Source organism: Ferrovibrio sp. (assembly GCF_041906005.1).
In the GTDB taxonomy this organism is placed as follows: domain Bacteria; phylum Pseudomonadota; class Alphaproteobacteria; order Ferrovibrionales; family Ferrovibrionaceae; genus Ferrovibrio.
Window position 1 is genome coordinate 2,287,407 of sequence record NZ_JAYRJY010000001.1, and the last position, 55,435, is coordinate 2,342,841.

Annotated in this window: 52 protein-coding genes and 1 tRNA gene (1 of these 53 running past the window's edge); 32 read left to right on the forward strand and 21 right to left on the reverse strand. The window is 62.8% G+C overall.

Annotation, left to right across the window (positions count from 1 at the left end; translation table 11 throughout):
* On the forward strand, nt 1-582 hold the 3' portion of the coding sequence (locus ACE3OO_RS11180; protein WP_374302823.1) for a LysE family translocator. It extends 72 nt beyond the left edge of the window; the window shows 582 of its 654 coding nt (coding positions 73-654); the start codon falls outside the window, past its left edge; the stop codon is at nt 580-582.
* Here ACE3OO_RS11180 and ACE3OO_RS11185 read toward each other — a convergent pair.
* Nucleotides 579-1,274, reverse strand: a complete 696-nt coding sequence (locus ACE3OO_RS11185) for a DUF1045 domain-containing protein (protein ID WP_374302825.1) — start codon at nt 1,272-1,274, stop codon at nt 579-581. The two genes, ACE3OO_RS11180 and ACE3OO_RS11185, sit on opposite strands and share 4 nt — an antisense overlap.
* A 171-nt stretch (nt 1,275-1,445) precedes the next feature.
* Between ACE3OO_RS11185 and phnC the strand changes: the two genes are divergently transcribed.
* The 3 genes from phnC (at nt 1,446) to phnE (ending at nt 4,224) form a co-directional block, all read left to right on the forward strand.
* Entirely contained in the window at nt 1,446-2,333 is an 888-nt protein-coding gene (gene phnC, locus ACE3OO_RS11190; RefSeq protein WP_374302826.1) for a phosphonate ABC transporter ATP-binding protein, read from the forward strand.
* Nucleotides 2,334-2,375: 42 nt separating this feature from the next.
* A complete protein-coding gene (phnD, locus tag ACE3OO_RS11195) occupies nt 2,376-3,353 on the forward strand; it encodes a phosphonate ABC transporter substrate-binding protein (protein ID WP_374302828.1) in 978 nt (325 codons plus the stop codon).
* A 61-nt stretch (nt 3,354-3,414) separates the two neighbouring features.
* Entirely contained in the window at nt 3,415-4,224 is an 810-nt protein-coding gene (gene phnE / locus ACE3OO_RS11200) for a phosphonate ABC transporter, permease protein PhnE (protein ID WP_374302830.1), read from the forward strand.
* A 17-nt stretch (nt 4,225-4,241) separates the two neighbouring features.
* On the opposite strand, the gene ACE3OO_RS11205 is transcribed toward phnE, so the two are convergent.
* The 3 genes from ACE3OO_RS11205 to ACE3OO_RS11215 are packed head-to-tail and all read right to left on the reverse strand — an operon-like array spanning nt 4,242 to nt 5,441.
* Nucleotides 4,242-4,448: a hypothetical protein gene (locus tag ACE3OO_RS11205; RefSeq protein ID WP_374302832.1), complete on the reverse strand. Its 207-nt coding sequence runs from the start codon at nt 4,446-4,448 to the stop codon at nt 4,242-4,244.
* 60 nt (nt 4,449-4,508) lie between these two features.
* Nucleotides 4,509-5,153, reverse strand: a complete 645-nt coding sequence (locus tag ACE3OO_RS11210; protein WP_374302834.1) for a hypothetical protein — start codon at nt 5,151-5,153, stop codon at nt 4,509-4,511.
* A 30-nt stretch (nt 5,154-5,183) separates the two neighbouring features.
* Nucleotides 5,184-5,441, reverse strand: a complete 258-nt coding sequence (locus tag ACE3OO_RS11215) for a glycine zipper family protein (RefSeq protein WP_374302836.1) — start codon at nt 5,439-5,441, stop codon at nt 5,184-5,186.
* Nucleotides 5,442-5,798: 357 nt separating this feature from the next.
* Between ACE3OO_RS11215 and ACE3OO_RS11220 the strand changes: the two genes are divergently transcribed.
* The 3 genes from ACE3OO_RS11220 to ACE3OO_RS11230 are packed head-to-tail and all read left to right on the forward strand — an operon-like array spanning nt 5,799 to nt 8,461.
* Nucleotides 5,799-6,263, forward strand: a complete 465-nt coding sequence (locus ACE3OO_RS11220) for a hypothetical protein (protein ID WP_374302838.1) — start codon at nt 5,799-5,801, stop codon at nt 6,261-6,263.
* A complete protein-coding gene (locus ACE3OO_RS11225; protein ID WP_374302840.1) occupies nt 6,247-6,972 on the forward strand; it encodes a response regulator transcription factor in 726 nt (241 codons plus the stop codon). The genes ACE3OO_RS11220 and ACE3OO_RS11225 overlap by 17 nt, the downstream gene beginning before the upstream one ends.
* The gene (locus ACE3OO_RS11230; RefSeq protein ID WP_374302842.1) at nt 6,965-8,461 is read left to right on the forward strand and encodes an ATP-binding protein; all 1,497 of its coding nucleotides are present in this window, start codon (nt 6,965-6,967) and stop codon (nt 8,459-8,461) included. The genes ACE3OO_RS11225 and ACE3OO_RS11230 overlap by 8 nt, the downstream gene beginning before the upstream one ends.
* A gap of 12 nt (nt 8,462-8,473) precedes the next feature.
* On the opposite strand, the gene ACE3OO_RS11235 is transcribed toward ACE3OO_RS11230, so the two are convergent.
* Nucleotides 8,474-9,046: an HdeD family acid-resistance protein gene (locus ACE3OO_RS11235; protein WP_374302844.1), complete on the reverse strand. Its 573-nt coding sequence runs from the start codon at nt 9,044-9,046 to the stop codon at nt 8,474-8,476.
* Between the two features lie 101 nt (nt 9,047-9,147).
* On the opposite strand from ACE3OO_RS11235, the gene ACE3OO_RS11240 reads away from it, so the two are divergent.
* Complete coding sequence (locus ACE3OO_RS11240) at nt 9,148-10,158, forward strand: adenosine deaminase (protein ID WP_374302846.1); 1,011 nt, start codon at nt 9,148-9,150, stop codon at nt 10,156-10,158.
* On the opposite strand, the gene gcvA is transcribed toward ACE3OO_RS11240, so the two are convergent.
* A complete protein-coding gene (gene gcvA / locus ACE3OO_RS11245; protein ID WP_374302848.1) occupies nt 10,151-11,056 on the reverse strand; it encodes a transcriptional regulator GcvA in 906 nt (301 codons plus the stop codon). The genes ACE3OO_RS11240 and gcvA overlap by 8 nt on opposite strands.
* Before the next feature lie 137 nt (nt 11,057-11,193).
* Here gcvA and ACE3OO_RS11250 point away from each other — a divergent pair, with 137 nt between their 5' ends.
* Nucleotides 11,194-12,387 (forward strand): acyl-CoA dehydrogenase, encoded by a 1,194-nt coding sequence (locus ACE3OO_RS11250; protein WP_374302850.1) that lies wholly within the window; start codon nt 11,194-11,196, stop codon nt 12,385-12,387.
* A gap of 34 nt (nt 12,388-12,421) precedes the next feature.
* On the forward strand, nt 12,422-13,642 hold the full coding sequence (locus ACE3OO_RS11255; RefSeq protein WP_374302852.1) for a CaiB/BaiF CoA transferase family protein: 1,221 nt from the start codon (nt 12,422-12,424) through the stop codon (nt 13,640-13,642).
* Between the two features lies 1 nt (nt 13,643).
* Here the strand turns inward: ACE3OO_RS11255 and ACE3OO_RS11260 are convergent, their stop codons facing one another.
* Nucleotides 13,644-14,321, reverse strand: a complete 678-nt coding sequence (locus ACE3OO_RS11260; protein ID WP_374302854.1) for a response regulator transcription factor — start codon at nt 14,319-14,321, stop codon at nt 13,644-13,646.
* A gap of 263 nt (nt 14,322-14,584) precedes the next feature.
* Between ACE3OO_RS11260 and ACE3OO_RS11265 the strand changes: the two genes are divergently transcribed.
* The gene (locus ACE3OO_RS11265) at nt 14,585-15,064 is read left to right on the forward strand and encodes a hemerythrin domain-containing protein (RefSeq protein ID WP_374302856.1); all 480 of its coding nucleotides are present in this window, start codon (nt 14,585-14,587) and stop codon (nt 15,062-15,064) included.
* 42 nt (nt 15,065-15,106) lie between these two features.
* Here the strand turns inward: ACE3OO_RS11265 and ACE3OO_RS11270 are convergent, their stop codons facing one another.
* From ACE3OO_RS11270 to ACE3OO_RS11280, 3 genes are all read right to left on the reverse strand, one after another.
* Nucleotides 15,107-16,000, reverse strand: a complete 894-nt coding sequence (locus tag ACE3OO_RS11270; protein WP_374302858.1) for a DMT family transporter — start codon at nt 15,998-16,000, stop codon at nt 15,107-15,109.
* 62 nt (nt 16,001-16,062) lie between these two features.
* Nucleotides 16,063-17,163: a DNA polymerase IV gene (gene dinB / locus ACE3OO_RS11275; protein ID WP_374302860.1), complete on the reverse strand. Its 1,101-nt coding sequence runs from the start codon at nt 17,161-17,163 to the stop codon at nt 16,063-16,065.
* A 31-nt stretch (nt 17,164-17,194) separates the two neighbouring features.
* Nucleotides 17,195-18,109 (reverse strand): helix-turn-helix domain-containing protein, encoded by a 915-nt coding sequence (locus ACE3OO_RS11280; RefSeq protein WP_374302862.1) that lies wholly within the window; start codon nt 18,107-18,109, stop codon nt 17,195-17,197.
* Between the two features lie 119 nt (nt 18,110-18,228).
* On the opposite strand from ACE3OO_RS11280, the gene ACE3OO_RS11285 reads away from it, so the two are divergent.
* A complete protein-coding gene (locus ACE3OO_RS11285; protein ID WP_374302864.1) occupies nt 18,229-19,440 on the forward strand; it encodes a flavin-dependent oxidoreductase in 1,212 nt (403 codons plus the stop codon).
* A gap of 104 nt (nt 19,441-19,544) precedes the next feature.
* Here the strand turns inward: ACE3OO_RS11285 and ACE3OO_RS11290 are convergent, their stop codons facing one another.
* From ACE3OO_RS11290 to ACE3OO_RS11305, 4 genes are read right to left on the reverse strand one after another with little or no spacing between them, the layout of a single operon-like run.
* Entirely contained in the window at nt 19,545-20,354 is an 810-nt protein-coding gene (locus ACE3OO_RS11290; protein WP_374302866.1) for an aspartate dehydrogenase, read from the reverse strand.
* Nucleotides 20,355-20,364: 10 nt separating this feature from the next.
* Nucleotides 20,365-21,696, reverse strand: coding sequence for an HlyD family type I secretion periplasmic adaptor subunit (locus tag ACE3OO_RS11295; protein ID WP_374302868.1), 1,332 nt, complete (start codon nt 21,694-21,696; stop codon nt 20,365-20,367).
* On the reverse strand, nt 21,693-23,885 hold the full coding sequence (locus ACE3OO_RS11300) for a peptidase domain-containing ABC transporter (protein ID WP_374302870.1): 2,193 nt from the start codon (nt 23,883-23,885) through the stop codon (nt 21,693-21,695). Before ACE3OO_RS11300 ends, ACE3OO_RS11295 begins: the two co-directional genes overlap by 4 nt.
* Nucleotides 23,882-25,582: a peptidase domain-containing ABC transporter gene (locus tag ACE3OO_RS11305; RefSeq protein WP_374302872.1), complete on the reverse strand. Its 1,701-nt coding sequence runs from the start codon at nt 25,580-25,582 to the stop codon at nt 23,882-23,884. The genes ACE3OO_RS11300 and ACE3OO_RS11305 overlap by 4 nt, the downstream gene beginning before the upstream one ends.
* 181 nt (nt 25,583-25,763) lie before the next feature.
* Between ACE3OO_RS11305 and ACE3OO_RS11310 the strand changes: the two genes are divergently transcribed.
* From ACE3OO_RS11310 to ACE3OO_RS11330, 5 genes are all read left to right on the forward strand, one after another.
* Nucleotides 25,764-28,931: a beta strand repeat-containing protein gene (locus tag ACE3OO_RS11310; protein ID WP_374302874.1), complete on the forward strand. Its 3,168-nt coding sequence runs from the start codon at nt 25,764-25,766 to the stop codon at nt 28,929-28,931.
* A 337-nt stretch (nt 28,932-29,268) separates the two neighbouring features.
* On the forward strand, nt 29,269-35,265 hold the full coding sequence (locus ACE3OO_RS11315; protein WP_374302876.1) for a hypothetical protein: 5,997 nt from the start codon (nt 29,269-29,271) through the stop codon (nt 35,263-35,265).
* A gap of 366 nt (nt 35,266-35,631) precedes the next feature.
* The gene (locus ACE3OO_RS11320) at nt 35,632-36,867 is read left to right on the forward strand and encodes a tyrosine-type recombinase/integrase (RefSeq protein ID WP_374302879.1); all 1,236 of its coding nucleotides are present in this window, start codon (nt 35,632-35,634) and stop codon (nt 36,865-36,867) included.
* Between the two features lie 270 nt (nt 36,868-37,137).
* Nucleotides 37,138-37,362: a helix-turn-helix domain-containing protein gene (locus tag ACE3OO_RS11325; protein WP_374302880.1), complete on the forward strand. Its 225-nt coding sequence runs from the start codon at nt 37,138-37,140 to the stop codon at nt 37,360-37,362.
* Nucleotides 37,363-37,515: 153 nt separating this feature from the next.
* Complete coding sequence (locus ACE3OO_RS11330; RefSeq protein WP_374302882.1) at nt 37,516-38,232, forward strand: hypothetical protein; 717 nt, start codon at nt 37,516-37,518, stop codon at nt 38,230-38,232.
* 266 nt (nt 38,233-38,498) lie between these two features.
* On the opposite strand, the gene ACE3OO_RS11335 is transcribed toward ACE3OO_RS11330, so the two are convergent.
* Nucleotides 38,499-39,005: a hypothetical protein gene (locus ACE3OO_RS11335; protein WP_374302884.1), complete on the reverse strand. Its 507-nt coding sequence runs from the start codon at nt 39,003-39,005 to the stop codon at nt 38,499-38,501.
* Nucleotides 39,006-39,258: 253 nt separating this feature from the next.
* Here ACE3OO_RS11335 and ACE3OO_RS11340 point away from each other — a divergent pair, with 253 nt between their 5' ends.
* Nucleotides 39,259-39,606 carry a hypothetical protein gene (locus tag ACE3OO_RS11340; RefSeq protein ID WP_374302887.1) on the forward strand — a complete coding sequence of 116 codons (348 nt, stop codon included), beginning with the start codon at nt 39,259-39,261 and terminating at the stop codon, nt 39,604-39,606.
* A gap of 328 nt (nt 39,607-39,934) precedes the next feature.
* On the opposite strand, the gene ACE3OO_RS11345 is transcribed toward ACE3OO_RS11340, so the two are convergent.
* Complete coding sequence (locus tag ACE3OO_RS11345; RefSeq protein WP_374302889.1) at nt 39,935-40,597, reverse strand: recombinase family protein; 663 nt, start codon at nt 40,595-40,597, stop codon at nt 39,935-39,937.
* Nucleotides 40,598-40,938: 341 nt separating this feature from the next.
* Between ACE3OO_RS11345 and ACE3OO_RS11350 the strand changes: the two genes are divergently transcribed.
* The 7 genes from ACE3OO_RS11350 to ACE3OO_RS11380 all read left to right on the forward strand — a co-directional run bounded on the left by ACE3OO_RS11350 (nt 40,939) and on the right by ACE3OO_RS11380 (nt 45,631).
* Nucleotides 40,939-41,988, forward strand: coding sequence for a DUF4917 family protein (locus ACE3OO_RS11350; protein ID WP_374302891.1), 1,050 nt, complete (start codon nt 40,939-40,941; stop codon nt 41,986-41,988).
* A gap of 284 nt (nt 41,989-42,272) precedes the next feature.
* Nucleotides 42,273-42,533 (forward strand): Rap1a/Tai family immunity protein, encoded by a 261-nt coding sequence (locus ACE3OO_RS11355; RefSeq protein WP_374304685.1) that lies wholly within the window; start codon nt 42,273-42,275, stop codon nt 42,531-42,533.
* Nucleotides 42,534-42,582: 49 nt separating this feature from the next.
* On the forward strand, nt 42,583-42,960 hold the full coding sequence (locus ACE3OO_RS11360) for a Rap1a/Tai family immunity protein (protein ID WP_374302893.1): 378 nt from the start codon (nt 42,583-42,585) through the stop codon (nt 42,958-42,960).
* Between the two features lie 749 nt (nt 42,961-43,709).
* Nucleotides 43,710-44,750, forward strand: a complete 1,041-nt coding sequence (locus ACE3OO_RS11365; RefSeq protein ID WP_374302895.1) for a hypothetical protein — start codon at nt 43,710-43,712, stop codon at nt 44,748-44,750.
* On the forward strand, nt 44,747-44,962 hold the full coding sequence (locus ACE3OO_RS11370; RefSeq protein ID WP_374302896.1) for a hypothetical protein: 216 nt from the start codon (nt 44,747-44,749) through the stop codon (nt 44,960-44,962). Before ACE3OO_RS11365 ends, ACE3OO_RS11370 begins: the two co-directional genes overlap by 4 nt.
* A gap of 83 nt (nt 44,963-45,045) precedes the next feature.
* Nucleotides 45,046-45,390: a DUF3768 domain-containing protein gene (locus ACE3OO_RS11375; protein ID WP_374302898.1), complete on the forward strand. Its 345-nt coding sequence runs from the start codon at nt 45,046-45,048 to the stop codon at nt 45,388-45,390.
* Between the two features lie 7 nt (nt 45,391-45,397).
* Complete coding sequence (locus ACE3OO_RS11380; protein ID WP_374302900.1) at nt 45,398-45,631, forward strand: helix-turn-helix domain-containing protein; 234 nt, start codon at nt 45,398-45,400, stop codon at nt 45,629-45,631.
* Here ACE3OO_RS11380 and ACE3OO_RS11385 read toward each other — a convergent pair.
* Nucleotides 45,628-45,996 (reverse strand): helix-turn-helix domain-containing protein, encoded by a 369-nt coding sequence (locus ACE3OO_RS11385; RefSeq protein ID WP_374302902.1) that lies wholly within the window; start codon nt 45,994-45,996, stop codon nt 45,628-45,630. The two genes, ACE3OO_RS11380 and ACE3OO_RS11385, sit on opposite strands and share 4 nt — an antisense overlap.
* A gap of 173 nt (nt 45,997-46,169) precedes the next feature.
* On the opposite strand from ACE3OO_RS11385, the gene ACE3OO_RS11390 reads away from it, so the two are divergent.
* From ACE3OO_RS11390 to ACE3OO_RS11410, 5 genes are all read left to right on the forward strand, one after another.
* Nucleotides 46,170-46,631, forward strand: coding sequence for an SHOCT domain-containing protein (locus ACE3OO_RS11390; protein WP_374302904.1), 462 nt, complete (start codon nt 46,170-46,172; stop codon nt 46,629-46,631).
* Between the two features lie 21 nt (nt 46,632-46,652).
* Entirely contained in the window at nt 46,653-47,624 is a 972-nt protein-coding gene (locus ACE3OO_RS11395; RefSeq protein WP_374302906.1) for a dienelactone hydrolase family protein, read from the forward strand.
* A 243-nt stretch (nt 47,625-47,867) separates the two neighbouring features.
* On the forward strand, nt 47,868-48,830 hold the full coding sequence (locus ACE3OO_RS11400) for a DNA cytosine methyltransferase (protein WP_374302908.1): 963 nt from the start codon (nt 47,868-47,870) through the stop codon (nt 48,828-48,830).
* 46 nt (nt 48,831-48,876) lie between these two features.
* Complete coding sequence (locus ACE3OO_RS11405; RefSeq protein WP_374302910.1) at nt 48,877-49,734, forward strand: NaeI family type II restriction endonuclease; 858 nt, start codon at nt 48,877-48,879, stop codon at nt 49,732-49,734.
* Between the two features lie 19 nt (nt 49,735-49,753).
* The gene (locus tag ACE3OO_RS11410; protein ID WP_374304686.1) at nt 49,754-50,149 is read left to right on the forward strand and encodes a very short patch repair endonuclease; all 396 of its coding nucleotides are present in this window, start codon (nt 49,754-49,756) and stop codon (nt 50,147-50,149) included.
* Between the two features lie 11 nt (nt 50,150-50,160).
* Here the strand turns inward: ACE3OO_RS11410 and ACE3OO_RS11415 are convergent, their stop codons facing one another.
* From ACE3OO_RS11415 to ACE3OO_RS11430, 4 genes are all read right to left on the reverse strand, one after another.
* Complete coding sequence (locus tag ACE3OO_RS11415; protein WP_374302912.1) at nt 50,161-50,937, reverse strand: HNH endonuclease; 777 nt, start codon at nt 50,935-50,937, stop codon at nt 50,161-50,163.
* A gap of 180 nt (nt 50,938-51,117) precedes the next feature.
* Nucleotides 51,118-51,191, reverse strand: a tRNA-Gly gene (locus ACE3OO_RS11420).
* Between the two features lie 48 nt (nt 51,192-51,239).
* Entirely contained in the window at nt 51,240-51,983 is a 744-nt protein-coding gene (locus ACE3OO_RS11425; protein WP_374302914.1) for an ArsR/SmtB family transcription factor, read from the reverse strand.
* A gap of 85 nt (nt 51,984-52,068) precedes the next feature.
* A complete protein-coding gene (locus tag ACE3OO_RS11430) occupies nt 52,069-52,572 on the reverse strand; it encodes a PaaI family thioesterase (RefSeq protein WP_374302916.1) in 504 nt (167 codons plus the stop codon).
* Nucleotides 52,573-52,674: 102 nt separating this feature from the next.
* Between ACE3OO_RS11430 and ACE3OO_RS11435 the strand changes: the two genes are divergently transcribed.
* Both ACE3OO_RS11435 and acs read left to right on the forward strand, forming a co-directional pair.
* Complete coding sequence (locus ACE3OO_RS11435) at nt 52,675-53,205, forward strand: MarR family winged helix-turn-helix transcriptional regulator (RefSeq protein ID WP_374302918.1); 531 nt, start codon at nt 52,675-52,677, stop codon at nt 53,203-53,205.
* A 212-nt stretch (nt 53,206-53,417) separates the two neighbouring features.
* Nucleotides 53,418-55,361, forward strand: coding sequence for an acetate--CoA ligase (gene acs / locus ACE3OO_RS11440; RefSeq protein ID WP_374302921.1), 1,944 nt, complete (start codon nt 53,418-53,420; stop codon nt 55,359-55,361).
* Nucleotides 55,362-55,435 lie beyond the last annotated feature (74 nt).

Below are 55,435 nucleotides of genomic sequence, written 5' to 3' on the forward strand. Positions count from 1 at the left end.
GGTCCCAGTTTCGTGCTGGTGGCGCGCACGGCGATTGCCGCCGGCCGTCCGGCTGGTCTGGCCGCCGCCTTCGGCATGGGCATCGGCGGCGCGGTGTTCGCGGGCTTCGCCCTGCTCGGTTTGATCACCCTGCTGGCGCAGGTGGGCTGGCTCTATCTGGGACTCAAGCTCGCCGGCGGGCTGTATCTGTGCTGGCTGGCCTTCCGGCTGTGGCGCGGCGCGAAACAGCCACTGACGGTCTCAGGCGATGGCGACGCCACCAATGGCTCGGCGGAGCGCGGCCCGCTGCGCGCCTTTTCTGTTGGCCTGCTCACCCAGTTGTCCAATCCGAAGACCGCCGTGGTCTATGCCGGCATCTTCGCGGCCCTGATGCCGGCGCAGCCATCCGTCTGGCTCGCCGCCTTGCTGGTGCCGGCGGTGTTCGTGGTGGAATGCGGCTGGTATGCGCTGGTGGCGGTGGCATTTTCCGCCGGCCGGCCGCGCGCCCTGTACCTGAACGCCAAGCACTGGATTGATCGCGCCGCCGGCGGCGTGATGGCGCTGCTGGGAATCCGCCTGATCGTCGAGAGCGTGCGCGGCTAGCCCATAAGGCGATAACGCCCGGCGACGCGGAAGGGCGCGGTGCTGTCCATCTGCACGAACAGGCAGATTTCATTCACCGTGAAATCCCGGCGCAGCAGCGGCGCCGTCTGCGTCGTCAGATATGCCTGCACGGCGTCGCGTTCGGCCGCGTCGTGGATGCGACCGGTCAGCGTGAAATGCAGGCGAAAGTCCTCGAACACATAGGGATAGCCCCATTGCGCCAGATTGGCGTCCTGGCGCGGCGTCAGGCCTGCCTGGCGGCGGCGGACCAGTTCGGCCTCTGACGGCGGCGCGCGGAAAGCATCGAAGGCTTTCACGCAGGCACCTGCCAGCGCGTCGATCTCCGGGCAGGGTGTCGATGGCCGCAGAGCGATGAAACTGCCCAAAGCCGCCGCCTGCAAGGTGGGCAGACGCACGGGGGCATGGGCGGCGGCGAATGTTTCCAGCGCCATGATCAGCATCGCCTCGTCGTTGCCGTCCTTCAGGCGGAATGGCGGTTTCAGCGTGCCGTGGAAACCGTAGCGGCGCGGTTCGGCGGTGATCTCGGCGATGCGTGCCGCGCTCAAACCGGCGGCCGGCTGTGCGGCCGGCGATTCGCCGCTTTCGGGATCCCAGCCGAGCCAGCGCGCGGCGAAATCATGCAGCGGATGATCGGCCGGCGGAGCGGCATACAGAGCGAAACGGGGCGCCATGCGGAGTTAAATCCCTAGACAAATCAGCGAAGGGTCTTGTGGGTAAGTTAACGGCCCGTCAAACAGCCGGCGATTTCACCCCGCCGTCGCCGAACCGCAATCGAACTGTCATATGGCATTGCTATAGCGCCCCTTGATCGCGACGACACCGACCGCAAAGAGGGGAAGCGCATGCGCGCCGCCATCGAGATTGCCCATCTATCGAAAACCTTCCGGACCGGCAAGCGGGCACTCGACAATATTACCCTCACCATCCAGCCCGGCGAAATGGTGGCGCTGATCGGCGCCTCGGGTTCGGGCAAATCCACCCTGCTGCGCCATGTCGCCGGCCTGACCGTGGGCGACCGCGACCCGCATGCCCAGGTGGTGGTGGATGGGCGCATGGTGCAGGCGCAGGGGCGGCTTGGCCGGGGCATCAGCGAAACCCGCGCCGGCATCGGTTTCGTGTTCCAGCAGTTCAATCTGGTCGGCCGCCTGCAGGTGATCACCAACGTACTGGCCGGCAACCTGGGCCGCATGCCGCTGTGGCGCAGCCTGTTGCGCCGTTTCACCGACGATCAGCGCCGCGTCGCCGTAACCGCATTGGAGCGCGTCGGTATTGCGCAGTGCTCATTCCAGCGTGCCTCCACGCTGTCGGGCGGCCAGCAGCAGCGCGCCGCCATCGCCCGCGCCCTGGTGCAGCAGGCGAAAATCATCCTGGCCGACGAACCGATCGCCTCGCTGGACCCCGAATCCTCGCGCAAGGTGATGGAGGCGCTGGCCGGCATTAACGAAGCCGATGGCGTCACCGTCGTGGTCTCGCTGCATCAGGTGGATTTCGCATTGAAATACTGCCGCCGCGTGATCGCGCTGCGCGACGGCAAGGTGATGTTCGATGGCGAGGCTTCCGCCGTCACCACCGCGTTGCTGCGTGGCATCTACGGCAACAATACCGATCTCGATTTCGGCAGCCTGGAAGCCGATGCCCGGCCGGAAGCGGCCGACAACAACGTGGCACCGGAAGGCACGTCGGCTGCCGCCTCGCGCGCCGTGCCGCGCATGCTGCCGGCCCTGGCCTGACTTTTCATCGTTCCGCAGTTCCAACCAACCGGGAGATTTACCATGCTGCGCCGTACCATGCTGAAAGCCGCCGTCGCGGCCGTTGCGCTTGCCGCTGCCGGCGGCGCCCAGGCCGCCGACCTCAAGGAGCTGAATTTCGGTATCATCTCGACCGAGTCGAGCTCGAACCTGAAGACCATCTGGCAGCCCTTCCTGGCCGACATGGAAAAGCAGATCGGCATGAAGGTGAATGCCTTCTTCGCGCCTGATTACGCCGGCATCATCGAGGGCATGCGCTTCAACAAGGTGCAGATCGCCTGGTACGGCAATGCCTCGGCCATCCAGGCCGTCGACCGCGCCGATGGCGAGGTCTTCGTGCAGTCGGTTTCGGCCGATGGCTCGCCGGGCTACTGGTCGCTGCTGCTAGTGCACAAGGACAGCCCGCTGAACTCGATCCAGGACCTGGTCAAGGCGCCGGGCAAGTATTCCTTCGGCAACGGCGATCCGAACTCGACCTCGGGCTTCCTGGTGCCGAGCTATTACGCCTGGGCGCAGAACAATATCGACATCCGCAAGCATTTCACCCGCGTGGTGACGGCCAACCACGAGACCAACGCGCTGGCCGTGGCCAACAAGCAGGTGGATGTCGCCACCAACAACACCGAGAACATGGATCGCCTGCAGAAGACCCAGCCGGCCAAGGCCGCCGAGGTGAAGGCGATCTGGAAGTCGCCGCTGATCCCGTCGGATCCGATCGTGTGGCGCAAGGACCTGTCGGACGCCGACAAGAAGAAGATCAAGTCCTTCTTCCTCGGCTACGGCACCAAGAGCGAAGACGAAAAGAAGGTGCTCGCCGCCCTGCAATGGGCACCGTTCAGGGAATCGTCGAACAAGCAGCTGCTGCCGATCCGTCAGCTTGGCCTGTTCCGCGACAAGCTGAAACTGGAAGCCGATACCAACATGGCCGCTGACGAGAAGGCCAAGAAGATCGCCGAGATCGAGGCCAAGCTGGCCGATCTCACCAAGCAGATGGGTTCGTAACCATTGCTGCAAGCGGGGCGACCGACCGGCCGCCCCGCCCATCTTTGCCAAGGGGCCGGCCATGTCGAACGCTGCCATCATCCGCGAACTCCCGATCCATCCGCCGAAGCCGGGCATGAAAGCCTCGCTCGGCCGCATGCTGGTCTATGGCCTGATCGCGGCGATGGTGATCTGGTCATACCGGGGAGCGGAAATCGCCCCCCAGAAGCTGTTCAGCGATGCCGGCAACATGGTCACCTTCATCGGTGATTTCTTTCCGCCCGATTTCACCGAGTGGCGGTATTACCTCGACGAACTGATCGTCACGCTCCACATCGCCATCTGGGGCACGCTGCTGGCTGTGGTGTTTGCGGTGCCGTTCGGCCTGCTGGCCTCGGCCAATATCACGCCGCCCTGGATTCACCAGCCGGTGCGTCGCCTTATGGATGCCTGCCGCGCCATCAACGAGATGGTTTTCGCCATGCTGTTCGTGGTGGCGGTGGGGCTGGGGCCGTTTGCCGGCGCACTGGCGTTGTTCGTGCATACCACCGGCATCCTGGCCAAGCTGTTTTCCGAAGCCGTTGAGGCCATCGACCCGCAGCCGGTGGAAGGCATCCGCGCCACCGGCGCCAATGCGCTGGAGGAGATCGTCTACGGCGTGATCCCGCAGGTGATGCCGCTTTGGGTCTCGTATTCGCTATACCGTTTCGAGTCGAACCTGCGCTCGGCTTCGGTGGTCGGCATGGTGGGGGCCGGCGGCATCGGCGTGGTGCTGTGGGAAGTGATCCGCGGCTTCCAGTTCGCCCAGACCTGCGCGGTGATGCTCATGATCATCCTGCTGGTCAGCGCGGTCGACCTGATCTCGGCGCGGATCCGCAAGCTGCTGATCTGAATCTTCAGTTGCGCAGATCAGTTGCGCAGGGCCGCCTGCCGGTGCTGCTCGATCTTGTCGGCGCGCCAGTAGGTGGCGCGGCGGCGGCTGAACTGCACCGGCACGACATTGTCTGGGATGGCGTCCTCATCCCGGCTGGCGGTGCCGAAGTGGTCACGCGCCTTGGCGCGCACCTTGGTCAGGGCTTCCTGGGTCATGTAGAGCAGCAATGTGTTGGTCAGCATGGATCCCTCCATTGCGATGAGTCTGAATACGCTTCGCGCGGCATAATCCTGCGGCGGTTTTTATTCGCTGGCCTGCCACAGGCCATCGGCCCGGCGGCAGGCGGTTCCATAGCTCTGCTGGTCCTTGCCGTCGCGGCTGGCGATGGCGCGGTAGTCGCGGCAGAACTGCCCGTTGCGTTCGAAGGTGGCCAGCGGCGTGAGCGCATAGGCCGGGCCATCCTGGCCGATACCGTTCCGATCGATGCGGTCGGCGCCATACCAGCGGATGATCTGCCGGTCGGGCGCGTATTCCAGCACGCGGCCGACGCAACCCAGATCGATGGGATCCATGTCGCGGGTCAGCGCACCGCCTTTCATCGGTGCGGATAACGTGTCCGCCGTTGCCATTGCCACGAGATCCGTGATCTGGCGCTTTGCCATGTCGCGGGCGATCAGATGGCGGTCGCAGGTGCCGCGATCGATGCCGTAGCCGGCAGCATAGACGGCATAGGGAGCCGCGCTGGGGGCCCGCAACATGCCGCTTGGCTTGGTTTGTCCCGGCATGGCAGGGCCGGTCATCGAGGAATTGTGAATTAGCGGATCGGCCATCGCCGCCCCGGATAACACCGAGGCGACGATGGCAGCGGCCAGGCCGAGGGTGGGTCGACGACTTGGCCACGGCGCGACGATGGAGGGGGTGCTCCATCGCGGGGTTGAGGCAGGCATGACGCGCCGCTCCGCTAAACCGTGAAAACGCTACTTCTTCTTGTTCTTTTCCGACTCGTGATAGAGCAGGCCGCCGGCCGTGCCGGCCGCCGCGCCGATCAGCGCGCCGGTCACCGTACTGCCGGTTACGGCGCCGATCACGGCGCCACCTGCCGCGCCCAGGGCGCCGCCGGAAAGAGCCCGCTGCTGCTGGTCGTTCATGCCATTGCAGCCGGCGGCGACCAGGCCAACCAGGGCGAGGGCCGAAAGCCGGGTCGCGATCCGTGGGGCGGTCGAATGATTGATCATGGATACCTCCTTCGTTGCGAGAACGGTCCCGGCGGACGATGCGGCTGAGACGAAGCCGGCAGGGAAGTCTGGGAAGGCCGGGAGGGCCGTGCTCGAGACGGAGGATTGGCAATTCCGAAGTAATCAGCAATGAATATTTGAGGCAAACCCGAGTTTGTTCTGCCAGTCACAAGTATATCCCGGTTATGTCACAGGTTTATCTCAGGAATTACTATTGTGTTTACATCGGCTATGCTTGTAGTTGTTTGAGAGAATTCCCAAATCACGATCTTTGATGGCTTCCCCCCTTCCTTCGGCTTGCGTATCGTCGCGCCTATGTCGATTCGCACCCGTCCGATTTTTGCTGTGGTTCCGCTCATGACGCTGTCGCTCATGCTGGCGGGCTGCGACACCTTCCTGACCCGGCCGCAACCGGCCGCGCCGCCGCCGGTGCCGCCGGTGAGCGAACCGCAGCCAGATCCCGATGCGGGGCGTCCGACACGCCCACCACCACGGCCGACGCGCAAGCCGTCTGCCGTTGCGCAGCCGGCCCCGCAGTCCGAACCACCGCGACTGCCCAATGTCATCGGCCTCAACCGCGAAGGATTGCAGCATCATTTCGGCGGCCCGGTGCAGGAGCGCGAGGCGCCGCCGGCGCGGGTGCTGGAATTTGGCGGTGGCGATTGCCGGCTGGTGGTCTATCTGTATTTCGACACGGCGCGGAACGATTTCTACGCTTTGCAATACGAGGTGAACGGCGCCGTTCCCAATGGGGCCGCCCCCAACGGCGGCGCTGCCGACCAATGCCTGGCAAGGATCGCTCGCGATGCCGAACGGCGCTGAGACATTGCTGGTCGCGGTCGTCGACGACGACACGCTGTTCCGCGATACCGTATCGGCCAATTTAAGCGAGGCCGGTTATCGCGTCGTTGCCTTCGACGGCGGTGCCGCTGCGCTGGACTGGTTCGCGCAGGGCAACCGTGCCGCCGCCATGCTGCTGGACTGGCAGATGCCCGAACTCGACGGTCCGGCCACGCTGGAACAGTTGCGTGCCGCCGGCCATGCCATCCCGGTGATTTTCCTCACCGGCCTGAACCAGCCGATCTTCGAGGAAAAGGGCCTCAAGCTCGGTGCCGTCGATTTCGTCGACAAGGCAAAAAGTTTTGCCATCATCCTGCAGCGCCTGCGCATCGCGCTCAGCGCCAAGACGCCGTCGGCCGGCGATGCCGCGATGCCGGTGGGCAGCGGCGGCCTGCTGCTGGATGTGGCCAGCGCCCGCGTGACCTGGAACGGCGTGCAGGTCGATCTGACCCACGGTGAATTCAAGGTGGTGCAACTGCTGGCGCAGCGGATCGGTCGCGATGTCGGCTATCGCGAGATTTACGATGTGGTGCGCGGCGTCGGCTTCGAGGCCGGGCAGGGGCCGGATGGTTATCGTGCCAATGTGCGCGCCATGGTGAAGCGCATCCGGCAGAAATTCCGCGACATCGACGCGGAGTTCGACGCCATCGAAACTTATCCCGGCTTTGGGTATCGCTGGCGCCATGCCTGATACGGGACGCAAGCCACTTCGCATCTGGCGCTCGCTGACCTTCCGCGGCCTCATCGTTCTTGTACTTTTCATCGCCTTGCCGGCCATTCTTTACGTCACCTTCCGGCAGGCGGATCTGGATCGCCAGCGGCTGTTGCTGGAAAGCATCCGCGTGAAGGGCCTCACGGTCGGCCGCGTGCTGGAAGAACGCCTGCAGCGCGCCGACCAGATTCCGCTGTTCCGCCTGGGCGAGGAACTGGCCCGGTTCCAGACCGAAGGCGTCAGCCTGCGCCTGCTGTTCCGGCCGCATGACGGACCGGCGGATGCGGGCTTCCTGTATGTGGCCTCGGCGCCGGCCGTGATGCCGGCCGATCTGGACTACGAACGCCGCCATCTGGACGAAGCCGGCGTGCTGGCGCAACTGGAGGCGACCTGCAGCGGCGACCTGCCGCTGGCCCTGCGGGTGGATCGTGCCGACGGCCAGGCCGAGCTGATCACCTCGATCACGCCGGTGCGCACGGCGCGCGGCTGCTGGGCGCTGGTGATCTCCAGCGATCTGGCGGCGCCGGCGGAGCAGCGCCTGGGCAAGCCCTATTGGCAGGCGCCGGAGGTGCAGGTCGCGGCGGCGATCTATCTGATCTTCGCCGTCATCGTGCTGCTGATCGCCTTCGACTTGGCTCGCGGCCTGCGGCGTTTCGCCGCCACGGCGCGTGCGGTGGCCGAACGCCGCATCGAAGGCCGTTTCGTTCAGCGCAACCGCATTCCGGAACTGGAAGGCGTGGCGCGCGCTTTCGACCGCATGGAAGACGGCCTGCGCGCCACGGCCAGCGAATTGCGCCTGGCGGCGGAGGAAAGCGCGCATGCCTTCAAGACGCCGCTGGGCACGATCCGCCAGGCCTTGGTGCCGCTGCGTGGTCGCGTGGCGCCGGAAGATCAGCGCAGCCAGCAGGCATTGCAGGCGATCGACGGCGCCTTGGAGAGGCTGGATGGCCTGGTGCGGGCGGCGCGCAATCTGGACGATGCCGTGGCCGACCGGCTCGATCCGCCGCGCGAGCATGTCGAGCTGAACGCCCTGATCGAGGATGTGGTGGATGCCCATGCCGGCGATGCCGCTGCGCGGAACGTCACGCTGCGCGTGGCGGCCGGCAGCGAGGCTTCGGCGCCCATGGGTGGGCGCCTGATCGCCGCCGCGCTGGATCAGGTGATCGAGAATGCGCTCAGCTATGCGCCCGCGGGCAGTGTGGTGACGGTGACGCTGCATCGCGGCACGCGGCGCGTGCTGATCGTGGTGGCCGATACCGGGCCGGGCGTGGAACCGGCCCTGCTGCCACATATCTTCCAGCGCCATGCCTCGTTCCGCGACGATGGCCGGCACGATGACAGGCTACCCAATTTCGGCCTCGGCCTCTGGGTCGCCAAGCGCAACATGGAAGCGGTCGGCGGCGCCATCGAGGCGGCGAACCGCCCCGGCGGCGGCTTCATCGTCACGCTCAGCCTGCCGCTCGACTAGAGTGGCGCTTGGTTAGAGTGTCAGATTGTCCTGCTGCTGGCGGCGCCAGGCAAAGACCAGCAATCCCCCACCCAGCAGCAACGCAGCGATGCCGATCACCCAGGTTGCGGCCAGCGCAACGGCGCTGGGGAAGAACAGCAGCAGCAGACCGATGATGATCAGCAGGATGCCGCCTTTGCTGATCGGCCAGTCGGGACCGACCTGGCGGCGCATGCGCAGGCTGCCGGCGAGAGCCATGATGCCGAACAGGATGATCCAGGCCGCAACCAGATAGATCAGCAGCGTGACGGCCGCTTCCGGCCATAGCACGCAGAGCAGGCCGAGCAGCAGGCTGCTGATGCCGGTGAGGAGCTGGAAGCCACGCGCCGGATCGGCGCTGTCGCGGCGCAGGGCCAGCATCAGGGTGATGGTGCCGTCCACCAGGGCATAGGCGCCGAAGATGATTACCAGCACGGTCAGGCTGATGCCGGGCCAGAAGATCGCGATCAGGCCGAACAGCAGGGCGGCGATGCCGCGCAGCACGATCAGCCACCACAGGCGGCGTGGCATCGGGGCGAAACTGCCCGGCGGCATGCGTTCAACCATCGCAATCCTCGTCTGTCGATCCGGCAATACTATAACGCCTGCATACTATAATGGCCGCCGCCGCGATTGTCGCCTGCGGCGCGGCGCGCTAGGTTCAGACCATGACCGATCTGTTCGCCTTCATCAGCGGCCTGCCCAAGGCCGAACTGCATATCCATATCGAGGGCAGTTTCGAGCCCGAACTGATGTATGCGCTGGCCCAGCGCAACAGCCTGCCTTTCCGCTATGCCACGGTGGACGAGCTGCGCGCCGCCTATCGCTTCGGCAGCCTGCAGGATTTCCTCGACCTGTATTACCAGGGCATGGGCGTGCTGCAGACCGAGCAGGATTTCTACGACCTCGCCATGGCGTATCTGCGCCGGGCAGCGAAGCAGAATGTGCGGCATGCGGAAATCTTTTTCGATCCGCAGGGCCATACCGACCGGGGCGTGGCGTTCAAAACGGTGATCGATGGCCTGACGCGCGCCCTGAATGACGCACGGCGCGAACTGGGCCTGAGCGCCAGCCTGATCCTGTGTTTCCTGCGCCACCTCGACGAGGAGAGCGCCCTGAAAACACTGGAAGAGGCGCTGCCGTGGCGCGACCGCTTCATCGGCGTCGGCCTCGATTCATCGGAGAAGGGCCATCCGCCGGCGAAGTTCCAGCGCGTTTTTGCCAGGGCACGGGCGCTCGGCTTGCATGCCGTGGCCCATGCCGGCGAGGAAGGCCCGCCGGACTATGTGTGGGAAGCGCTCGATCTGCTGAAGGTCGAGCGGATCGATCATGGCAACCGCGCGCTTGAGGATGAAAGACTCACCGCGCGGCTGGCGGTCGAGAAGATGCCGCTTACCGTCTGTCCGCTGTCCAACCTCAAGCTCTGCGTCGTGCGCGACATGAAGCAGCATCCGCTGCGCCGCATGCTGCAGGCCGGCCTGGTGGCGACGCTGAATTCCGACGATCCGGCCTATTTCGGCGGCTATGTGACCGAGAATTATCTCGCCGTGCAGCAGGCGCTGGATCTAAGCCGTGACGAGATCGTCACGCTGGCCGGCAACGGCTTCCGCGCCGCCTTCCTGGACGATGCGACGAAGCAGCGCCATCTCGCCGCCCTGCAGGCCTATTGCGCTAGCTGACTTTCGCCTTCACCGCGCCGACCAGCCAGTCGCGGAAAGCGCGCAATGCCGGATCGTTGCGGCGGGCTTCTGGATAAAACAGGCAATAGGCCTGTTTGCTGTGCAGCAGTTCCGGAAATGGCGCCACCAAGCTGCCATCGGCCAGTTCGGGCTCGACCAGGAAACGCGGCACGATGGCCGCACCCAGGCCCACCACGGCCGCCTGCACCACCATGGCGAACTGGCCGTAACGCGGCCCCAGTGGCACCGGCGGGCAGGCCACGCCCACCAGCGCGAACCAGTCGGCCCAGGCCGAAGGGCGGGTCGATTGCTGGATCAGCGGAATCTTGAACAGGTCTTCCGGCTTTTTGATGCGCTGGCCCGCCAGCAGCTTTTTCGACAGCACCGGGATCAGGTCTTCCTCGATCAGCTTGTCGACCACGGCGCCGGGCCAGACCGGATCGCCGAACGAGATCGCGGCATCCAGCGGCTCGGCGGCGAAGTCGAAGCTTTCGATGCGGGTCGGCAGGTTGATGGTGATCTGCGGATGCTTGGCGGCGAAATCGGGCAGGCGCGGGATCAGCCAGCGTGTGCCGAAGGTGGGCAGGGTGGCAATGTTCAGCGTGGCATTGCCGCCGCGCGCGGCCATGGTGTTCACCGTGGCGGTGCCGATGCGGCCCAGAGCTTCCTGCAGTTCGCGGGCATAGGCGGCCCCGGCCGGGGTCAGCACCACGCGCTGGCGGATGCGTTCGAACAGCGTGAGGCCGAGAATGTCTTCCAAAAGCTGCACACGGCGGCTGATCGCCGCCTGGCTGACATTCAGTTCCTTGGCGGCGGCCGTGAAGCTTTCATGCCGGGCTGCGGCCTCGAAAGCCATCAGGGCGGACAGCGGGGGCAGGAAACGACGCGACAGGGCCAAGATAATAACCTCCGATCATCAAGTAATAGCGAGAATTCGTTTGCCTGCCAATCGCCGGTCTGACAGCTTGCCGGGCCAGACCAAGGGGCTATCTCCCCCTTCAACAGAACCAAAACCATCCGTCCGAGGATATCGCCATGAACGCGCAAGCCCCCGCCGCCAAGCCCGTTTTCAAGTGGGAAGACCCCTTCAACCTGGAAGCCGAGCTGACCGAGGACGAGCGCCTGATCCGCGATACCGCCCGCGAATACTGCCAGAACAAGCTGTTGCCGCGCGTGAAGGAAGCCTTCCGCGAGGAAAAGACCGATCCGGCGATCTTCCGCGAGATGGGCGAACTGGGCCTGCTGGGTTCGATGATCGAGGGTTATGGCTGCGCTGGCGCTTCCTATGTCGCCTATGGCCTGGTGGCCCGCGAGGTCGAGGCGGTCGATTCCGGCTACCGCTCGATGATGAGCGTGCAGTCCAGCCTGGTGATGTATCCGATCTATGCCTATGGCAACGAAGCCCAGCGCGAGAAGTATCTGCCCAAGCTGGCCTCGGGCGAATGGATCGGCTGCTTCGGCCTGACCGAACCCGACCACGGCTCCGATCCGGGCAGCATGAAGACCCGCGCCAAGAAGGTGGCCGGCGGTTATGAGCTGACCGGCGCCAAGATGTGGATTTCCAACTCGCCGATCGCCGACGTGTTCGTGGTCTGGGCCAAGACCGAGGACGGCGTGATCCGCGGCTTCGTGCTGGAAAAGGGCATGAAGGGCCTCTCGGCGCCCAAGATCCACGGCAAGCTCAGCCTGCGCGCTTCGATCACCGGCGAAATCGTCATGGACAGCGTGTTCGTGCCCGATGAAAACCTGCTGCCGAACGTGCAGGGCCTGAAGGGCCCGTTCGGCTGCCTGAACAGCGCGCGCTATGGCATCGCCTGGGGCGCCATGGGTGCGGCCGAAGCCTGCTGGCACCAGGCGCGCCAGTATGTGCTGGACCGCAAACAGTTCAACCGCCCGCTGGCGGCCAACCAGATCATCCAGCTCAAGCTGGCCAACATGCAGACCGAGATCGCACTGGGCCTGAATGCCGCCCTGCGCGTCGGCCGCCTGCGCGACCAGGGCCAGGCGGCGCCGGAGATGATCTCGCTGATCAAGCGCAATAACTGCGGCAAGGCACTGGAAATCGCCCGCATGGCGCGCGACATGCATGGCGGCAACGGCATCCATGAGGATTATCATGTGATGCGCCACCTGGTGAATCTGGAGACGGTGAACACCTACGAGGGCACGCATGACGTTCATGCGCTGATCCTCGGCCGGGCCCAGACCGGCATCCAGGCCTTCTACTGAGCCTGATCTCAGCCCGTTGAACGGAGGCGCCGGGATGCGCGCGCTGGACGATATCGTTGTGCTCGATCTCAGCCGTGTGCTGGCCGGGCCGTGGTGTACCCAGAACCTGGCCGATCTCGGCGCCACCGTGATCAAGGTCGAGAAACCCGGTGCGGGTGACGATACCCGTACCTGGGGTCCGATCTTCCTGAAAGACCCGAAAACCGGCGCGCGGGCCGATGCGGCCTATTACCTGGCGGCCAATCGCGGCAAGCGCTCCATCACCGTCGACATGGCCACCAAGGAAGGTCAGCAGATCCTGCGCGACCTCGCGGCCAAGGCGGATGTTGTGGTGGAGAATTACAAGCTGGGCGGGTTGAAGAAATACGGCCTGGATTACGACAGCCTGTCGAAGATCAATCCCCGCCTGGTCTACTGCTCGATCACCGGTTTCGGCCAGACCGGGCCCTATGCGCCACGCGCGGGCTACGATTTCCTGATCCAGGGCATGGGCGGGCTGATGAGCGTGACCGGCGAGAAGGACGACCTGCCCGGCGGCGGCCCGCAGAAGGCCGGCGTGGCGCTGGTCGACGTGATGACCGGCCTGTATGCCACCATCGCCATCCTCGGCGCGCTGAACCAGCGCCACCGCTCCGGCCGGGGGCAGTATATCGACATGGCCCTGCTGGATGTGTCGGTCGCCACGCTGGCGAACCAGGCGCTGTATTACCTCGTTTCCGGCCAGGCGCCGGTGCGCATGGGCAACGGCCATGCCGCCATCGTGCCCTATCAGAGTTTCCCGACGTCTGACGGCCACGTCATCATCGCGGTCGGCAATGACGGCCAGTTCGCCAAACTGGCCGAGGAGCTGGGCCATCCCGAATGGATGCAGGATCCGCGCTTCGCCAGCAATATCGAGCGTCTGAACAACCGCGCCTTGGTGGTGGCTGCCATCGAGGCGGAAACCAGCAAGCGCAGCATGGCCGACCTGATCGCCGCGCTGGAAAAACGCGCCGTGCCCTGCGGTCCGATCAATACCGTGGACAAGGTGTTCGCCGATCCCCATGTGCAGGCGCGCGGCCTGCAGAAGACCGTTCCGCATAGCCAGCAGGGTGAAGTGCCCAGTGTGGCCAGCCCGCTGCGCCTGTCGGACTCGCCGGTGGCTTACGACCGCGGCCCGCCTTTGCTGGGCGAGCATACCGACGCTGTGCTGAAGGATATGCTCGGCTTCGACGAGGCGAAGCTCGAGAGCCTGCGTAAGGCCAAGGCGATCTGACCTAAAGCTTCAGGCGGTAGCCGAGATTTTCCTCGGTCACCAGGCGTTTGGGCTGGTCGGGATTGTCTTCCAGCTTCTGGCGCAGGCGCCAGATCAGCACGCGCAAAGTGGCGCGCGACTGTTCATCATCGCGCTGCCATAGTTCGCGCGTGATGTCGTTGAACAACACGATCTGCCCCGCATAGTCGAACAGCAGGCCGACCAGACGGTTTTCCATCGCGGTCAGGCGGATGGCGTTGCCCTTGTGCCAGATCTGGGCGCGGCTGCGGTCGATGCGGAAATCGCCCAGTTCGTCGCGATTGTTGGCCGGGTTGGCGCGGCGCAGTACGGCGCGCACCCGGGCAAGCAGTTCAGCCACGTCAAACGGTTTGGTGATGTAGTCGTCGGCGCCGTTGGACAAGGCCTCGACCTTGGCATTGCGGTCTTCCTCGCCCGAGACGACGATGATCGGCACGCGCGAACGCTTGCGCACGGCGGCCAGCACATCCTCGCCACGCATTTTCGGCATGCTGAGGTCAAGCAGCATCAGTTGCGCCGCTTGGCTTTCCAGCGCGGCCAGCGCCGCGTCGCCATCGGCGGCCTCGCCGACACGGTGGCCCGCGGCTTCCAGTATGCCGCGCATGGTCTGCCGCATAGAGGCTGAGTCTTCGACAATCAGGATGTATTCGCCGGTCGGCATAACGTCGCGTCCCCGTTTTTCCTGACGGGGTCTTACGCCAGGTCGCGGCGGAAGTAATGTAGACGTACTGCTACGTTACCGGATTTTTATCTGTTTGCGGCCGGATTCCTGGGAATTACAGGTTTGTAATCCATTTGCCGGTTTGCCGGTTGTGGATCGGTGGGAACATCTGTCGCTACGGGATGTTTGGCATGTATCGCTGTTCCGGTCGCCACTCCGGCAGGCCGGGCGGCGACCAGCGACCAGCCAGGAAAGGAAACCCCATGCCAGAGATTACCGATCTGCTGCGCCAGGAACACGACGAAGCCCTTACCCTAGCCGACCGGCTTTGCCGGGAGGAGGAAGACGCCAAGGCGCGGCGTGAGATTTTCCATCAGCTCAAGGACGCGCTGACGCTGCATTCCCGCGCGGAGGAGGCTGCCGTCTACGAGGCTCTGAAAGGCTGCAAGGATGACGACGAGGCCGTGAAGATGGGCCATGAAGGCTATGTCGAGCACAGCCTGGTGGACTACCTGTTCGAAAAGCTGACGCGTTCCAGTGCCACCACAAGCCCGTCCTGGGGCGCCCATGCCATGGTGCTGAAGGAATTGCTGGAGCACCATGTGGAGGAAGAGCAGGGTGAGGCCTTCGATCTGCTGGAAAAACATTTCGACGCGGCAGCGCGGGAAAAGATGGCGCAAGCCTTCCTGGCGGCCAAGGACAGCGCGGCGTCATCCGCCAAATCGTCGCGCAGTGCAGCCTAGAACGGGTACCGGAGATGCGGTCCTGGCGTGCCGGCGCCGCCGTCAGGACCGCGCCCGCGGGGCATTCACCAGCCAGATGCCGAAGGCCACCAGGGCCAAGGCGCCCAGCAGCGCCGGCGACAGCGGTTCACCCAGATAGAGGGCGCCGCCGGCCACGCCGAAAACCGGCGTGAGGAATGAAAAGGCCGACAGCCGCGAGACAGGATAACGGGTCATCATCCAGAACCAGGCGAGATAGCTCACCGCGGCCACCGCCACGGTCTGGAAGGCCAGCGAGCCAATCACGAAGCCCGTGGCCGGGATGGCGAGGCTTTCGCCGCTCCCCACGGCGGCCAGCAGCAGCATCGGCCCGGAAACGGCAAGTTGGTACAGCAGTGTCTTGTACGGGCTGACCATGCGCAGTTTCGATGCCTTGATCAGCAACGTGGTGGCCGCCCACAGGATGGCGGCCGTTACCATCAGGCCATCACCCAGCATTTCAGAAGGTTGTGGTGTGCTCAGTCGGCCGGCGAAGGTCAGTACCACGCCCAGGAAAGCCAGTGCCAGGCCGAGCCATTGCAGCCGGCCGATGCGTTCGCCGGGGATCAGCAGATGCGAACCCAGAGCCACCCAGAATGGCGCGGTGTAGAGCAGGATGGCGGCACGCGAGGCCGTGGTGAGCGTGAGACCGTAAAACAGCAGGCCGAATTCGGTGCCGAACAAAAGCCCGGCGCCCAGGCCCGGCCACAGGCTGCCGTCGCGCTGCCAGAGCGGGATGCGGCGCCAGACCATCCACAGCCAGACCAGCAGGGCCGCGCCGGTCGAGCGCAGGCCGGCCTGCAGCAGAGGCGAGACGACATCGGCGGTCATCTTGATCACCACCTGCTGGACGCCCCAGCTCAGGCACAGGATGGTCATGAGGCCGATGGCAAGGCCATCGAGGCGGGAATGCTGCATGCTTGGTCTATGGCGCTGCGGGAGACGGATCGGATCGACTATAGCAAAGGCGGATGCCGCGCCTAGAGCGTGAGTTTGAGCTGCTGGGTATCGTCGCCGCCATCCTCGCGGGCCGGTTCCTCCAGCGACGAGAGGGTGACGCCCAGCAGGCGGATGCCTTTTGGCGTGGGAAACACGCCAGCCAGCAGGTCGTTGGCGATGCCCAGCAGGTCGGCCGCGCCGGTGACTGGAACATGCTGCGTGCGGCTGCGCGTGATCTGCTGGAAATCGGCGTATTTCACCTTCAGTGTCACGGTGCGGCCGCGGATGCTGTGCTTTTCGCAATAGCGCCAGACCTTCTCGCCCACTTTTGCCACTTCCGCCTGCGCGTCTTCCAGGGTGAAGAGGTCGGCCGCGAAGGTGTCTTCCGCGCCCACGGATTTGCGGATGCGGTCGGGGCGCACCGGGCGTTCGTCCACGCCGCGTGAAATCCAGTAATAGAAATGCCCCGCCTTGCCGAAATGCTGCTGCAGGAACGGCAGCGAGCGTTCGCGCAGATCGGCGCCGGTCTCGATGCCAAGGCGGTTCATCTTCGCCGCCGTGGCCGGGCCGATGCCGTGGAACCGGCCCACCGGCAGGCTTTCCACGAAACCGGGCCCCATGCGGGGGGTGATCACGAACAGGCCATCGGGCTTGTTGTGGTCGGAGGCCAGCTTGGCCAGGAACTTGTTATACGACACGCCGGCCGAGGCTGTGAGCTGCGTCTCGGCGCGGATGCGGGCGCGGATGTCCTCGGCGATCTGAGTCGCCGATGCGATGCCCTTCAGGTTCTGTGTCACGTCAAGATAGGCCTCGTCGAGCGACAGCGGCTCGATCAACGGTGTGTAATCGGCAAAGATGTCGCGAATCTGCGCCGAGACGGCACGATAGGCATCGAAGCGCGGCTTCACGAAGATCAGTTCGGGGCATTTGCGCTTGGCGGTCACTGACGGCATGGCCGAGCGCACGCCGAACTTGCGCGCCTCGTAGCTCGCGGCCGCCACCACGCCACGCTCGCGCGAACCGCCGACGGCGACGGGTTTGCCGCGCAGCTCCGGATTGTCGCGCTGCTCCACGGACGCATAGAAGGCATCCATGTCGATATGGATGACCTTGCGGACGGGAGTGGCGGGCGAATCGGTCATGCTGGACAATTCGCGGCGGCGCGGTGTTCAGTCAGTTGCCCTGGCGGCGAATGCGCGCCCGGAACTCGGTCGGGTTTTCACCGGTCAGGCCGGCGAAAAAGCGGCTGAAATAGGATGGCGATGAAAAATTGAGGCGATAGGCAATCTCGGCAATCGGCTGGTCGGTGAACGCGATCTGGCGGCGGGACTCCAGAATCAATCGGTCGTGCACGATGTCGCCGGGCGAACGCCCTGTCACCGCCTTGACTGTGCGGGCCAGATGGGTGGGCGTCACGTTCAATTCTGCCGCATAATCGTTGACGGGGCGATTGGTGGCGTGGTCGCGGTCTACCAGGGCCTCGAAGCGGCGGACCAGGTCGCGGCGGCGATCCGGCGCGGCATTGGATGTCGCAGCCATGTGGGCGAAGCCGCGATGCATCTTCACCATGATAAGGCTGAACAGGGCTTCGACGGCTATGTCGCGCGCATCGGCGCTGCCGCGGCTTTCGGCTTCCAGTTCCTCGAAGATTCGGCGCAGGCTGGAGGTGTGTGGTGCAAGATCGTTACCTGTCAGCATGGCGGTCCGCTCCAGCCAAGGTTCGGCCTGCGGCAGTTTCCGCGCCAGCCGGACTACATCGGTCGTAGGCAGGGTGATGACCCAGCCCACCATGTCTTTGGGATAGTCGAATCCATGCCCCACCAGGGCCGGCATCCAGATCAGCGCGGGCGACGCGATGCGGCGCTTCTCGTAGTCGATCTGGCCTGTCACCTCGCCGGCGGCAAAGAAGAAAAGCTGCGCCAGGCCCTCATGGAAATGGGCATCCACCCGCCAGTCATGGATGTGGCGCCGGTCTGCAATCCGTTCGACATTCAGGAAGCCCACATGCAACGAGGCGTCGCCCGGGACATAGCGGCTGCGATCCAGATAGGGCCGGTGCATGGTGGACCCGTGTTGAGAAAGTGACATCGAATATCGCTCCCGTGTATTGAGAATGGCAAGGCCCATGCTCCATTTTCTGGGCCTGTATCGGAGCTCGCGGCGATATGCGGGGCTGCGGTTGCGTGAGGGAACCGAGAGGCTGCGGTATGAAAATTGTCATTGCGGGCGCCGGAATTGGCGGCCTGACGGCGGCATTGTGCCTCCAGCGCAAAGGCTTTGACGTCCAGATTCTCGAGCAGGTGTGCGAGATCAGGCCACTCGGCGTGGGCATCAATGTCATGCCGCATGCAGCGGGCGTGTTGCACCGGCTGGGACTCGGTCCGGCGCTGGACGATATCGCGATCCGCACGCGGTGCATCGAATACCGCACCCGGTTCGGTCATCTGATCCAGTCCGACCCGCGTTCAGTCGAGTATGGTTTCGAATATCCGCAATACTCCGTCCATCGCGGCGAATTGCAGTTCCTGCTGCTCGATGCCGTGCGGCAGCGGATCGGCGGGGACGCAGTCATCGCGGGCAAGGGTGTCGCGGGGTTCAGACAGCATGCCGGCGGCGTGACCGTGACATGCGATGACGGCACAGCCTGCGATGCCGCGCTTCTGATCGGGGCTGACGGGTTCCATTCCCGGCTGCGCCGGCAATTGCATCCGGATGAAGGTCCGGCGCATTACGAAGGCACCATGATGTGGCGTGGAGCCAATCTGCAGGCACGGCTGGGCGATGGCCGCACCATGTTCATCGCCGGTGACCACGATGTGAAATTCGTGTGTTATCCGATTTCCGGACGCGCCGACCGCGAGGGCAGGTCGCTGGTGAACTGGGTCGCCGAGGTGCGTCGTGACCAGCCGCGCGCCGCCGAAACCGCGGATTGGACGGCCGAGGGCGGACGGGATTTCATCGCCGCGTTTGCCGGTTTCCTGATGCCGGATATCGATGTCATGAAGCTTCTGCGCGAGACTGCGCATATCACCCAGTATCCGATGATTGACCGCGATCCGCTGCCCTTCTGGACCAAGGGCCGCGTCACGTTGCTTGGCGATGCGGCGCATCCGATGTATCCAATCGGTGCGAACGGGGCCTCACAGGCGATCATGGATGCAGAGGCCCTGGCCGACGCGCTTGAACGGCATAGCGCGACAACGGCGGGACTCGCGGCCTATGAGGATGTGCGGCGTCCCGTCACATCGCGGGTCGTCCTCACCAACCGCCAGTCGGGGCCGGAGAAGGTGCTGGATATCGCGGCGGCGCGGGTGAAAGGTCCGCAGGACCGCATCGAGGACCTGATCACGCCGGAAGAACTGGAGGCGGTTGCCGCCGGGTATCGCGATATTGCGGGCTTCCAGCGCAAGACCGACTGAGCGGCGCGACCGGCGGCTTGGGGCCTGCTGCATAGTCTTCTGGCCCCGACCGCGGCGACCGATCGCGCAATGATCGGGTGCGCGGGTGGGAAAATTGCAGACACTCAGCCGAAAGCCAGGGCCGCGCTGCGGTTGTCGAGCGCTGCCAGCACGCTCATGCCGGTGATCGCCGAGGTCTTCGGGTTGCCCGGGCTGCTGCGGCCGGACACGATCACGGTCAGGCGCGACGAACGGCTTTCCGCTTCGATACGGCCGGTATTGCCGCTGGCCGCCGGATCGGCCACCAGCTTCACCTGGGTCCGTTCGAAACCCAGCCCGGCCAGGGCGATGGTGGCAGCCAGATTGGCGTTCTTCGGATAGCGCAACGCGGCCACGTCGGCACAACCGGAAAACACCACCGTCGGCTCGGCAATTGCATCCAGATCAAAAGACTGTTCCGCCGGTGTGCCCAGCCATGCTTTCGGCGGCTTGGTCGAGATGTAGGTCACGGTCTGCAGGCCGTCCTGGCGCATCGCCAGCAGGCCATCGAGGCCGGCCGTGGCACCAGCCGGGATGATCACGCGCCCATGCCCTGATCCGGCCAGGCCAAGCAGCCGGCTCCGGAAGGCGGCATCGGCCAGTGCGCCGGTGGAGATGACATAAAGATCGCAGCCCCGCAGCAGCACGGCCTCGGCCGTATCGCGCACAGCCCCCTGGCCGGCCGCCTCGATCACGATGTCGGGTCCGGCCGCCAGGAAATCGGCAAGGCTGTCGGTGACGGCCAAGTCGGGAAAAGCGGCCTGAGCCTGATCGCGCTGATAGGGCCGCGTCAGCAAGGTGGTCAGCCTGTAGCCAGGCAATGGATGCGCCGCACAGGCGGCGAGAATCGACTGTCCGATGCCGCCGTAACCGATGAGACCAAGCCGTTTTGTCATCTCGACAGGCTCAGCGTTCCTGAAACGCTGTATCGATCGCCCGGTAGATCGGATTGAGCAGGAAACGCAGCACCGTGCGTTCGTCGGTTTTGATGTCGGCCAGCACGGTCATACCCGGCAGCAGCGGATTGCGGGCCGGATCGTCGCCGGCATAACTGCGGTCCAGCCGCACCAGGGCCTTGTAGAAAGGCGGAATCTGCGGTCCGTGGAAGGTCGATGGCGAAATATGCACCAGACGGCCGGGCACGCTGCCAAATTGCGCGAAATCATAGGTCGACACCTTCACCGCCACCGCCTGGCCCGATCGCAGCTGGCCGATATCCGACGGGCTGACGCGCGCCTCGACAATCAGTTCGCGGCCAAGCGGAACGATCTCGGCGATATTGCCGCCCGGCGGGATGACGGTGTCAGACATGCGGGCGCGCAGATCCTTGATCACGCCGCGCACCGGCGAGGTGATCGTGGTGCGGGCCACGCGGTCCTCCAGCTTGACGCGCGCTTCCTCGATCTGGCGCAGATCGCTGGTGACCGAGCCGAGTTCACGCATGGCATCGGCCGACAGGCGGGATTCGAGTTCGGTCAGCCGTTGTTCAGCCTCGGCGATGGCCTCACGGGCGCGGCCGATGGCCACCGTGACAGTGGTCAATTCGCCCTGCACCCGGTTCATCTCGCGTTGCACGTCGAGGAACGTGAGCCGTGAATTAAGGCCCTGCTGGGTCAGCGTCTTGCGCATCTCCAGGGCTTCGCCGGTGATGGCGAGCTGGCGTTGCAGGGTCTTCTGCTGGCCGAGCAGGGATTCCAGGTCCGCGCGGCGGCCGGCAAGCTGGCGTTCCAGCACCAGACGCTGGCTGGTTCTCGCCTTTTCCTGGCTGCGCAGAATGGCCGCCTGATCGGCGGAAAGCGCCTGTTCGTCGCTGTCATCGAGATCGGCAGCGCGACCTTCGGCGAATGCCCGCAGGCGCTCGGCCTGCAGACGCAGGCTGCGCTCGCGTGTGCGGACCTGTTCCAGTTCGGCAAGCACGCCGGTATGGTCGAGACGGACAAGAACCTGGCCCGCTTCGACCAGATCGCCTTCATGCACCAGAACTTCGCGGATGATGCCGCCTTCCAGGTGCTGTATGGGCTGCAGGTAACCGCTGGGCACGATCTCGCCCGGCGCGCGGGCCACCTGCGCCACCTTGGTCACTGCTGCCCAGGCGATGGCGCAGATCATGATGGCGGCCATAAGCCAGACCGAAAGCTGCATCAGTCGCGGCGGCCGGCCCTCCTCGAGCTGGATCGCCAGGGTCAGATACCGGGTGCGCGACGGATCCGGGCGCAAGGCCGGTAATTTGTTGCTCATGTCCCGGCCCCCTTGACCGCCGCGGCATTGCTCGTGTGAGCATTGCGGATTTCCACGATACGTCCGTTCTCCATCACGACGACCCGGTCGCAAACCGCCAGATGGCTTGGGCGATGCGTCACGATCGCAATGGTTTGCTGGCCCTTGCGCCGGCGCAATGCCTCGATCAGCGCGGCATCGCCGCTCTCGTCCAGCCATTGCGCCGGCTCGTCGAGCAGCAATACGGCCGACGGGCGGAGATAGACGCGGGCCAGGGCGATCTGCTGCAGCAGGCCGGCGGAGAGCAGCCGGGCGCTGGCATGGTCACCGAGCCCGGTATGCAGGCCATCCGGCAGAGCCAGCACCTCGTTCAGCGCGCCGGCTTCCGCCAGTGCAGCCTTCAGGTCATCGTCGCTGGCGGTCGGGGCGGCCAGCCGCAGATTCTGGGCGATGGTGCCATGAAACAGGTTGCGGTTCTGCGGCGAATAGGTGATCGCGCTGCGCAGTTCATAGGGAGTCATCTGGCGGATATCCAGGCCATCCAGCAGCACCGAACCGGCCTGTGACTGATACAGCCCGGCCATCACCTTGAGAATGGTCGATTTGCCCGAGCCAGAATGACCGGTGATGCCGACCATTTCACCGGGCCGCAACACAAGGTCCACGCCCAGCAGCGCCGGCTCGGCGTCGGGCCGGTAACGGAGCGAAACGCGGTTGAGCGTCACCGCGCCGCGGAAGACGCGCTGCACGACCGCGGGGCCGACGCGGTCACTCAACTCGGGGCGGATATTCAGTAACCGGTCGATTTGCGTCATGCCGAGGCGGATCTGCTCCAGACGTGTCAGCGCCATCAGGCCGAGTTGCAACGGCGCCAGCACGCGCCATGACAATGCCATGGTCGCCACCAGGGCGCCGACCGACATGCTGCCGTCGATGATGCGTAATGCACCCCAGGCCAGAACGATGGCGCCAGTCAGCATCATCAGGGTCTGCGACGCGGTGTTCATCATGCCGGTCGCCACCTGCACGGCCCGGCTGTCGACGGCGGCGGCGGCGGATGTCGCACGATAGCGTTCCAGCCAGATCGCACCGCCGCCGGATTGTTTGATGGCTTGCAGGTTGGAGACGATTTCCACCATCAGGCCATGCCGCGCGGCATGGCTGGCAGCGGCACGCTGTATCGCGGCATGCTGCGCAAGATGCGAGGCATAGCCAATCAGCAGGATGACGGCGCCGAGCATGATCGACACCAGGACCAGCGGGCCGCCCAGCCAAGTGATCACCAGCAAAAAGAGGACGAGGAAAGGCAGGTCGAAGGCGACACCGGCCAGCGGGCCGGTGAAGAATTCTCGTACCGCCTCGAATTCCTTCAGGCGTGCCAGTTGCGCGCCGACCGGCGCCGCCTCGGTATAGCCGACCGGCAGGCGCAGCAGGTGTTTGAGAACCGCGATGGCGATCAGTCGTTCGACGCGGGCGCCCATATAGGCCAGCATGCGGCTGCGCAATATGCGCAGCGCGAAATCAAACGCGAATACCAATCCAATCCCGGCCAGCAGGTACACGATCAGCTCGCGCGAATTGCCGCCGATCACCTTGTCGTAAACCATCAGGGCGAAGAGAGGAAAACCAAGCGCCAGGACGTTGTTGATCAGGGTGATCAGGCCAAGCTGCATGGCGATACCCTGGAATCGCCGCGCAATGAGGCCGAGGAAGGATGTACGCGGTCCCTTTTCATCCTGTGCCGGCTCGGCCAGTTCGATGAAATAGGCGATGCCGGCGATGGCGGGGTTCTTCAGGATGGTTTCTTCCCGGCGACTGCCGTCGAACACCCGGATGACGCCGTCGTCGTTTTCGAGCACTACCCGCGGGACGCCATCGCGGCCGACATGCAGGCATGGCAGCAGGCGGGGATCGATCCGGCCCAGTGGCAGATCACGTGGCCGGGTGACATAGGACAGTTCAATCAGAACGTTGCGCAGCCCATCAAGGTCGAGGTCGGCGGCAAAATGCGGCAAGGCCTCGACGATATGGCGTGGATCGCCTTGCCAGCCCAGCGCGGTCAGCAGCGGCATCAGGCAGGCGGCAAAGGGCGATACGGCCTGAAAAGCGCCGACGCGCCCCTGCCGCAATGCCTCGGCGAGCGGTTCGGAACGAACGACCTGCAGGCTGCCGCCTGCCGCATTGCCGGCTGGATTGATCGGATCGCTCATGTCGACTGCCCGTGTGCGGCTTCCACCGGCATGGATGCGACGGCAGCCGGCCGTTCGATCAGCCGACCATCACTCAATTCGAACATGCGATCTGCCAGACGCAGCACCGAAGGCTGGTAGCTGACAAGGACGATGGTGATCTTGCCTTTCATCTCGGCCAGCATCTTCAGCAGCCGCTCGTTGGAATTGCGGTCAAAAGCATTGTTGCTTTCGTCGAACAGGATGATGCGCGGCTGCTCGGCCAGGGCACGAATGATGGCGATGCGCTGGCGCACGCCGCCGGGCAGGGTTTCGGTCTGGCCACCGCTGACCGCCGTTTCATAGCCATGGGCCAGCGTGGCGATATAGCCATCCAGACCCAGCCGCTCGGCCAGCTGCAGGGCGGTATCGGCCACCGCGCCACGGCGGAACATGGTCAGGTTGTCGATCAGGCTGCCCTGGAAAATGGTCGCCTGGCGCGGTAGCAGGCCAATCTCCTCCGGACCGGGCCGCGGATCGGTCGGTTTCAGCGGCGTGCCGTCATACAGGATCTGCCCCCCGGTCGGCCGCTGCAGGCCGGCGATCAAGGCCAGCACCGCCGAGCGGTCGCTGTTGTCGGGGCTGACGATACCCACCGTTTCGCCCGCCCCGATGGTGAGGCTGACGTGATCCAGCAGGGGCTGCCCGGTGCCGTCGTCAAGGCTGACATCACGGAATTCAACCTGCCCGGCCGTGACCAGGGGGGCGCGCCGCTGCAATCCACCCGGCTCCTGCGGCAAGGCCTTGAGTCGCAGGATTTGCTGCTCGGCCAGCCGGATCGCCTGGAAATTGCTCCAGATTCCCATGGCGCGCAGCAGCGGCTGCATGACCCGCCCCGTCAGCAGCGACGAGCAGGCCAACTGACCGATGGTCATCTGGTTGTCGATCACCAGCAGCGAGCCATAGGCCAGCACGACCACGATGGCGAGATTCGAGAAAAACGATCCAAGCGCCTGGGACAGCGCCGACAGATAGGTGACGCGGAAGGCGGCCGCCGATGCGCCATCCATCAGCCGCTCGTAGCGCCGCATCATCAGGCGCTCCATCGTCATGGCCTTGATCGTGGTGATGCCCGACAGGATTTCGATGATGAAGCTGGTGCGCCGCTTGTCGGAATCCGCACGGCTATCGACAGCCTCATGCAGGATCCTGCCGATGATCATCGCCGCCAGGGCAAAGACGACCAGCACGCCGGCGGCCACCCAGGCCAGCGGCCCGCCAATGACCCAGATGATGGCGGTAAACAGCAGGGCGAAGGGCAGGTCGATCACAACGATCGCGCCCTGGTTGGCGTAGAATTCACGCAGCCGGTCGATGGCGCTGAGGCGCTCAAGATGCACGCCGGCGGTCGCCGCTCCGGCTTCCCGGAAGTCGGCCCCCAGCAGGCGTTCGATGCCGGCACAGCCGGTAGCATGTTCGAACCGGGCGCCGGCCCAGCCGGCCAGGGTGCTGCGAACCATGCGCATCGCCCCTTCGCCGATCAGTACCGTGAGCAGCAGGATGGTGAGCAGCAGCAGGGTATCGCTGGCCGCGTTCGGCAGTACACGGTCATAGACCTGAAGCGTGAAGATCGGCAGCGCGATCGTCAGCAGATTGAGGATCACCGAGCAGACGGCCAGTGTCGGATTGAAGATCAGGCTGCTGCCTGCATTGCTGTAAAGAACCGGCCCCTGCGCCATATGCCTGCAATCCGATCATGGGTGGGAATGCTGTCGACAACCCTGCCCGTATCCTGTCTTGAAATGCTTGATTGGGATCAATCTCAAATGCTGCGTGTTAGTATATATTTGAAAAATTAGGAATGAGTAAGCGGCGTCCCACGATTGCCCTTTGGTTGTAAGCAACCGGTAAGGCTTGGACATGGCTACGAAATCCGACATTCAGTTTGACGAACTGACGGCATTGCCAAAGGGCGCCAAAGCGCCCGTTCCGTTGGGCGGCGAAGCTGTCTTGCCACCTGAACATGCGGTGGATCAGGGCGCGGAAGCTGGCCAGGCGCTCGAAGCGGTGCATTACGGCACGGTGATCGGCGATGACCGGAGCTATCAACCGCCCCTTGGGTTGGGCACGGCCGCCGGCGGTGCTGTTCTGCCCGGCGGCCCACAACCCATAGTGGGTGGCGTAGCCGAAACCGCGGTACAGACCGCAGCCGCTGTGCCAGCGCCCACGGCCCTGGCTGGATTGCCGGAAACCGGCAGGGCGGCTGTCAGGCCTGACGTGTCTGTCGAGGCGATGCATGGCGTGGCGGCGCCGGTGCTGGCTTCGAGCCTGCAATCCGGGGCCCTGTCCGCCGCCCACCCAGAAGCGGCGGTCGCCGCTGTCGCCGCCGCTGGCCAGATGGCGGCAACGGAAGTGTCCCCTGCCGTATTCCAGCGTGACATCGCCGCAGGCCCTGTTCTGTCAGAGGAGATCGTCGAGGAAGCATTGGGAACGGCGAAAGCGGTTGCCGCACAGGCAGAGGTCCCGGAATCCGGCGAAACCGTGCTGGAGCAGGTCGGCACGGCCGGTGACGATGTCTTTGTCGCCACCGCCGCCAAAGAACGTTTCGTGGGCGACGGGGGTCGCGATACCGTCAGTCATGAGAATTCGACGGCCGGCGTGAGCATCAGCCTGGCAGCAGGCACCAGCACGGGTGGCACCGCCCAGGGCGATGAACTGCGCGGCATAGAAAATCTGACCGGCTCGGATTTTGCCGATACCCTGACCGGCGATGGCGGGGCCAATATTCTGCGCGGTGGCGGCGGCGCTGACGTGCTGGCGGGGGGTGGGGGTGGCGACACGATCGTCGGCGGCACCGGCGCCGATACCGCCAGTTATGCCAGCTCGAACGCGGCGGTCAGCGTCAATCTCGCCACGGGCAGCGGCACTGGCGGTGACGCCCAGGGCGACACGGTGTCGGAAATCGAGAATGTCACCGGCTCGGCCTTTGCCGACACGCTGACCGGCGATGGCGGGGCCAATATCCTCGAAGGTGGCGGCGGCGCCGATACGCTGGCCGGCGGCGGCGGCGACGACACCCTGATCGGCGGTGCCGGTGCCGATGAGTTGATCGGCGGCACCGGCAGCGACACGGCCAGCTATGCCGGCTCGACCGAAGGCGTTACCGTCACCGTTGCCGGCACACCAGGCACCGGCCAGGGCGGCGATGCCCAGGGCGATGTGCTCCGGTCGATCGAGAACCTTATCGGCGGCGCCGGTGACGACACCCTGACTGGTGACGGCTCGGCCAATGTGCTGGAGGGCGGCGGTGGTGCCGATACGCTGATCGGCGGTGGTGCTGCCGATATCCTGATTGGCGGCGCTGGCGCGGACAGGCTGCAGGGCGATGCCGGCGATGACACGCTGACCGGCGGCACCGGCGCCGACACGCTGATCGGCGGTATCGGCAGTGACACGGCGAATTATGCCGCCTCGGCCGCAGGCGTGACGATCGATCTGGGTGCTGGCATCGGCACCGGCGGTGAAGCCGAGGGCGACACGTTGGTCGATATCGAGAATGTCACGGGCACGGCGCATGCCGACACCTTCATTGCCAGTGACGCGGCCAACACCTTTCTTGGCGGCGGCGGCAGCGACACGGTGAGCTATGCCGGCTCCGATGACTGGGTCAGCGTGAATCTCGCCACCGGCAGCGCCACCGGCGGCTATGCCGCAGGCGACAACCTGTCCGGCATCGAGAATGTCATCGGCTCGGATTACGCCGACACGCTGACCGGCGATGCCAATGTCAATATCCTGCAGGGCGGCGGCGGGGAAGATACCCTGATTGGCGGCGGCGGTGACGACACGTTGATCGGCGGGACCGACAGCGACACCGTCAGTTATGCCGCTGCTGGCGCCGGGGTGACGGCCGATCTCGCCGCGGGCACTGCTTTCGGCGCCGATATCGGGACTGATGTCCTTTCGCAGATCGAGAATGTCATCGGCTCGGATTTTGCCGATACCCTGACCGGCGATGCAGCTGCCAATATCCTGGAAGGCGGCACCGGCGATGACATCCTGAGCGGCGGTGCTGGCATAGACTCGCTGGAGGGCGGAATCGGCAATGACACGCTGTTCGGCGGCACCGAGAGCGATATCCTTAGTGGCAGCGGCGGTGACGATATCCTGATCGGCGGCACGGCCGCCGACACGTTGATCGGAGGCACCGGCAGCGATACCGCCAGCTATGCGGGTTCAGCCGAAGGCGTCGCCGTCAACCTTGCCACCCTCTCCGCCGCCGGCGGCGATGCCCAGGGTGACGTCCTGAGCAGCATCGAGAATCTGATCGGCTCGGATCACGCCGATAGCCTGACCGGCACCAGCGGCGCCAATATCCTCGAAGGGGGTGGCGGTGACGACATCCTGATCGGCGGTGGCGGCGCCGACACGCTGAAAGGCGGCGCCGGCGCCGACACGCTGACCGGCGGGACCTACGGTGATACGCTGATTGGCGGGGCCGGGGGCGACACGATGACCGGCGGCGGCGGGACCGATACCCTCAGCTATGCCGGCTCAGCCGAAGGCGTCACCGTGAACCTCGCCGCCCGGTCAGCCAGCGGCGGCGATGCCCAGGGCGATGTCCTGCTGGATGTCATGGAAAACCTCACCGGCGGCGAAGGCGCCGATACCCTGACCGGCACCGATGCGGCCAATGTGCTGGAAGGCGGTGGCGGCGCCGATACCCTGATCGGCGGTGGCGGCCGCGACACGCTGACCGGTGGTGCGGGTGACGACACCCTGATCGGTGGTGCCGGCAACGACACGCTGACCGGCGGCGAAGGCGCCGATACTGCAGTGTTTGGTAGCGGCGCGGGGAATGACGGTTTTTCCGGCGGCGATGGCGTCTGGACCGACAGCATTCATATCGAAAACGTGACCGGTGGCCCCGGCTTTGGCGGCTGGACCGTGACGCTGGCAGACGGCACCCAGATCACCGACGCTGCGGCACATGGCGAAATTGTCTTCGATACTGCGGTGGACGGCATCGTGGCGATGAGCGACGGCAGCGAAATGACCTTCGAGAATATCGAGCGGCTGAAGTGGTGACCGGCCGCAGCCAGTCACGATGGCTTCCGCATAAAAATGTAAACTAGAAATACACATCTACCTAAAATAGATAATTGGCGAAAACGCCCAGAGGTGCGCGCGCTATGCATGCGCGGCGGCCAGTACTTGCCGCTTCAATCAGCACACCAATAAAGATTATGTAATTTATATATAATATTAATACGAGCGAGTATTGATCCATCTCAAATTCTCTTATTGCGAAAGTTATAATATATAAAGGTGCATACTCTAGTAAAATAAGGCACGCATACCCCACCTTAAGAACGCTCCATCACACCTGAACACGCTGGCCTTACGGCCCCTGGAAGGATCGATTTTGGCGACCCGGCTCGAGATCATTGATGACGAATTGCAGGCTTTGCCGAAGGATGCAAAACCGCTGCCGTCGCCGCCGGGCGAAAGCCCGCTCTCTCATGCCGTCGGCAATGCATCTGGCGAGACCGTCGGCAATATGCAGGGCGGCATCCATTACGGCACGGTGCTCGGCCATGCGACAGGCAATCAGCCGGCATCTGCCTCTGCCGGTGCAATCCTCGCCTTCAACGGTCCGTCGGGTGGCATCGTGCCGCCGCCAAGCGTTGCGGCGGGCCCGGACGCGACCGGCGCGATGGTTGCCCTGGCCGGCAATCTGTCTGGATCGCTGCAGGGTGCTGACCGGGCGGCCAGGGCGCCTGCCGGCACCGCCAATGCGGCGAATGCCGATGCGGCGAATGATGGCGGCGCGCCGGCTGCGCCTGCAATGTCTGCCGCCGCAGGAGCCGCCGCGGCCGTGTCCGCAACCGGCGATGCGATGGCTCTTGAAAATTCATCGCGGCCATCCGCCGGCGCTTCGCAGCGGGCTGCCGCGACGCCGGCCATGGAGACGGGCTCGCCGGTCACAGCCGGCAGCATGCAGCCGATGGCGCCCACAGCCGACGCCGAGGGTGACAGACTCACGACGGCGATCGAACAGCGCGAAGACATCATTACCGAGGAAGCCGTCGCGGAAACAGTCGCCGAAACCGGCGATGCCCTGCTGACACATACCGGCACTGACGGCGATGATCTGTTCCTCGGTACCGATGCCACGGAAAAATTCGATGGTGGGGAAGGCAGCGATACCGTCAGCTATGCCAACGCCAATGCCACTGTGGTCGCCAGCCTGTCGAATGGCGGAACGGCTGGCCAGGCCAGTGGCGATATCTATGCCAGCATCGAGAACATCACCGGTTCGGATTATGCCGACACGCTGACCGGCGATGCCAGTGCCAACACGCTGACCGGCGGCGCCGGCGACGACCTGCTGCAGGGTGGCGCGGGCGCGGATGTGCTGAGCGGCGGCAGCGGCGGCGACACCGCCAGCTATGCGGCTTCCATGGCCGGCGTGACGGTGAACCTCGCGGCCGGCACCGGCAGTGGCGGCGATGCGGCGGGTGACATGCTCGATGGCATCGAGAACATCACCGGCTCCGATCATGCCGACACTCTGACCGGCGATGCCATTGCCAACACGCTGGCCGGCGGTGCCGGCGATGACCTGCTGCAGGGTGGCGCGGGTGCGGATGCTCTGATCGGCGGCAGCGGCAGCGACACGGCCAGCTATGCCACATCGACAGCGGCGGTGACGGTGAATCTCGCCACCGGCACGGCCAGCGGTGGCGATGCCGCGGGCGACACGTTCAGCGGTATCGAGAATCTGACCGGCTCGGTCTATGCCGACACACTGACCGGCGATACCAATGCCAACCGCCTGGCCGGCGGCGCCGGAAACGACCGCCTCGACGGCGGCACCGGCGACGATATTCTGCTGGGTGGCGCGGGGGCTGACGTGCTGATCGGCGGCACCGGCACCGACACGGCCAGCTATGCCGATGCGACAGCCGGCGTGACCGCCAGCCTGGCGAGCAGCGCCGTGAATACCGGCGACGCCGCCGGCGATACCTATACCACGATCGAGAACCTCACCGGCTCGGCCTATGCCGACATCCTCACCGGCAATACCGGCGCCAACGTGCTGGAAGGTGGCGCGGGCGCCGACGTGCTGACCGGCGGCACCGGCACCGACACGGCCAGCTATGCCAGTTCGACTGCCGGCGTGACGGTCAATCTCGCCACCGGCACCGGATCGGGCGGCGATGCCGAAGGCGACACGCTGGCCACCATCGAGAACATCACCGGTTCGGACCTTGCCGACACACTGATCGGCAATACCGGCACGAACGTCCTCAGTGGCGGTGCGGGCGATGACATCCTGATCGGCGGTGCCGGTGGCGACACGCTGGCCGGCGGTACCGGCAACGATACCGCCAGCTATGAAGCGTCCAGCGTGGCAGTGACCGTCAGCCTTGCCAGTGGCACCGGTTCAGGGGGCGATGCGGCTAGCGATACGCTGAGCGGCATCGAGAACCTGACCGGTTCGGCCTATGCCGACACGCTGACCGGCGACGCCAATGCCAATATCCTGAGCGGCGATGCCGGCAACGACATCCTGCAGGGCGGCGCTGGCGGCGATACCATCAGCGGCGGCGCGGGCACCGACACGGCCAGTTATGCCGCATCGATGGCTGCGGTGACCGTGAATCTCGCCACCGGTGCGGCCAGCGGCGGCGATGCCGAAGGCGATACGCTGAGCGGCATCGAGAACCTGACCGGTTCGGCCTATGCCGATACGCTGACCGGCGATGCCGGCGGCAATACCCTGGATGGCGGCACCGGTGATGATCTGTTGCAGGGCGGCGCGGGTGCCGACGTGCTGACCGGCGGCACCGGCACGGATACGGCCAGCTATGCCGCCTCCTCGGCCGGCGTGACCGTGAACCTGACCACCGGCACCGGTACGGGCGGCGATGCCCAGGGCGATACGCTGGCCACGATCGAAAATGTCACCGGTTCGGATTTTGCCGATACGCTGACCGGCAATACCGCGGTCAACCGCCTGGAAGGCGGCGCCGGCGATGATGTCCTGATCGGTGGCGGCGCTGCTGACATACTGGTGGGTGGCGAAGGAAGCGACACCGCCAGCTATGTCACCACCACAACGGCGGTGACCGTCAACCTCGCCACCGGCACGGCCACGGGCGGCGACGCGGCGGGCGATACCTTCAGCGGCATCGAGAACCTGACCGGCGGCGGCGGCGCCGATATGCTGACCGGCGATGCCAATGCCAATGTCATCGATGGCGGCGCCGGCAATGATACGCTGGTGGGCGGTGGCGGCAATGATACGCTGATTGGCGGGGCGGGCACCGACATCGCCAGCTATGCCGCCTCTGCTTCGGCGGTGACCGTCAACCTCGCCACCGGCACCGGTTCGGGTGGTGACGCCGAGGGCGACACGCTGAGCACCATCGAAACGGTGATCGGCTCGGATTACGACGACACGCTGACCGGCGATGCCAATGCCAACACGCTGACCGGCGGCGCGGGCGATGATCTGCTGCAGGGCGGCGCGGGCGCCGATGTGCTGAGCGGCGGCACCGGCACCGACACTGCGAGCTATGCCGGTTCTTCCGCGGGCGTGACCGTCACGATTGCCGGCGCCACCGGCACCGGCACGGGTGGCGACGCCCAGGGCGACACGCTGACAGCGATCGAGAATCTGACCGGTTCGGCTTATGCCGATACCCTGACCGGCAGCACCGCCACCAACATCCTGCAGGGCGGCGCTGGCGACGACATCCTCATTGGCGGCGCCGCTGGCGACACCCTGATCGGCGGCGAAGGCAGCGACACGGCAAGTTACACCACCTCGTCCACCGCCGTGACCGTCAACCTTGCCACCGGAACCATCACCGGCGGTGATGCGACCGGCGACACCTATGACAGCATCGAGAATGTCACCGGCGGCAGCGGTGCCGATACCCTGACCGGCGATGCCGGCGCCAACCGGCTGGATGGCGGCAGTGGCAACGACACGCTGGTGGGCGGCGCGGGCGCCGATACGCTGACCGGCGGCGCGGGCACTGATATTGCCAGCTATGCCGCTTCGGCAGCGGCCGTGAATGTGAACCTGACCACCGGCACCGGATCGGGCGGCGATGCCGAAGGCGACACGCTGGCCACCATCGAGACGGTGATCGGCTCGGATTACGGCGACACCCTGACCGGCGACGTCAATGCCAACCGCCTGGAAGGTGGCGAAGGTGATGACGTGTTGTCCGGCCGCGGCGGCAGTGACACGCTGATCGGCGGTAGCGGCACCGACACGGTGAGCTATGCCGGCTCGACGGCGGCGGTCAGCGTCAACCTCGGCACCAATGCCGTCTCGGGCGGCGATGCCCAGGGCGACAGCATCTCGGGCTTCGAGAATGTGATCGGCTCGGATAATGCCGATACGCTCACCGGCAGCAGCGGCGCCAACGTGATCGATGGCGGCGCCGGCAACGACACGCTGCAGGGCGGCGGTGGCGCCGATACGCTGATCGGTGGCGCGGGCACCGACACCGCCAGCTATGCGGCCTCTGCGGTGGCCGTCGCCGTCAATCTGGCGACCGGCAGCGGCGCCGGCGGCGATGCCGAAGGCGATGGTTTAAGCGAAATCGAGAACCTGACCGGCAGCAGCTATAACGACTCGCTGACCGGCGATGCCGGCGCCAACCGTCTGGATGGCGGCACTGGCAACGATATGCTGGAAGGTGGCGCCGGCGCCGACGCGCTGGTCGGCGGCACCGGCACGGACACGGCGAGTTACAAGGACTCATCCACCGGCGTTACGGTCAGCCTAGCCAGTGGCACCGGCCTTGGCGGCGATGCCGAAGGCGATACGCTGACCACCATCGAGAACCTGACCGGCTCGGCTTATGCCGATACGCTGACCGGCGACAACAGCGCCAACATCCTGGAGGGCGGCGCGGGCGCCGACATGCTGGTCGGCGGCGGCGGCACCGATACCGCCAGCTATGCGAACTCGACGGCCGCGGTGACGGTCAACCTCGCCACCGGCACCGCTTCTGGCGGTGACGCCGAGGGTGACACGCTGACCACCATCGAGAACCTGACCGGTTCTGTCTACGGCGACACTCTGACCGGCAATACTGGAGCCAACGTTCTCACCGGCGGCGAAGGCGACGACGTCCTGATGGGCGGCGCCGGTTCGGATACGCTCGCCGGCGGGCTGGGCATCGATATCGCCAGCTACAGCGATTCCACCGCGGCCGTCACGGTCAGCCTTGCCGCGGGCACGGGCTCGGGCGGCACCGCCCAGGGCGACACGTTGTCTGGCATCGAGACGGTGATCGGCTCAACCTACAACGATACCCTGACCGGCGATGCCAATGCCAACGCGCTGCTGGGCGGTGATGGTAACGACACGCTGCAGGGCGGCGCGGGTGCCGACACGCTCACTGGCGGTGCCGGCACCGATACGGCGAGCTATTCCTCGTCGAATGTTGCGGTGGATGTGAATCTCACCACCGGCGAAGGATTCGGCGGCCATGCCGAGGGCGACGCATTGTCGGAAATCGAGAACCTGACCGGCAGCAGCTACAACGATACGCTGACCGGCGATGGCGGCGCCAATCGCCTGGATGGCAGTACTGGCAATGATACGCTGATCGGCGGCGCCGGGGCCGACGTGCTGATTGGCGGCACGGGCACCGACACGGCCAGCTATGCCACCGCCTCGTCCGGCGTGACCGCCAGTCTGACCAGCAGCACAGGCAATACCGGCGATGCGGCTGGCGACACCTACACCACGATCGAGAACCTGACCGGTTCGGATTTCGCCGATACGCTGACCGGCAGCAGCAGCGCCAATACGCTGAGCGGCGGCGGCGGCGACGACACCTTGCTGGGCATGGCCGGCGGCGACGTGCTGTCGGGTGGCGCGGGCAGCGACACGGCCAGCTATGCCGGCTCGAACCAGGCGGTGACGGTCAGCCTTGCCGCCGGCACGGCCAGCGGCGGCCATGCCGCCGGCGATACGTTCGATTCCATCGAGAACCTGACCGGCAGCAGCTACAACGATACGCTGACCGGCGATGATGGCGCTAATATCCTGGATGGCGGCGCGGGCAACGATGTTTTGAGCGGCGGGTTGGGTGACGATGCGATGACTGGCGGTGCCGGCTCGGATACCGCCTATTTCGCCGAGGGTTGGGGCAACGACCAGTTCAGCGGTGGTCTGGCCGGAGGCTGGACCGACACGGTCTATATCAACAACGTTTCGGCGGGCCCGGGCTTTGGTGACTGGACCGTGACGCTGGCTGATGGGACGGTGATATCCAACAGTGCCGCCCATGGCACGCTGACGCTTGGCAGCGATGTCTCGGGCACCATCGTGATGGGCGATGGCAGCGAACTGACCTTCGACGGGGTCGAGCGGCTGCAATGGTAGCTGGCGGCAGTTAGGCACCGGCGGGCGCAGGGAGAGTCCATCTCTGCCTGCGAGAGTCCTCGCTGTTCTGGCTGTGCTGTTGCAATACAGCCTCAACCAGCAACCAAAAATCCAAACGAAAATATTGATTGCTCTGGAGCGGGTGAGGGGAATCGAACCCTGGTCGTAAGCTTGGGAACCGCTGAATGCGACAGCCATGGACGCCCTTGGACTCTTATGGATCAATGGCTTAGAAACGCCTGATCTAATATACTGATCCCACTTTCAGTACTGGTTTTGCAGTACTGGTGCAGTACGGAGTGGGCGGTGGCACGGCAGGTCAGGGGTGGTGGGATTGATACGCGGGAGGCGCGTAAGCGGCTCACAGTGAGGCGCGAACCGCACTGGCTGAAGATCGCGGTCGGCTGCCAGCTGGGATACCGGAAACTCACACGGGACCGCGGCACCTGGATCGCTAAGCTCCGCGACAAGTCAGGCAACCGCGTCCAGAAGATGCTCGGTGCGGCCGATGACGCGATGGACGCCGATGGCGCGACGGCGCTCAGCTTCGAGCAAGCTCAGTCCAAGGCGCGTGACTGGTTTCAGTCAGTGGCAAATGGTGGGGCTGAGCTCAGCGGCGGCAAGCTGACCGTGAATGGGGCGATGGACAGGTATCTCGCCTACATCAAGGCGCGGCGTAAGTCACACGCTCATCTGGAAATGTACGCAAAGGCATATATCCGCCCAAAGCTCGGGCAGATTCCTGTCGCCGAGCTCACCACGGCGATGGTGCGGCGCTGGCATGAAGAGATAGCGGCTGAACCACCCCGCCTGCGCTCACGCAAAGGCGCACCACCGCGCTACCGCAAGGAGGACGAGAACGAGGCGGAGGCACGGCGCAAGCGCCAGCTTAGGGCGAACCGGCATCTGACGACGCTGAAGGCGGCGCTGAACCTGGCTTGGCGCGACGGCCTTGTGTCTCACCGGGATGCCTGGGAGCGCGTTCGCCTCTTTGGCGGTGTCGAGCGGCAGAGAACAAAAATCCTTTCGCCCGGCGAAGCCCGCGATCTCGTTGCGGCTTGCGGCCCGGCGATGCGCAACCTCGTTCAAGCGGCACTGCTCACAGGGGCTCGGTATGGAGAGCTATGCGCGCTGGACGCCCGTGACTTCGCTTCTCACGCCGGAGCATTGTTCATCCGCGACAGCAAGAGCGGGAAATCCCGCTACATCTACCTAAACCGCTCAGCGCAGCAATTCTTCCAAGAGCTGGCGGCAGGCAAGAAATCAAATGAGCCGATGCTGACGATGGAGAATGGCGAACGGTGGCGGCGTGACATGTATTTCCGACCGTTCAAGGCGGCCGTGAAAGTGGCAGGCATTGATCCCAGTTTCACGTTTCATGAACTTCGCCATACATGGGCCAGCCTGACGATTATGGGTGGTGCGCCATTGATGGCAGTGGCGCAGAACCTAGGTCATAGCGACACGAGGATGGTCGAACGTCACTACGGCCACCTCACCAATCATTTCATGCAGCAGGCGATTGCGGGTGCCGCACCGGATTTTGGATTCAGCGTGCAACCTGCGCCGCTGCTCCCAGAGTTTATCGATGAGAGCCGTTAGGTCTTTATCTCCTACTAGGACTTCCGGACCTAGGTTATAAACACCTAATACTAGAGGTAGTATAGGAGCTCTAGCAGTTTGTCGGTGTAAAATCAAGGAATTTATCTCCATTATATGCCAATTTTTCCATTGAAATCAGTCGTTTAACTTAGGTTTTCTGGGGAGGTTCAGCGCAACGCTGCGACCCGAAGCCAGACGGATTCTAGGCAGATTGGAGAGTGCATATGGCAGCAACTGCGCCCGTCGAGGGTCGAGCAAGATTCCGGTCATATGGAGGTTTGCTTGGCCAGCGACACAGCCGCCGGTGATTCCGGCAGCAACCAAGCCCTCGCCCCGGTGACGATCTCCGTGGCGGAGGCGTGTCGCATTACAGGGCTTAGCCGTTCCTACATCTACCAGGCGATTAAGGCCAAGGCTTTTCATACCGTCACTAAAGGCTCTCGGCGTCTTATCGACCACGACGACCTGAGGCGATGGGCGAAAGTCCCCTCGTGATGCAGGAACAGCAGCAGAGAGTACCACGCGCATACAACGGCCACTAAGGCCGTAATCGGCCCTCAGAGCGGGGCTTCCGAAAACATCGGCAATGCCGTAGCGGGCGCATCTCACTTCATGTGAGATAGCGCCCGCTCAAGCAATGGAGAACAGATGACTAAGACAGCGAGGCCCGCCGCCAGCAGTCACGGCAGCCTTCCCCTCGACAAGCAAGAACTGCACAACGCAGCACGATTGGCGGCGGCTGCCGTTAAGGACGACTACAGCTTCTCTGCGGAAGCAGAAGCTTTGAGAAAAGATAGGCTAGACCGAAAGCGCCTTGACCGGCGCAGCTCGAAAAATCTCCACAAATCGGTTTCGGGTGGATTGCTGATGGTTTTAGCGGTCCACAAGCTGCCGACTGTCCAGAAGCAATTCCGCCTTGCATGCAAGGAAAGTGGGATAGAGTTCAAGACAACCACACCCGTCGCCGCAAGGGTGGCACGCGTGTTCATCTCTGACGATCCTTCCCGAGCATCCGATTACGGGAAGGCCATCCGTGGTGCGATTATCAAGGGGTACAGCCCGAAGAAGCTGTTGAAGCTCCTTGACACCGGCAAAGAGACGCTTACGAGCCTGATGAGAGCAGTCGATCCACTTCCAACTAAAAAGCGCATCCAGATAGCGAAGCTAACGGCAGCCGGCTCAGAGAAGTCCATATCACTGAGCTTGTCAAAAACAGCGGAGGCACGAATAGCAAAAGTAAAATCTGCTACCTACCGACTCGCGGTCGTAAAAATTCTGCCGAACTCGAAAAAACTTTTTGTAAGCGCAGTCACGTCATCGGTTAAGTCCGCAGCAAAAACATACAAAAGCAAACTGGCAGCTTGAATGCAGCGAGAGTTTACTAAGGGGGCGTCATGCCGACGCCCCCTTTTCTGCGTCTGCGCCGCATCCGGATTTTTCGTTTCACGAAATTCGTAAACATGAAAACCGCAAATTGGCACTTCTCTAGTAATGCCAATCCGGCACCTTAACACCGAGGGCATGGTGGCTACGCGGCAGCCAGCAGAGGCGTATCCCGGTGACTGGCTTCTCTCGCAGCCAGCAGCGATTGTCTTCTGTAAATTAGCATAGTCAGACCGCTGTCCCGGCCTTCAAGCAACACTCTTGGACGGATGAAACTCGGTTGAAATAACCATGCGGTCTTCAAAGTCGTGCATGCGCCAGCTCTTCGTGCTGTATCGAGCCACAGCCCGTTGAACGTGATCGAGGGATGCTATCTGCAAGTCAAGTGATCCTGAAGGAATTACTGCCTTCCAATGTCCCTCTAAGATGGGAATGAGTCTGCTATCTGGCCAGTCGAACATCGGCGGTGGCAACTTCAAAAAGAAATGCCCATGCCAATAGGTGGCCTGCTCAAGGTATCCGATAAGGAAGGTGCGATCTTCTGGAGTTTCCCTGAAGCGGTTTCCTAGTGCTTCCCGGTCGATCCTGGCGAGAAATTTCCCGATTCGCAAACGAAACGCAGATGGGGTTGTCGCGCAGTTACTATTCAGAGTTAAAAATCTTTCCGGATCAAGCTGCCCGATCCAGTCAGTGAACGCGTGTCGCGCCAGTAATTTAAGCCGAGTGATTGCAGCTTCCGTGTTGTAGCGTGCCATGTCGCCTCTCCATTGTGAGCACGCCGTTATTTACAGGATTGGTAGATACGTCCCGGCTCACTGAAACCCACCTCATACGCGTCGTATCGACGGGGCAGCAGCGATGTCTATGCGATACAGCTTTCGCCTATGCACGATGCGCCTACGCTTTTATGCGGCGGGTCGCCCGCATCAATTGTGGTAGAATGCGCCGTCCCACGCGGATAAGAATTGCGGGCCAAAGGTGCGGATAGCAGAACAGGAAGGATGATCAATGTGGGAAGTCGTAAAGCTTTCGCTTCAGCCAGTTGCAGGTGAGGGGTGGTACGTCTCCGATAGCCCGAGACGAATGGTTCATTGCGGTGCGGGCAGTGAAGGCGAGGCTCTTGCAAATCTTGTCTGTAGCAAACTCAACCTGAGTTCGGCCGCGAAGTTTACCAGGCCTGACAAAGCCGCAGAGCTTACTGAAGCCCTGAGGAAATTCTGTACCGGGGCACTGAGTTTCGAGCCGGACTTCGAGCAGCAATATCCTGAAGGGCACCCGTTAAGAGGTGCGGTCAATGCGATTCTTAATCTGAAGAACGAGGCGATGGAGATCCAAAGAATCATTATGAGTAAGTGAGAGACACCTCCAACTTTCTGGTCTCGTCGATTATGCAAGCTTAGATACGGAATGTTTCAAATAGGTGAGTGGGTGCAACATTGTGCCCATCACCCCGCAACTGTTATTCGGTTGAACGCTAATTCAAATTAGTGCTTCGTTAGCCGGCCATCAGGCAATTCGATTAATGCCCCTGCGGCCCGTGTTATTCTCATCCACAATGCACAACCATCCATATTGTCGCCCGCTAGAAACTGATCCGCCTTTTGAGCTGCAAGGATCAACGCTCTACTGCCATGCTTTTTAACGAGCAGGCCCGCCGCTATCCGAATCTCCCGCTCAGTCATATTTAGCTGACTCTGCTGAGAACCCGCCTGACCTGGCTTGCTTGCCATGATCCCCCTCTGGCAGTTGGAATGCCCCGCGCATTAAGCGTGGCGGCAATTGCTGTATAGCCGGAAATACCACTTGCTCGGATATCGGAAATCACCAAGGCGAAATCTCGGGCGCGTTCATCCGCTTTTTCGATTAGTGCCTGCGTCCCAAGTTTAGTGTCCACAGCGACACCCTTAAAACCACCGAGCTTAACGCCCCTCTGCTTCGCCGCCGCAAGTGCCGCTTTCGTACGCTCGGATATGAGCCCGGCTTCCAGCTGTGCGACCGCTGCCAGCTGTTGAAGAATGAAGCGCCCCATTGGGCCTGAGACCTGGGGTAGATCGGCAAAGACCACCTCGACATCGCCACCGAGAATCGTCTCCAAGAAGTGGACGTTACGGGCCAGCCTATCGACCTTGGCCACCACCAGGGCGGCCTTGTTAACCTTTGCCTGCCGCAGCGCCTCGGCCAGCTTCGGCCGGTCACGGCGCTTGCCGCTTTCGACCTCGGTAAATTCGGCTATCAGCTGGTCACCCGGCCTTAAAACCGCCTGTACGGCCGTTTTCTGCGCTTCCAGCCCCAATCCAGACCGACCCTGCCGGTCTGTCGAAACCCGGTAATACGCGACCGCCCGCATTTCACACCTATCGCTTGTATTTACCTGGCAATCCGGCCGTTCAAGAATGACAGGATTGTACCTATTATGTTCCAGGGTTGCAATCCGCAGTTAATGCAGCATGCGGCCCCGCGGTGGGATAGGGTTTTATGCGCACGTCGCCCCAAAGCGGCCCGACTTCTACGCACCGCGTGGAGGAGATTCCTTAAACCGAAGACGGAAGAATAAAATTTCCCTCCGTATTTTCCTAGGAGCCGGAACAGAGGCGTACATCCGCATTTTTTCGCAGTAGAATAGGCGATTTCTAAGTTCCTGCGGAGGTCGGCAATTGCTAGGCTTCGCTTGTCACGAATGTCCGCACCATGCCCCCGACAATCCGAAACTATGCGCAAGCACTCGCCACGGTGCCTGACGCATCGAAGAAGTACCTACTCACCGGGAACGGCTTCAGCATCGCGTTGAAGCCGGACATCTTCACCTATGCCTCGCTCTACGATAACGCGGATTTCTCGACGAAGCCCTACCTGCCGCAGGTTTTCGAGGCGCTGAGTACCCGTGACTTCGAGAGCGTTATTAAACATCTGCAGAGTGCCGCCGCAATCGCAGCAATTTATCTCCCAACACACCCTGACCTGGCCGCGCGTTTGAGAGAAGACGCGGCCTTTATCAAGGAGGCGCTAGTCCAAGCGATTGCGAAGCGGCATCCGAACCGACCATTCGACATCACGGATGCGCAGTACGTTTCGTGCAGGAAGTTCCTCGCACCATTCGGTCATATTTTTACGCTCAACTATGACGTGATGCTCTACTGGGCGCTGATGCACACTGAGGTCGACGACCTGGATCTGATGCCGGACGATGGTTTCCGGCATCCAGAGGAGAACGAAGAAGCCCCCTATGTTTCGTGGCTTCAGGAGCAGTCAGCCACCGTTCACTATCTACATGGTGCCTTGCATCTTTTCGACAATGGCCACGAGATTATCAAATTCACCTGGTCGAAAACTGATATTCCCATCGTCGAGCAGATTCGCACAGCTTTGGCTGAGAACAAGTTTCCTCTTTTCGTTGCGGAAGGTACGAGTGCCAGCAAGAAGGAGCGGATTGTTCATAATGCCTATTTACATAAAGCATTGCGCAGCCTGGAGGGCTGCTGCAAATCAGCAAATGGTGCGATAGTGATATACGGCCATTCGCTGGCCGAAAATGACTTCCATATTCTGCGATGCATCGCGAATGGCGGGATTGCAAACATGCTTGTCGGTGTGTTCGGCGATCCTAATAGCCCTGGCAATCAGGTGCTGTTCAAAAATGTCGAGAAGTTGGTCGCCCGACGAATATCTCGCCGGGGTGCACGGTATCCGCTGACCGTCACGTACTACGATGCCGCATCGGCCCATGTTTGGGATGGTTGATGCCGCCCAGCCAGAGTGTCGGCCAACGATGTATTGCGCCGGCTATGTTTGGAATACAAAGACCGGCAGTCAGAATGATTTTTGAGCGGGAGCGGCTGGAGCGTGTAGAGCGAAAGAGCACACTAGGAGGCGCTTTCCCGGACGGACGCGTCGCGTAATCAAAGAAGCTACTGGTGAGGAATTCAATGATAACGCTCAAGCCTGCAAGCGCACTAATACTTACATTTCTCAGCTATGCTCTACTGAATTCGCCGAATGTCGGTGCACAGCAGGCTCCCGGTAGCATGACAGCTGAGAAACTTACGGAGTTTTGCGATAACAACATTTCGATGTGCTTAGGATATATTTCGGGGGTTTCTGATCTCTATTCTATGTTGGCATCAGTAAATCCATCGATTTTCAATTACTGTCCGCCAAGATCATTAACAGTGCTTGAGTTGTCGAGTGTATACCGGCGGGAGATCAGAGCATTTCCTCCGGATCCAGCGGCGTCGGCAGCCGCTAGGTTCACCGCAATTCTTGAAAGGATGTATCCTTGCAAGTGAGGTGCGCATCCGTCGACAAGGGATCACTCAGCGAGTTAGGTGTTTCCAAATGATTGCTCGGGTATCGGCATTGGCGGCATTGTTTCTGCTGGCCGAAACGCCAGTAAGCCATGCCAGCAACCCCATTGGCATGAGTGCGGCCGGATATCTGCTCCAAGCTTGCGAAGCGTACCGGAATGGCACTCCCTCGTTTGACGCAGCCTATTGTCTTGGCCGGGTGACAGGCGCGACCTGGACTTTGGACGCCAACACTACGGGGCTCAAGCGTGATCGTTCATGCATCCCCTCAGATGTAAATGCCGATCAACTCGTCCGGATTTTCATCAAGTTTGCGAACGAAAATTCCCATAGGTTGCACGAACCAGACCTGCGCATCGTATTCGATTCCATGCATGCCAGCTGGAATTGCCTTATCGTGCCAAAATGACCTGCTCAATTTCTGGTTAGTAGAATTTTGCTTAACTGTTAATGGTGAGTAGGTTCGGGAATAGGCTTCCGCTAGTGACGCTCACGGCTAAGCTCGATTGGATCACAGCTCTTTTAGCGTCTACAAATCCACCTGGACCACTAGTTCTCATTAAGTGAATTGTCGTCCATGGCCGATGCAGCGGCTAATGGGCATAAGTCGGCTCTAGTTTCGCAGGTGCGACCGCCTAGACGACGTTGATGGGATAAAAAATCGAAGTAGAGCCGAGTATCGTCCGCGTGGATGCCAAAAGGTTCATCCGGTAATGCTGGCGCGGCGCAATGGCCCCGACCAAATTTCTATCCCATTACGTTTCAGTGGCTGAGGTTGGCAATAGCGCCCGCCGATTTTGCGATCCAACCCGAACTGATGCCCGGCAATGACACGATCCATTGGGGTGGTCGAGACCGCCGCAATCAGAGCGGCGGCATCGCCTTGGCCCCGGCGGAGCCTCGAAGGCAAGGACGGTCGCGGCAGGGGGGCTTGGGAACTTGCGGCCTCGGGCATGGGGGTGGCGCTACTGGCCGCCATGCATACACTGCAGGTGGCAATATATGCCATAAATACTTGATTTTCTGGGTATTGATCTTTGTGTTTGATTGATATATACTACCTTAACGGGTTTATGTGCCGGTGCGGCGCTGCCTGCTCCTGCTTTTGACCCGCCCGCCGGTCGCCGACCGGCCTTACCCCATCACATCGAGGATCAAATGAACCCACCGGCGAAGCCATCGCTGCGGGTTGCGGCTGTCTGCGTTCTCGGTCGCCCCGCATCCACGCCCAAACAGAACCAACCCAGAGGCCAACTGCTGGCCCAGATCGTTACCGGCATTCATGAGCGCGGCTGGGCCGCGCTAGATGCTCTGCTGCTGCCCGGCGGCTTCTTCCGTCTGAACCGCCCGGTAGGCCACCTGGCCGGATCGAGACGCCTTACCAGCCTGCAGGCGCAAGCCTGCCTCTCGGCCGCCCGCCGCCAGCTCGACCGGCTACAGGATCGCTCTGCAGGCTGCCTGCTGGTCACTGGCATGTTAGCTGACCCGTCAGATACCCGGCAGCGGCAAGAACAGCTCTCGGTTGCCCTTTCGGCCGAGCGCGTGGTCGGCCTGGCTCGAAAGCTGTTTCCCACGGCAGCCGAAGGGGAAGGTCGCCGGCAGACTGTGCCCTGCGCCGAGGACTATGGCAGCACTGATCGGCTGGTGACCCTGCCGTGCGGGGCCAAGGCGATCCTGTCGGCCTGCTACGACCTGTTCGGCCTGACCGAGACGCCGGGAGGGGCATCGAGCCGGTATCACGCCATCCGGGCGTTGAGGACCGGGCAGAAGATCCTCCGCATGGGCGACCAGGGCTTCAAGCAACTCCGTCGGCAATGCCTCGCCGATTGGTCAAACCTGCTGACAAAGGAGAAGCCCCACGTGGCTATCGCCACCATTCACGGCTTCGAGCGGCCGGGCCTTGACGGGTTCTGGCAGCGGCATGGCATCGCTGCCGCCTCGGCCGCCATGCAAGGACGCTTCGTGGTTGGCGCAGCGCATTTCGAGGACTGGCTACCTGCGCCTGGTCAATCGACGCTGGCTTCGGTCGGCGTATCGCGTAAGCACCTAACAGCTGGGACTGCCCGCAAGGCACACCGCCTGGCACCGAAGGACACCATCCAGATCGAAAAGGATGCCGAGGTGATTGCCTTGGTTCGGCTCTTCGAGGCTCCGATGAAGCCCGCAGCGCCATCGAAGGCCAAGGCAGCCGCGCCATGACTGCCGACGAGCTTTCCGACCTGCTGCAGGCGGCCAAGGCAGAGGCAAGGGTCTACCTGGTGCTGCCCGGCGATCCCGGCCTGCAATTCGAGTTGGCCGATTTCTCTATCAGCACCAAACGTCCGCATCGGGTCTGGCTGACTGCCAAGCCGGGAGCCCGCGCTTTCGATCCCGCCGAGGCCAAGCGCATCGCGCCGAAGCCCGGACAGTAATTCCCCGGCTCACTCGAGCCATTCCCCACAAACCGATCACTGACAAGCGGCCAGCGCGGTTGGCCGCAACGGGAGATTGTCGCATGTACCATGTGAACGATTATCGCAATGTAGAGCGCATTCGGCAGCTCAACGATGCCTTCCGCCGCAGTATGAGCGGCGGACGGGTTCTGATGACCCAGGGCGTGGCAGCAATGGGCAACGAGCGCATCGCCCGGCTCGTGCATATCATAAAGACCTATGACCGCTTCGATCATGCCAACGATCCGCATGGCGAACACGATTTTGGCGCGTTCGAGGATGCCGGAGACCGCTTCTTCTTCAAGATCGACTACTACGATCCGACGATGGCCTACGGCTCAGAGGACCCCGCAGATCCATCCCGCACTATCCGAGTGCTCACCGTCATGCTGGCCAGCGAATATTGAGGGGCACATGCTTGAGGGTGAAAAGACCAATAAGCGGCTGCTGACCATCGAGGACTTCATGGCTGAATATGGTCCACGCCGCACCGTGGCCTATGAGTTGATCGGCTCAGGCGAGTTGCAGGCGGTCAAGCTCGGCAGGCGAACCTACATCACGCGGGAGGCCGCCGAAGCCTGGATGAAGACCCTGGCGCAGTATGAGCCCGGCGCAAAACACGTCCGGCGGAACCGGCGACAGCCTTAACGGCTCTTCTTCTGCTTCGCCTTAACCAAGGCTGTATTGATCTCGGCTAGGTCTTCCGCCGACGCGGTGCTCTCGCCGCGTAGGATTTTGCGGACACGGCTGACCAGTTCTTCCTGCCGGATTTCCTCAGCCGTCAACTTCCGGGGCGAAACCCAATCGAAGAAATCGACCAGGCTAACCTTCAGGGCATCGGCAATATCGAACAGGGTCGATAACCGTGTCGAGGCCGCTCCGGTCTCGATATTCGAGATCACCTCGTCGGTCTTACCGATCTTTTCGCTGAGTTCTTCCTGGGTCAGGCCTCGCTCCTTGCGGAGTTCGCGGATGCGGCGGCCAAGGAGCTTATTGCGTTCGCTGGATTTCATGGCCCCGACTTTCTGTCGGGGAAAGGGGCAAAACCATCGACCAGAAGTCGATGAAAGCCATTGACCGAAACCAGAATACCGACTTTTAATCGAAATACATGGGTAAATAGCCCGTCAAGCGGAGTCTTTGTTGGAATGCTGCCGCCCATCGGCGGTCAACTTAGGGGGAAGCAATGTCGAGTGACGAAATCGCGAAACTGCACCAGCTATTCAAAGAGGGGGCACTGACCGAACAGGAATACGAGGCGCAGAAGCAGGCGCTCTTGGGCGGCAAGGCGAAGGTCAAAAAGAAGTGGCCCTGGTGGGTCAAGTTGCCGGTTATCCTGATCGCCATCGGGGTGGGCATCAACGGCTTAATGGGTATTGCCGGAGGCGATGCCAAGGAGGTTCCGAAATGCGATCACGCCGATGCACGGGACCTAATGCAAAACGCGATTGAGAAGAATCCGTCAGCCAACACGTCCACGCTGCGCCTGCTCGACCTCACCGAAGCCCGTGAGGTCTCTTACTCGGCCGAGAAGAAAGAGCGGGTATGCACTGGCGTCGCTTTCCTCAACTCAGGCAAGGCGGCGGTGCGCTACCGGATGTGGCTGAGCGCCAACAATCGGCTTCTGATCGAAGTCAACGAGCTCTGATCGGTTTGAGGAGAAATGACCATGCGGCTCATTATTGCTGTGACTGCGGTGCTGTTTGCCGCCCAAGCTGCTTTCGCAGCACCTTTGAAAGAGCATTTCGCCGTCGAGACCAACTACAACGGTCAGCGATCCAAGGTTTCGGTCCATACCGTGTTTCCGGACATCGGCCTCGACAAATACCCCGTCATGTTCATCGTCCATGGCAGCGGCGGGCAAAGCCACTCCCGCGAACTCTGGTATGCGCAGAAGTTGGCTGAGCTGGGTGTGTGGTCGGTAATCACTGATCACTTCCGGTATCGCGGCGTCGAGAGCACGGCCTACGATCAGGCAGCAGTAAGCACGGACAACATGGTTTATGACGCCTTCAAGGTGTTGGACCGCATTGCCGAAAACCCGAAGGTGGACATGAGCCGCGTCGGCATTATGGGGTTCTCAAAGGGCGGTTCTACGTCGCTGCATGCCGCAATCCCTTCGGTTATCAAGCAGTATTCGGAGAACGGCCATAGGTTTGCGCTGCACATACCTCTCTATCCAGGCTGCACGAACCAGTATTTCGATACGAACGCACCAGCGCCGATCTACATGCTTCTCGGGGGTAAGGACGATTACGCCGACCCGAACGTATGCCTCTCATACGCCAAGAAGTTCGAGGCCAAGGGCAGTAAGATCAAAACAATCGTGTACCCAGAAGGCTTGCATGCCTGGGATTCAACTAAGGAAGAGGTGATCTACGACCGGCGGATTCAGAATTACGCCAAGTGCGTCATGGAGCAGCAGGCCGACGGAAGCTGGAAAGAGTCGCTCACTGGCCTAACCGTGATGTCTGCCGGGATGGGTCTTAATCCGCGGGCCAACATCCCCGCTAACATGGGGCGGGCCATGGGTGCATGCCGCACCTACGGTGCCCATTACGGCGGCAACGCCGACGTCAAGTACGATGCCCTTTGGGATATCAAGAAGATCGTCGAAACCGAGTTTGGATTGGCGCAATAGGTCCGTACGTCTGAGTGTAGGGGGCAGTTGTGTGGCTCTTATTCTCGGGCGGTGTAGGTAAGAGCCAAACACGCGCTAACCGCGATCTGCCGGGTTTGTAACGCGACCAGACGTCACTCCGGCGAATCGAGCAAATCGGCCTGTGAATACCGGGGATAACCGATTTGCCCGATTCACATATGCAATCGCGTTCTGTAGCATCCAACTAGGCGAATCGGGCTTGAGCCTGAGGGGAAATCACGCATGTATTCTGTGGAGCTTTGCGCCGGAGCAGGTGGCCAGGCGTTAGGGGTCGAGCAGGCCGGATTCGGCCATGCCGCGCTGGTCGAAATCGACAAGTGGGCCTGCCAGACGCTTCGGCTGAATCGCCCCCATTGGCAGGTGATCGAAGACGATCTCAGGGCTGCTGACTATTCCAGCTGGAAAAGAATTGAGCTGCTTGCCGGTGGCTTACCTTGCCCGCCGTTCTCAGTTGCGGGCAAGCAGCTGGGCGAGAAAGACGAACGCAATCTCTTTGAGATAGGGCTGGAGATCGTCGAGGAGACCCGACCGCACGCGGTAATGTTTGAGAATGTCCGGGGAATTCTGGATACCGTCTTCGACGATTATCGCGCCCGCATCGCAGAGCGCCTCCGCCGGAGTGGTTATACGGTTTCCTGGCGGCTGCTGAACGCGAGTGACTTTGGGGTGCCTCAGCTGCGCCCGCGTGTTGTCTTTGTAGCCCTGCCGAGCGGCGCTGCCGAGCATTTCAAATGGCCAACGCCAGCCCCGTTTGATGCGCCAACTGTAGGTGAAGTTCTTGGCCCAATGATGGCCGCTGCCGGATGGAGGGGCGCAAAGCAATGGGCGAAGAGGGCGAACGACATTGCTCCCACAATTGTTGGTGGATCAAAGAAGCACGGCGGACCTGATCTTGGCCCTACGCGGGCGAAAAAGGCTTGGGCCGCGCTAGGCGTAAATGGCCACCTCCTTGCAGACGCACCTCCGCCTCGTGATTACGTTGGTATGCCTATTCTGACCGTTCCTATGGTCGCGCGACTTCAAGGATTTCCAGAAGACTGGAGTTTTGCTGGCAAAAAGACCAATGCTTACCGCCAGGTGGGAAACGCATTCCCTCCGCCTGTTGCAAAGGCCGTAGCTCAGCAAATTAAGGCTGCTCTAAAAGCCGCCGTGCGAAAATCGGTTCGGGTCTCTAAGGCGGCCTAAGCACCGTAATCCTTGAACATCGGGCAGCGGCCGGTAACATTCCGGCATGCTGCCCAATCATCCTGACTTTCCTGTCGTCAGTCACGTCGCCAACGCGATTGTCCGCGCTGCCGGTGGACCTGCCCGGTTCAGTGCGGAGATCAAATCGTTGCTGCGCAACGCACTCGATGAAGTTATCGACGCGCCGCGCACAAGCCGTTTCACGCTTGATGAAATCGAGAAGACCGAGAAGACCTACATTGGCACCAAAGTTGAAAACCTGGTTCGGAGCTGGCTCGGGTTTCCGCGTGGCTATCTCGACATGCAGGTTGATGGGTTTGAGGTGGACATAAAGAACACCATCAGTTCGACTTGGACCATACCACCCGAGGCAATTGGACACCCTTGCTTGCTTATAAGGTGCGATGAAGCCAGGGCGTTGTGCTGGGTTGGCGTTATCCTAATCACCCAGGACAAGCTGAACATCGGACTCAACCGCGACCGGAAGACAACAATTCAGGCGGCTATCGCAAGAGAGAGTACGCTTTGGCTGGTGAATGGGGAGCAGTATCCGCCAAACTTTTGGCTGCACGTAGCACCTGATGCGAGGCGTCATATTATGGAACCGCGTGGCGGCGCAGAGAGGTTGGCGCGGCTGTTCCGTGCCATTCAGCGCATTCCAATCTCCAGAGTGCTTGTGCAGTCAGTTGCACAGCAGGATGATTACATGAAGCGCATACGCAGAAATGGTGGTGCAAGGGATATTCTTGCACCTGAGCGCATTGCCATACTCTGGGGACAGAAAGACCGTGGTTTAATCGAGTTCTGCGGACTGCCAGAAGTGGGCGCTGATTCATTTATATCGGTCATGCCCGAAACGCAGGAGCAGTATCAGGTGCTTCGTGAAGCAGGTCACATCGACTAGCGAGGGCCGGTCCCGCAATATGCGGGCCATCCGTGCCAAGAATACCAAACCCGAGATTACGGTCCGCAAGGCATTGCATGCGGCAGGGCTGCGGTTCCGCCTCCACCAGAAGAATCTTCCCGGAAAGCCGGACATAGTATTGGCATCACGCAAACTCATTGTGGAGGTTCGCGGCTGTTTTTGGCATATGCATGGATGTTCGCTTTCCAACATCCCCGCTTCACGCGTTGATTATTGGGGGCCGAAGCTGGCCCGGAACGTATCGCGTGACGCAACAAATAAATCCGAGTTGAACAAATTGGGCTGGAAAGTCTTGGAAATTTGGGAGTGTGAAGTTAAGTGCCCGGATGCGCTGCGCCGATTGGTGGCGCAAGTGAAAGCAGTGAAGGGTCGTAAGCGGCCGCTCCGGAAATAGATTTTGCAGCTTTATTCAGCCTTCATTCGGCGGCGCTTCTCCCGCCGCTTCACCAGCTCGGCGAGGTTTTTCGGTAATCTGATTCTTTTCGGAAAGCGGTAGTGAGTTGTAACTCGCTTTTCCTCGTGGACTTTCAGTTTTTCTAGTCGTCTTACGAATGGCCGAATTTCTCGAAGCCTTCGCTGCCAATCGTCTTGGGTTTCCGTGAGATTGGCGATAGACCGTAGAAAGTCACTGCTCACCCACTTCCCTGCTTTCAGGTTGAGAAGCTTTGCAAGCCGCTGATGAACCGAAGCGGTGCTTGCCAATCGCACCATCATATTGTCGGGAAGAGAGGAGAAGTAGTCTTTCTTGCCTTCGTTGCAGGAAGAGCAGATAGCCCAGAGATTCTCGACATCGCTAGTTCCGCCCCATCTCTGAGGAATGCGGTGATCTACATGTAGTCGAATACCATCCTCAGCGACGGTGCGCCCGCACATCTGGCACTTCCCATGCGCCATGTGGATGACATGTGATCTCAGCTTGTTGCTTACTCCCTCTGCGTTCCATTCTCCCGGTTTGCGCCTGCGAATGTACTTATAGATCGTGTATCTGCCGCGGACAGGCCGGTCGATCACGAAGTATGGGGAAAGCTCCCTAACACGTTTATCAAGATGCTGCTGTCGGTCGCCACGCTTGACTGCGAGGCGGCGTATATCACCGATATGGAGCCCTTTCGGATGCTTGCGAAGGGCATCGACTATGCGCAGATGCAGCGGACTCAATTTTTTCATTCTGCGCTTCGCCATGACGTTAGGCTCTAGGACCATCGCAAATAATTTGGTCGAGGGTGTACAGCGATCCGAATGGCCTTCCGGCAGGGCTTGAAGTCCATGCGTGTGCATCAAAATCCACGGCTGACTTTGCAGTACTGTTGCAGTACGGAGCCATTGGACAGCGCAGGGTCTTAGCTAAATATCTGAAGAGATTGGAGCGGGTGAGGGGAATCGAACCCCCGTCGTAAGCTTGGGAAGCTTCTGCTCTACCATTGAGCTACACCCGCCTTCCGGGCGACCATAGCCAAGCAGCGGGCCGGATTCAACGGGCCGGATCAGTGTCTGGCGGCATCTTCGGGCGCGCCGAGCCGGTCGGGCGGCAGGTCGAACAGCTCGGCAAGCGCCTTGGTGCCGGCCGGGGTCAGGGTCACGGCGCGGCTCTCCTTGCGGCGCTGCAGCCAGCCGCGGTCGAAACAGCATTCGGCCAGCGCCGCGCCCAAAGCACCGGCCAGGTGCGGGCTGCGCTCGCTCCAGTCCAGGCAGGCGCGGGCGAAATGCCGGCGCCGCCCGGTTTTGACCGCCAGTGCGTCGATGTCGATATTGAGCCGCGCGAACAGTCGCCGCCCTTCGGCGCTGACTACGAAATCGTCGGCATCGCCCGCCGGCAGAATGCAGCCGCGTGCCACCATCCGGTCGAACAGCAGCACGCCCAGCTTGCCGGCCAGGTGGTCGTAGCAGGTGCGCGCCGCGCGCAGGTCGGCGGCGATGCGGGCCTGATGATGATGTTTGGGCACCGGCCGTTCGCCGGCCAGCGCCATCAGGCTTTCCAGCGCCTCGGCCACCAGGGTATTGGCCAGATGGAAGTAGCGATGCCGGCCCTGCTTGGCCATCGCCAGCAATTCGCCGTCCACCAGCTTGGCCAGATGGCCGCTGGTGGTCTGCGGCGACACACCGGCGGCATGGGCCAGTTCCTTGGCCGTGCGCGCGCGGCCATCCATCAGGGCCTTGAGGATATTGGCCCGCGCCGGATCGCCGATCAGGGCGGCGATTTTCGCCACATGCGGCTCACTGCTGCTCATGGCCCGACTTTAGGCAGCGGGCGGCGCAGCGTCCATCTCCGATGCTTCGGCCGTGGTCGAAATGTGCGGCCCGAAATCCCGCGTGTCAGATCGGAAAGACCAGGCAGGTGGTGGTGCCGGTGGCGAGGATCTTTCCCTGGGCATCGGTGATGCGCCCTTCTGCCGTGCCCACGCGGTTGCCTACCTGGATCGCCTTGCCCTCGGCATAGACGATGCCGGTCTGGTCGCTGATGCCGCGCACCAGGCTGACCTTGTACTCCAGTGTGGTGTAGCCCATGCCCTTGGGCAGCAGCGACTGCACCGCGCAGGACATGCAGCTGTCCAGCATCGTGCCGGCATAGCCGCCATGCACGCTGCCGATCGGATTGTAATGCTGCCTGTCAGGCCGGCCGGCAAACACCACGCGGCCCGGCTCGGCCTCGTGGATCCACATATTCATGACTTCGGCGATCGGCGCGCCGGGCAATTCGCCCGCCATCATGCCCTTGAACAACTCGATGCCCGCCATCTCGCGCAGCTTTTCCAGCGGCAGCACGCCGTAGACGGGGCTCTTGGTGATGGGGCCTGGGGTGACGGGATCTGCCGACATCGGGCGTTTCTCCTGATCATGTCTTGTCGTTAAAGCCTGGGGAGGCCAGGCCGGCCGGGTGGATGGCTTGTCCGGCCGCCTTATATGGTGTATATACACGATATGGCCGAGCCTGTCGACTCCCCTGCCTCCGCCCTCCCTGCCGAGCCCGTCTATCCCAGGCCGGCGCCCGATGGCCGCGAGGACTGCATCTGTTTCCTGCTGCGCTCGGCCGCCCGGCGGGCCAGCGAGCATTACACCCGCCACCTGGCGAAGATCGGCCTCGGCCTGCCGCAGCACAGCCTGGTCGGCATGGCGGCGGCCTTCGAGAAACAGAATGGCCGCCCGGCCAGCATCACCGAACTGGCGAAAGCGCTGGATCTCGACCGCACGACCCTGTCGCGCAACATCGCGCCGCTGGTGGCCGAGGGCCTGCTGGTGGTCGAGGCCGGCTCCCATGGCCGGGCGAAAGCCGTGCGGGCCACGCGCGAGGGCCGTGCCGCCTACCGCGCCGGCCTCGCGCTGTGGCGTCAGGCGCAGGACGAAATGATCGCCGGCCTGAAGGCCGACTATCCCGCCCTGATGGCCGGGCTGACCGCAGCCATTGCCGGCACGCCGGCGGCCGATCCGCCCGCAATCGATATCGATTCCTGAATTTCCCCAAGCGGGGCTATGCTTTGGTCGCCAGGCTATGCTTTGGTCGAAAGGCCGGGCGCTTGTCGCCGGCCGGCCTTTCCGGGCATCATCGCCCCGAATGATGCAGGCGGCCGCGACGTCAATGTCGGGCCGCGAGGGAACGCTGCGGGCCCCGGCCGGATATCCCAGCCGGCTGGGCCACGCCTCACATAGGGAAGGGAGAGCCGATCATGGCCGATAACGAGCTGTTTCCGGTTTCGGACGACTGGGCGAAGCGGGCCTGGGTGGATGCCGCGAAATACAAGGCCATGTACGAGCGTTCGGTGCAGGACCCGGAAGGTTTCTGGGCCGAACACGGCAAGCGCGTTGACTGGATCAAGCCCTTCACCAAGGTGAAGGACGTCTCCTTCGACCGCAAGGACCTGCATATCCGCTGGTTCCACGACGGCGTGTTGAACGTCTCGGCCAACTGCATCGACCGCCATCTGCCCAAGCGCGCGAACCAGACCGCGATCATCTGGGAAGGCGACGATCCGTCGAAGTCGGAACACATCACCTACCAGCAGCTTCACGATGAAGTCTGCCGCATGGCCAATGTGATGAAGGCGCGCGGCGTGAAGAAGGGCGACCGCGTCACCATCTACCTGCCGATGATCCCGGCGGCGGCCTATGCGATGCTGGCCTGCGCCCGCATCGGCGCCATCCACTCCATCGTGTTTGGCGGCTTTTCGCCCGACAGTCTCGCCAACCGCATCCAGGATTGCGACAGCCAGTTCGTGATCACCGCCGACGAGGGCCTGCGCGGCGGTCGTGGCGTGCCGCTGAAGGCCAATGCCGACGCGGCGCTGAAAACCTGCCCCGGCGTGAAGACCGTGCTGGTCGTGAAGCATACCGGCGGCAAGATCGACATGGTTCCCGGCCGCGACGTCTGGTACCACGAGGAAGCCGCCAAGGTGCCGGCCACCTGCGCGCCCGAGCCGATGAACGCGGAAGACCCGCTGTTCATTCTCTATACCTCGGGCTCGACCGGCAAGCCCAAGGGCGTGCTGCACACCACCGGCGGCTATCTCGTCTTTGCCGCGATGACGCACCAGTATGTCTTCGATTATCACGACGGCGACATCTACTGGTGCACCGCCGACGTGGGCTGGGTCACCGGTCACAGCTACATCGTCTATGGCCCGCTGGCCAACGGCGCCACCACGCTGATGTTCGAGGGCGTGCCGAACTACCCCGACGCCTCGCGCTTCTGGCAGGTGATCGACAAACACAAGGTCAACATCTTCTACACCGCCCCCACCGCCATCCGCGCGCTGATGCGCGAGGGCGAGGCGCCGGTGAAAAAGACCAGCCGCGCCAGCCTGCGCCTGCTCGGCTCGGTGGGCGAACCGATCAATCCGGAAGCCTGGCTGTGGTATCACCGCGTGGTGGGCGACGGCCGCTGCCCCATCGTCGATACCTGGTGGCAGACCGAAACCGGCGGCATCCTGATCACGCCGCTGCCCGGCGCCATCGCACAGAAGCCGGGTTCGGCCACTTTGCCCTTCTTCGGCGTCAAGCCGATCATCGTGGATGGCGACGGCAACGAGCTGCCCGGCGCCACCGAGGGCAACCTGTGCATCAGTGATAGCTGGCCGGGCCAGATGCGCACGGTCTATGGCGACCACCAGCGCTTCATCGACACGTATTTCAGCACCTTCCCCGGCCGCTATTTCACCGGCGACGGCTGCCGCCGCGATGCCGACGGCTATTACTGGATCACCGGCCGCGTCGACGACGTGATCAACGTCTCGGGTCACCGCATGGGCACGGCCGAGGTGGAAAGCGCGCTGGTGGCGCATGCCATGGTGGCCGAGGCCGCCGTGGTGGGCTATCCGCACGACATCAAGGGCCAGGGCATCTATGCCTATGTGACGCTGAAGGCGGGCATCCATCCGAGCGAGGACCTGCGCAAGGAACTGGTGCAGCATGTGCGCGCCCTGATCGGACCGATCGCCTCGCCCGACCTGATCCAGTGGGCCCCGGGCCTGCCCAAGACTCGCTCGGGCAAGATCATGCGCCGCATCCTGCGCAAGATCGCCGAGAACGAGTTCGGCAGCCTGGGCGATACCAGTACCCTGGCCGATCCATCGGTGGTGGATGATCTGGTCAACAACCGCATGAACAAGCGCTGAGCCGTTAGTCGCGGAATCGACGTCGCGCTGAAAACTGGGGGCCAGCCAACTGTAACAACAGGAAACTGGAATGT

Excerpts from the sequence above, each read along its gene's own strand:
- phnE (WP_374302830.1), top strand. The coding sequence starts at position 3,415 with ATGTCGAACGCTGCCATCATCCGCGAACTCCCGATCCATCCGCCGAAG.
- ACE3OO_RS11240 (WP_374302846.1), top strand. The coding sequence starts at position 9,148 with ATGACCGATCTGTTCGCCTTCATCAGCGGCCTGCCCAAGGCCGAACTG.
- ACE3OO_RS11355 (WP_374304685.1), top strand. The coding sequence starts at position 42,273 with ATGACAGCTGAGAAACTTACGGAGTTTTGCGATAACAACATTTCGATG.
- ACE3OO_RS11335 (WP_374302884.1), bottom strand. The coding sequence starts at position 39,005 with ATGGCACGCTACAACACGGAAGCTGCAATCACTCGGCTTAAATTACTG.
- ACE3OO_RS11410 (WP_374304686.1), top strand. The coding sequence starts at position 49,754 with ATGCGGGCCATCCGTGCCAAGAATACCAAACCCGAGATTACGGTCCGC.
- ACE3OO_RS11260 (WP_374302854.1), bottom strand. The coding sequence starts at position 14,321 with ATGCCGACCGGCGAATACATCCTGATTGTCGAAGACTCAGCCTCTATG.
- ACE3OO_RS11280 (WP_374302862.1), bottom strand. The coding sequence starts at position 18,109 with ATGTCACTTTCTCAACACGGGTCCACCATGCACCGGCCCTATCTGGAT.
- ACE3OO_RS11365 (WP_374302895.1), top strand. The coding sequence starts at position 43,710 with ATGAACCCACCGGCGAAGCCATCGCTGCGGGTTGCGGCTGTCTGCGTT.
- ACE3OO_RS11400 (WP_374302908.1), top strand. The coding sequence starts at position 47,868 with ATGTATTCTGTGGAGCTTTGCGCCGGAGCAGGTGGCCAGGCGTTAGGG.
- phnD (WP_374302828.1), top strand. The coding sequence starts at position 2,376 with ATGCTGCGCCGTACCATGCTGAAAGCCGCCGTCGCGGCCGTTGCGCTT.
- ACE3OO_RS11295 (WP_374302868.1), bottom strand. The coding sequence starts at position 21,696 with ATGAGCAACAAATTACCGGCCTTGCGCCCGGATCCGTCGCGCACCCGG.
- ACE3OO_RS11425 (WP_374302914.1), bottom strand. The coding sequence starts at position 51,983 with ATGAGCAGCAGTGAGCCGCATGTGGCGAAAATCGCCGCCCTGATCGGC.
- ACE3OO_RS11310 (WP_374302874.1), top strand. The coding sequence starts at position 25,764 with ATGGCTACGAAATCCGACATTCAGTTTGACGAACTGACGGCATTGCCA.
- acs (WP_374302921.1), top strand. The coding sequence starts at position 53,418 with ATGGCCGATAACGAGCTGTTTCCGGTTTCGGACGACTGGGCGAAGCGG.
- ACE3OO_RS11370 (WP_374302896.1), top strand. The coding sequence starts at position 44,747 with ATGACTGCCGACGAGCTTTCCGACCTGCTGCAGGCGGCCAAGGCAGAG.
- ACE3OO_RS11215 (WP_374302836.1), bottom strand. The coding sequence starts at position 5,441 with ATGATCAATCATTCGACCGCCCCACGGATCGCGACCCGGCTTTCGGCC.
- ACE3OO_RS11235 (WP_374302844.1), bottom strand. The coding sequence starts at position 9,046 with ATGGTTGAACGCATGCCGCCGGGCAGTTTCGCCCCGATGCCACGCCGC.
- ACE3OO_RS11210 (WP_374302834.1), bottom strand. The coding sequence starts at position 5,153 with ATGCCTGCCTCAACCCCGCGATGGAGCACCCCCTCCATCGTCGCGCCG.
- ACE3OO_RS11330 (WP_374302882.1), top strand. The coding sequence starts at position 37,516 with ATGACTAAGACAGCGAGGCCCGCCGCCAGCAGTCACGGCAGCCTTCCC.
- ACE3OO_RS11270 (WP_374302858.1), bottom strand. The coding sequence starts at position 16,000 with ATGCAGCATTCCCGCCTCGATGGCCTTGCCATCGGCCTCATGACCATC.
- dinB (WP_374302860.1), bottom strand. The coding sequence starts at position 17,163 with ATGACCGATTCGCCCGCCACTCCCGTCCGCAAGGTCATCCATATCGAC.
- ACE3OO_RS11220 (WP_374302838.1), top strand. The coding sequence starts at position 5,799 with ATGACGCTGTCGCTCATGCTGGCGGGCTGCGACACCTTCCTGACCCGG.
- ACE3OO_RS11230 (WP_374302842.1), top strand. The coding sequence starts at position 6,965 with ATGCCTGATACGGGACGCAAGCCACTTCGCATCTGGCGCTCGCTGACC.
- ACE3OO_RS11415 (WP_374302912.1), bottom strand. The coding sequence starts at position 50,937 with ATGGCGAAGCGCAGAATGAAAAAATTGAGTCCGCTGCATCTGCGCATA.
- ACE3OO_RS11395 (WP_374302906.1), top strand. The coding sequence starts at position 46,653 with ATGCGGCTCATTATTGCTGTGACTGCGGTGCTGTTTGCCGCCCAAGCT.
- ACE3OO_RS11360 (WP_374302893.1), top strand. The coding sequence starts at position 42,583 with ATGATTGCTCGGGTATCGGCATTGGCGGCATTGTTTCTGCTGGCCGAA.
- phnC (WP_374302826.1), top strand. The coding sequence starts at position 1,446 with ATGCGCGCCGCCATCGAGATTGCCCATCTATCGAAAACCTTCCGGACC.
- ACE3OO_RS11380 (WP_374302900.1), top strand. The coding sequence starts at position 45,398 with ATGCTTGAGGGTGAAAAGACCAATAAGCGGCTGCTGACCATCGAGGAC.
- ACE3OO_RS11350 (WP_374302891.1), top strand. The coding sequence starts at position 40,939 with ATGCCCCCGACAATCCGAAACTATGCGCAAGCACTCGCCACGGTGCCT.
- ACE3OO_RS11340 (WP_374302887.1), top strand. The coding sequence starts at position 39,259 with ATGTGGGAAGTCGTAAAGCTTTCGCTTCAGCCAGTTGCAGGTGAGGGG.
- ACE3OO_RS11430 (WP_374302916.1), bottom strand. The coding sequence starts at position 52,572 with ATGTCGGCAGATCCCGTCACCCCAGGCCCCATCACCAAGAGCCCCGTC.
- ACE3OO_RS11405 (WP_374302910.1), top strand. The coding sequence starts at position 48,877 with ATGCTGCCCAATCATCCTGACTTTCCTGTCGTCAGTCACGTCGCCAAC.
- ACE3OO_RS11250 (WP_374302850.1), top strand. The coding sequence starts at position 11,194 with ATGAACGCGCAAGCCCCCGCCGCCAAGCCCGTTTTCAAGTGGGAAGAC.
- ACE3OO_RS11225 (WP_374302840.1), top strand. The coding sequence starts at position 6,247 with ATGCCGAACGGCGCTGAGACATTGCTGGTCGCGGTCGTCGACGACGAC.
- ACE3OO_RS11185 (WP_374302825.1), bottom strand. The coding sequence starts at position 1,274 with ATGGCGCCCCGTTTCGCTCTGTATGCCGCTCCGCCGGCCGATCATCCG.
- ACE3OO_RS11290 (WP_374302866.1), bottom strand. The coding sequence starts at position 20,354 with ATGACAAAACGGCTTGGTCTCATCGGTTACGGCGGCATCGGACAGTCG.
- ACE3OO_RS11385 (WP_374302902.1), bottom strand. The coding sequence starts at position 45,996 with ATGAAATCCAGCGAACGCAATAAGCTCCTTGGCCGCCGCATCCGCGAA.
- ACE3OO_RS11390 (WP_374302904.1), top strand. The coding sequence starts at position 46,170 with ATGTCGAGTGACGAAATCGCGAAACTGCACCAGCTATTCAAAGAGGGG.
- ACE3OO_RS11435 (WP_374302918.1), top strand. The coding sequence starts at position 52,675 with ATGGCCGAGCCTGTCGACTCCCCTGCCTCCGCCCTCCCTGCCGAGCCC.
- ACE3OO_RS11300 (WP_374302870.1), bottom strand. The coding sequence starts at position 23,885 with ATGAGCGATCCGATCAATCCAGCCGGCAATGCGGCAGGCGGCAGCCTG.
- ACE3OO_RS11285 (WP_374302864.1), top strand. The coding sequence starts at position 18,229 with ATGAAAATTGTCATTGCGGGCGCCGGAATTGGCGGCCTGACGGCGGCA.
- ACE3OO_RS11305 (WP_374302872.1), bottom strand. The coding sequence starts at position 25,582 with ATGGCGCAGGGGCCGGTTCTTTACAGCAATGCAGGCAGCAGCCTGATC.
- ACE3OO_RS11325 (WP_374302880.1), top strand. The coding sequence starts at position 37,138 with ATGGAGGTTTGCTTGGCCAGCGACACAGCCGCCGGTGATTCCGGCAGC.
- ACE3OO_RS11205 (WP_374302832.1), bottom strand. The coding sequence starts at position 4,448 with ATGCTGACCAACACATTGCTGCTCTACATGACCCAGGAAGCCCTGACC.
- ACE3OO_RS11375 (WP_374302898.1), top strand. The coding sequence starts at position 45,046 with ATGTACCATGTGAACGATTATCGCAATGTAGAGCGCATTCGGCAGCTC.
- ACE3OO_RS11255 (WP_374302852.1), top strand. The coding sequence starts at position 12,422 with ATGCGCGCGCTGGACGATATCGTTGTGCTCGATCTCAGCCGTGTGCTG.
- ACE3OO_RS11345 (WP_374302889.1), bottom strand. The coding sequence starts at position 40,597 with ATGCGGGCGGTCGCGTATTACCGGGTTTCGACAGACCGGCAGGGTCGG.
- ACE3OO_RS11265 (WP_374302856.1), top strand. The coding sequence starts at position 14,585 with ATGCCAGAGATTACCGATCTGCTGCGCCAGGAACACGACGAAGCCCTT.